Below are 56858 nucleotides of genomic sequence, written 5' to 3'. Positions count from 1 at the left end.
GAGAGGATGCCGGCAGGCAGGTGAGGGGCGGCGCGGCGCTGGCGAAAAGCCTCCTAGGCCAGCCAATCTGCAAGCTTGGCCTTGCGCACGTCCTTCAACAGGCTGATGAAACCGTCGGCTTGATGGTTGGCGGTCAGCCGGCCCTTTTCGGCCGTTGCAATGCTGGCGTCGCCGACCACGCCGTTCGGGTTGAGATCGGTGGCGATCCAGGCGAAGGCGTGCGTTCCGGTGTGGCGCAGCAGCGAAAATTGCTTTTCGGCGCGGGCGACGTTGGACACGAAATTGTCGGCCTTTGCCATGTCGACGAGATCCGGCCGGAAATGCAGCATCAGCGAGGTCTCGACATCGCCGCCATGGATGCCGTGGCTATCCTCAAGCTCGGTGTACAAGCCGGCCGGCCGGCCAAAGCGCTGCCAACTCGTCTTCACCGCCAGCATCTTTGCCCGCACGCGCAATTCTCGCGTCATGATGCCCATGATCTCCTCGTTGCCGCCATGCGAGTTGACGACGATCAGCTTCCTTAACCCGGCCCGTGCGACCGACAGGCCAAGCTCGGTCCAGGCCTCGATCAAGGTCGCCGCCGGCAATGTAAGGGTTCCCGGCGCATGCAGGTGCTCGTTCGACTTGCCCACCGCCTGGACCGGCAGGATGCGGATGTCGAGATCGCCAGGCAGGCGCGCGATCACCGTTTCGAGCATGCCGTTCATGATCGAGGTGTCAGTCGAAACCGGCAGATGCGGCCCGTGCTGTTCGATCGCCGCCACCGGCAGAACTGCGATTGTCGCCTCCGGGTCGATGGTGGCGTATTCTGTGGTCCGATAGTCGCCCCACCACACGCGTTTCGTTGCAACGGTCATTTTGAAACCTCGAGCAAACTGGCGGCGTTGGCGCTGCCCCTCACCCGTACCCTCCCCCCGTATAGAGACGGGGAGAGGGGGGCGCCAGCGTTGGAGCGCTTCCCTTCTCCCCGTCACTATACGGGGAGAAGGTGCCGGCAGGCGGATGAGGGGCAGCACCAGCCTTTGTCGTGTAACTGGAGATCAACGGCCTGTCGATTCCAGCCGGCTCCTCACCCTGCCGCGACGACCTCGATCTCGACCTTGAATTCCGGCCGCGCGAAGCCGGACACGATCATTAGCGTCGATGCCGGCGCCGGGCTGGTGAACAGGCGATCGCGAACGTCCATATAGGGTTTCAGAAAGACGCGATCGGTGACATAGGCGTTGATGCGCACGATGTCGGAAAGTCCAAGCCCGGCGTCGCCGAGAATCGCTGCGATGTTTTGAAAACAGAGCTCGGCCTGCGCGCCGGCATCCTCCGGGATCTGATCGTCCACAGTGATGGCGACCTGGCCAGAACACAGCACCAGCCGCTTGCCGGGCGGCACCTCGACGCCATGGCTGTAGCGGGCAAAGGGCGGCTTGATCGACTTCGGCGTCAGGAATTTGAACATGAAAATCTCCGGTCTGACTGCCAGCGTAAAGCCGGATCAGGCGAGCCTTCAAGATGCAGTGCATACTATCAGGGCGATTATGGACAGGCGTTCAAAAAATAGGCACGATGCCCCCGGTACGGCATGACCAGTCCGGCTTTCGCGCCCCACTGTTGCGCAAGGCGGGCGCTCCGGGCGATGGCATGTGTCTTGCTTCTTCGATCGATGGTGTCGAGCCCGGCGCGCGGCGCGCCGGAGTCAACTGAGGGTGGTGTGAATGGACGGAAAACTCAAGATTTCGGCTGGCGCGATCGTGCTGCTTGCCGCAAGCACGCTGAACGCGGCAGCAAACGAGAAGATCACCTTCGGCACCAACTGGCTCGCCCAGGCCGAGCACGGCGGCTATTATCAGGCGGTGGCTGATGGCACCTATGCCGCCTGCGGGCTCGACGTGACGATCATGCAAGGTGGACCGCAGGTCAGCGGCCGGCCGCTGCTGCTTGCCGGCAAGATCGACTTCTACATGGGCGGCAACATGCTGCAGGCCTTCGATGCGGTGCAGCAGGAGATTCCGCTGCGCGTCGTCGCCGCCTCGTTCCAGAAAGAGCCGCAGGTGATCATGAGCCATCCGGGTCAGGGGCTCGACAGATGGGAGGATCTGAAGAATGCGGACCAGTACATTATTGGCGACGAAGGTGCACAGAGCTACTTCCAGTGGATGATCACGGAGTTCGGCTTCGATCCGGCCAAGCGCGTGCCCTATACGTTCAACCCCGCACCTTTCATCGCCAATCCGAAGTCGATCCAGCAAGGCTACGTGACCTCGGAGCCCTTCGCCGTCGCCAAGGAAGGCGGCTTCCAGCCCAATCTGTTCCTGCTCGCCGACTACGGCTTCGACACCTATGCGACGACGATCGAGACCATGCAGGCGACGATCGACAAGCGGCCGGAGGTGGTTCAGTGCTTCGTCGATGGCTCGGCCAAGGGCTGGTACAACTATCTCTACGGCGACAACGCTGCCGCCAACGCGGCGATCAAGAAGGACAACCCCGACATCAGCGACGAGCAGATCGCGTTCTCGATCGAGCAGATGAAGAAATTCGGCATCGTCGATTCCGGCGATACGGAAAAACTCGGCATCGGCGCGATGACCGACGCGCGCATCCAGAGCTTCTACGACAAGATGGTCAAGGCCAAGGTCGTGCCGGCCGACGTCGACATCAAAAAGTCCTACACACTGGCCTTCGTCAACAAGGGCGTCGGGATCGAGCTGAAGAAATAGCACCCGGGCATGATGCAGGAGAAAGTGGCGCAAGCGCCGGCAAGCGCATCGGGCAAAGGTCCGATGCTGCTGGCGCTGCGCGGCGTCGGCAAGGTCTTTTCCAACGGCGTGACTGCGCTCAGCGACGTCGACCTGGCGATCCGGGAAGGCGACTTCCTCAGCCTTCTCGGCCCGTCCGGCTGTGGCAAGTCGACGGCCTTGCGCCTCATCGCCGGTCTTGCAACGCCGACCTCCGGCCTGCTCGACTGGCGCGGCAGCAGCGCTGCCGATCGCTCTGACATCGGCTTCGTCTTCCAGGAACCGACGCTGCTGCCGTGGGCCGACGTCTTCGACAATGTCTGGCTGCCGCTCAGGCTGAAGGGCATGTCGCGGGCCAAGGCTGCGCCTGTCGTGATGGAGATGCTGGCGCGGGTTCATCTGACCGGCTTCGAGAAAGCCGTGCCGCGCGAATTGTCCGGCGGCATGAAGATGCGCGTCTCGATCGCCCGCGCCATGGTGACCAAGCCGCGCGTGCTTTTGATGGACGAGCCATTTGCGGCATTGGACGAGATCACCCGCTTCAAGCTCAACAACGATCTTCTGGAACTGTGGCAGGACGAGCGTTTTACCGTCGTCTTCGTCACCCACAGCGTCTTCGAAAGCGTTTTCCTCTCCAGCCGCGTCGTCGTCATGGCGGCGCGGCCGGGCAGGGTCTTCAAAGAACTCGCCATCGATGCGTCCTATCCGCGCAACGAAGCCTTCCGCACCTCGCCCGCCTATGCCGCGCTCTGCCGCCAGGCGTCCGATGTGCTGATCGGCGCCATCAACTCAACCGCCGGACCGCATCATGACGGCCATTGATCATACTGCCGTAAACCTGGATCCAGAGGAGGCGCGTCGCGTGCGCCAGGAGCGGCTCGAGCGGATCGGCCGATGGCTGCTGCCGCTGGCGATCATGGTCCTGGCGATCTGGCTGTGGGACCGCATCTGCGTCTGGAACGACATCCCGAAATATATCCTGCCGCGCCCCGCTGTGGTGCTGCAAACGCTGTTCGACGATGCCGGGCTGCTGTTCTCCTCGCTGCTGGTGACGCTCAGGATCACCTTTCTCAGCCTGCTTCTGGCCGTCATCGGCGGTGTCGGGCTGGCGGTGCTGTTTACGCAATCGAAATGGGTCGAGATGTCGTTCTTCCCGTTTGCGATCGTGCTGCAGGTGACGCCGATCGTCGCGATCTTCCCGCTGATCAACATCTATGTCGACAACCAGACGACGAAGCTTCTGCTGTGTGCCTGGATCGTCGCCTTCTTCCCGATTCTGTCCAACACGACGCTCGGCCTCAACTCCGTCGACCGCAACCTGCGCGACATGTTCAAGCTCAACGGCGCAACCCGCTGGCAGCAATTGCGCTATCTGCGCCTGCCGGCGGCGATGCCGTATTTCCTCGGCGGGCTGAAGATCGCCGGCGGCCTGTCGCTGATCGGCGCGGTGGTGGCGGAGTTCGTCGCCGGGGCCCAGGGACAGTCGTCGGGGCTGGCTTCGCGCATCATCGAGGCCGGTTACCGGCTCAACGCACCGCGGCTGTTTGCGGCGCTGATTCTGATCTCGTTCACCGGCATTTTGATCTTCCTGGTGCTGTCGCTGATCTCGCACCTGATCCTGCGACGCTGGCACGAGAGTGCGCTGAAGCAGGAGCGATGATGGTGTTGTGTGCTCAAGGCAAAAACTGCCTGGCGTCCTTTTCGTCGTTGGCGCTGCCCCTCATCACCCTGCCGGGCACTTCTCCCCGTATAGAGACGGGGAGACGGGCGCTTTCATCGGCGGTTTCGCCAACCACCAGCGTCGCAGAACGAGCGTCAAGGCTGCCGTCAGCCCCCTTCTCCCCGTTCACGGGGAGAAGATGCCGGCAGGCAGATGAGGGGCAGCGATGACCTCAGAAATTATTCCCGAAACCGGCCAATTCGTACTTTCCAACGTCCGGCTTCATTCATCTTTGACGCCGGACCTTGCCGCTGCCTATGACAGCGACGGCTTTGCACTCGCCGACATCGCCGTCGCCGACGGCAGGATTGCCAGCATCGTCGCGAATCGCCGGTCCAACACACCCGCAGGCGCCGTCGACCTCGGCGGCCGTATCGTCATGCCGTGCTTCGTCGACTGCCACACCCATATCGACAAAGGCCATATCTGGCCTCGAAAACCCAATCCGGACGGCACCTTCATGGGTGCGCTGAACGCCACCGGCGCCGACCGTGCTGCCCGCTGGAGCGCCGAGGACGTCGCTCGCCGCATGGATTTTTCGCTGCGCTGCGCCTACGCGCACGGCACCAGGGCTTTGCGCACCCATCTCGACAGCGTCGCACCGCAGGAGGAGATCTCCTGGCCGGTGTTCGAGACGGTACGGGAGAAATGGCGTGGCCGCATCGAGCTGCAGGCCGCCTGCCTGCTCGGCATCGAAGGCGTGCGCGACAAGAAATGGTTCGAAAGCTTGGCCAAACGCGTCGCTGCGGCCAACGGCGTGCTTGGCGTCGTCACCTATATGCTGCCGGATCTGGAAGAACTTCTCGATCGGGTTTTCGCGCAGGCGATCAAGCATGGCTTCGACCTCGATTTCCATGCCGATGAGACCGACGACATCTCGGCGATCTCGCTGAAGAAGATCGCCGAGGCGGCGCTGTGGAACGGGTTTGAGGGAAACATCCTCGTCGGCCACTGCTGCTCGCTGGCACGCCAGCCCGAGCTCGACGTGCTCGACACGCTGGACAAGATGGCGAAGGCGGGGCTCGCCGTGGTGTCGCTGCCGATGTGCAATCTCTATCTGCAGGACCGGCGCGGCGACAAGACCACGCCGCGCTGGCGCGGCGTGACGCTGCTGCACGAGATGAAGGCGCGCGGCATTCCCGTCGCCGTCGCCTCCGACAACACCCGCGATCCGTTCTACGCCTATGGCGATCTCGACATGCTGGAGGTCTATCGCATGGCGACGCGTATCCTGCATTTCGATCACCCGGTCGGCGACTGGCCGCAAGCGGTGACTTCGACGCCGGCCAGGGTGATGCGGCTCGACGGTTTTGGCACGCTTGCCGCCGGCGGCGCTGCCGACTTCGTCGTTTTTAGGGGACGGAGCTGGACGGAAATGCTGTCGCGGCCCGAATCGGATCGCACCGTGGTGCGTGATGGCCGCGCCATCGAGCGCCAATTGCCCGACTATGCCGAACTCGACGATCTGATGGTGCGATGATGGACCTGGCTGCGCTCAAACGCGATCTCGACGGTCTGAAGATCGACGACCATCCGGCGATTGTCCAGCAGAAGAGCCGCGATTTTTACTGGTACAGCCCGGTGCTCAAGCAACAGCTCGACCATGTCACCGGCGACCTGATCGTGACGCCAAAGACCGAACTCGAGGTGATCCGCGTGCTTGCCGCGTGCCACCGGCATGGCATTCCGGTGACGCCGCGCGGCAGCGGTACCGGCAATTACGGTCAGGCGATGCCCTTGTCCGGCGGCGTCGTGCTCAATCTCGCCGAGATGAATACGATCAAGACGATATCGCCTGGTCGCGTCGTGACCGGTCCAGGTGCCGTCCTCGCCGACATCGACAGGGCGACGCGCGCCCATTCCGGCCAGGAGCTTCGGATGTCGCCGTCGACCTATAACACCGCTTCGATCGGCGGCTTCGTTGCCGGCGGCTCGGGCGGCATCGGCTCGATCCGCTGGGGCGGGCTGCGCGACCTCGGCAACGTCATCCGGCTCAGGACCGTGACGATGGAGGCGGAGCCTCGCATCATGGATCTTGCCGGTGAGGAGGTGCTGAAGGTGATGCATGCCTACGGCACCAACGGCATCATCACCGAGGTCGAGATGCCGCTGACCGCTGCTTATGACTGGATCGATGTCATCGTCGGCTTCGACGATTTCATGGATGCGGCCGGCTTCGGCAACGATCTCGCCATCCAGGACGGCATCCTGGCGAAGCTGATCACGCCGATCGCCGCTCCGATCCCCTACGACTATTTCAAGCGGCACCAGAAATTCTTCCGGCGCGAGCAAAGCATCGTCGTCTGCATGATCGCGCCGCAGGCGATGGACGCCTTTGTTGCCCTCACGGCGCGCAGCAAGGGCGAGATCGTCTTCCGCGCCGACAAGGAGGCCGATCTCAAGGGCTTGCCGCCGGCCTATGAGCTAACCTGGAACCACACGACGCTGCGCGCCATCAGGGTCGACCCTGATATTACCTATCTGCAGACCCGCTATCCCTCGCCGGATCACCTCGCTTACGTCAAGGCGATGATCGACCGCTTCGGCGACGAGGTGCCGGTTCATCTCGAATTCATCCGCTTCGACGGCGCGATCGGCGTCGCTGGACTGCCGCTGGTCCGCTTCACCACGGCGGAGCGGCTCGACGAGATCATCCGCATCCATGAAGACAATGGCTGCTGGGTCTTCAATCCGCACCGCTACACGCTGGAAGAGGGCGGCATGAAGCAGACGGACGAGGTGCAGCTCGCCTTCAAGCGCGAGACCGATCCGCAAGGGCTGCTCAATCCCGGCAAGATGATCGCCTGGGAGAACCCTGACTACGACTATCGCTCGGGCAAGTCGTTCCTGTTCAAGGGGCTGCAGAAGGCGGAGTGAACGATGACGAGCGTGTGGCGCTGTCGCGCTGACCTGCGAGGTCTTCGGTGAAAATCCTCGTGCTCTATGCCCACCCGGTCGAAACCAGCTTCAACGCCGGTCTGCACCGGACGATCGTCGAGCGGCTGACGGCCGCCGGTCACACCGTCGACGACTGCGATCTCTATGCCGAGGATTTCGACCCGCGGCTGACACGGGCCGAGCGGCTCGGTTATCACGACGAGCGCGGCGCCGGTGATCCGGCAGCGCCCTATGTCGAGCGCCTGCTGCGGGCAGAGGCGCTGGTGCTGTCGTTTCCGGTGTGGAACTACGGCTATCCGGCGATCCTGAAAGGCTTTTTCGACCGCGTCTTCCTGCCCGGCGTCTCGTTCAAGCTGGTCAATGGCAAGGTGCAGCCTTCGCTGCACAACATCCGCAAGATGGCGGCGGTCACCACCTATGGCGGCAGCCGGCTCCATGCCATGCTGATGGGCGACCCGCCGCGCAAGCTGGTCAAGCGTGTATTGTGCGCTACGGTCAAGCCAGGCGCCTCGGTGTCCTATCTCGCGCATTATTCGATGAACCTGTCGACCGATGAAACGCGGAAGAGATTTACGGCGAAGGTCGCCGCCAGCATGGATGCCTTCTGATGCGGGTCCTGGTGGTTTATTGCCATCCGGTCCCGGAAAGCTTTTGCGCCGCGATCCGCGATAGTGTCATCGAGGTGCTGAAGGCGAGAGGCTGGGAGGTGCGGCTGCTCGACCTCTATGCGGAAAATTTCGACCCGGTCATGGGCTGCGACGAGCGACGCTCCTATAACGAGCACGCCCCGCAGGATCCGGCGCTCAAGCCGCATATAGAAAATCTCAACTGGGCCCAGGCAATCCTCTTCATCTATCCGACATGGTGGTACGGGCTGCCGGCAATGCTGAAGGGCTGGCTCGACCGGGTGTGGGCGACCGACGTCGCCTTCCGACTGCCGGCCGGCAAGGGACGGATCCAGTCACTGGTGAGGCATGTGACGAAGATCGGGGTGATCACGACCTGCGGCGCACCGACCTGGTGGAGCGTCGTCGTCGGCCAGCCGGGACGCAAGACAATCCTGCGCGGCATGCGGGCGCTGTGCGCCACCCGCTGCAGGACGTTCTTTCTGGCGCACTACCTGATGGATGCGTCGACACCCGGGAGCCGGGCTGCTTTCCTTGCGAAAGTGCGGGCGAAACTGGAGCGGTTTTGAGAGATGAGCGTCCTTCTCCCCGTTCACGGGGAGAAGATGCCGGCAGGCAGATGAGGGGCAGCGTGAACCTGGCAAGACTTGTGCCGCCCCTTCATCCGGCCCTTCGGGCCCCCTTCTCCCCGTAAACGGGGCGAAGGAAAAAGGGCTACATCCGCACCCTTTCCGCCTTCGGATCATACATCGGCTTCAGCGACGCTTCCGCGGCGAAGCGCTCGCCGGCGATCTCGATCTCGTAGGAAGACGACAGCACATCCGCCTCGCTCTCGCCCTGGCAAGGCACGTAGCCGAGGCCGACGGCGCCGCCGAGATGATGGCCGTAATTGCCCGAGGTGACCGGGCCGACAATCTTGCCGTCGCGCAGGATCGCTTCGTTGTGGAAGAGCAAGGGTTGCGTGTCTTTCAGGCGGAACTGCAACAGCCGGCGGTTCAATCCGGTTTCTTTTTTTCGCAGCACGGCATCGCGGCCAAGAAAATCGCCCTTGGCAGTCTTCACTGCGAATCCAAGGCCTGCCTCCAGCACATTGTCCTCGTCGGTGATGTCGTGGCCGAAATGCCGGAAGGCCTTTTCGATGCGGCAGGAATCCAGCGTGTGTAGGCCGCAAAGTTTTAGGCCGACATCGGCGCCGGCCTCAGCGATCGCCTCGAACACATGTGCGGCCTGGTCGGTCGAGACATAAAGCTCCCAGCCGAGCTCGCCGACATAGGTGACGCGATGGGCGCGGGCCAGCCCCATGCCGATTTCAATCTCCTGAAACGTTCCGAACGGATTGGTTTCGTTGGAGAAATCGTTCGGGCTCAGCTTTTGAATGAGCTGCCTCGAATCCGGGCCCATCAGGCAGAGCACGGCCTCGGCCGCGGTGACATCGGTGATGACGACGAATTCATCGGCGAGATGTTTTTTCAACCAGGCGAGATCACGCTGCAGCGTGGCGCCCGGCACGACGAGGAAGTAAGCCGTTTCCGATAGCCGCGAGACGGTAAGGTCGCTCTCGATGCCGCCGCGCTTGTTGAGCATCTGGGAGTAGACGATCTTGCCCGGCGCCACGTCGATGTCGTTGGCGCAAAGCCTCTGCAGGAAGGCGCAGGCATCGCGGCCCTCGACACGGATCTTGCCGAACGAGGTCATGTCGAACAGGCCGACGCCGTTTCGGACCGCCAGATGTTCGTCGCGCTGGTTGTCGAACCAGTTCTGCCGTTTCCAGGAATAACGGTACTCGCGCTCCTGGTCCTCACGCGCGAACCAGTTGGCCCGCTCCCAGCCGGCAACCTCGCCGAACACCGCGCCGCGTGCCTTCAGATGTTCATGGAGCGGGGAGCGCCTGACGTTCCGAGAGGTCGCCATCTGCCGGTACGGAAAATGGTCGGCGTAGAGCAGGCCGAGCGTCTCGGAGACGCGCTCTCTGAGATAGCGGCGGTTTTTTTGGAACGGCTGGGCGCGGCGGATGTCGACCTCCCACAGATCGAAGGGTGCTTCGCCATCGTTGATCCATTGCGCCAGCGCCATGCCGGCGCCGCCTGAGGAGACGATGCCGATGGAGTTGTAGCCGGTCGCCATCCAGTAGCCGGACAGCTCCGGCGCCTCGCCGAGATAATAGCGATCATCAGGCGTAAAACTCTCGGGGCCGTTGAAGAAAGTGTGGATGCCGGCGCTGGCCAGCATCGGCATGCGGTTGACGCCCATTTCGAGGATCGGCTCGAAATGTTCGAAATCCTCGGGCAACTGGTCGAAGCAGAAATCTTCGCTTATGCCGTCCATGCCCCACGGCTTGGCCACCGGCTCGAAGGCGCCGAGCATCATCTTGCCGGCATCTTCCTTGTAGTAGGCGCACTCGTCCGGCACGCGCAGCACGGGCAGCCGGGTCAGGCCGGGGATCGGTTCGGTGACGAGATAAAAATGCTCGCAGGCATGCAGCGGGATGCTGACGCCGTTCTGGGCGCCAAGCTCGCGTGCCCACATCCCGGCGCAATTGACGACGACATCGGCCTCGATCATGCCTTGCTCGTCGCCCCGCATCCAGGAAACGCCGGTGACGCAGCCATTCCTCGTGTGAACCTTGGTGACCTTCACATTCTCGACGATCGTCGCACCGCGCTGGCGCGCACCCTTGGCCAGCGCCATGGCGATATTGGCCGGGTCGCATTGGCCGTCGAGCGGCAGATGCACGGCGCCGACCACATCGGAAACATTAAGATGCGGGTACATCTGCTTGACTTCGTTTGGCGAAATCTCGCGCACGTCGATATCGAACGCGCGGGCGAGCGACGCCTGCCTATAAATCTCGTGCTTGCGTTCCTCGGTCAGCGCCACGGTGATCGAACCGACCTGGCGCATGCCGGTGCCGACATCGGTCTCGGCCTCCAGCCTGACGTAGAGGTCGGCCGAATATTTCGCCAGCCGCGTCATGTTCTGCGAACCGCGCAACTGGCCGATCAGGCCGGCGGCGTGCCATGTCGTGCCCGATGTCAGCTGCTTGCGCTCGAGCAGCACGATGTCGGTCCAGCCGACCTTGGCCAGATGATAGGCGACCGAGCAGCCGGAGACGCCGCCGCCGATGATGACGGCCCTCGCCTTGGGAGGAATGGTTTTGGGCGGATTGGTTTTGGTCAGAATGGTTTTCTGGGGCAGGGCGCTCATGCGGCCTCGCGGCGGTAGCTGGACGCGAAGCGGCGCAAGCGAAGGGTTGCTTCCAGAAGCACCGCCTCGGGCTGGCAGAGGCTGACGCGAATATGGCCGGCGGCGGCCTCGCCGAAGCTCGAGCCGGGCATGACGCCGACCTTTTCCTTGTCGAGCAGAGCCCAGGCGAATTTCTCGTCGTCCGGCTCGAGAGCCGAGATATCGAGCATGACATACATGCCGCCTTCGGAGCCGCGCACGGTGATGTTGTTCATGCCGCGCATGGCATCGAGGACGACGCTGCGCCGTGCGGCATAGCGTTCGGCGATCTCCTTGACGCCATAGCCGTTTTCCAGCGCCTCGGCGCAAGCGAGGCTGATGAACGCCGGCAGGCCGTAGGTGGTCACCAGATTGAGGTTGGTCAGCAGCGAGATCATCTGTTCGGGCCCGCTCAGCCAGCCCATCCGCCAGCCGGTCATGCCGTGGCTCTTCGACATGGAATTGATGACCAGCGTGCGTTCCGCCATGCCTGGCAGTGAACGCGGCGAGACGTGCTCGCCGCCGCCCAGCGTCCAATAGACCTCGTCCGACAGCAGCCAGAGGTCATGCTCCCGGCAGATCTGCGCCAGCTCTTCCAGCCGCTGGCGCGAATAGACGGCACCCGTCGGGTTGTTCGGCGTGTTGATGAGGATGGCGCGGGTGTTCGGCCGAAGTGCTGCGCGAATGTCGGCGGCGCGCGGCTGGAAACCATCCTCGGCGGGTGTCTCGACCACGGTGAAATCGGCGCCCGCCCCACTGAAGGTGTTGGGGTAGGTCGCGTAATAGGGCGCCACCACAATGGCATGGTCGCCCTGGTCGAGAACGGCCTGCACCGCCGCGTAAAGTGCCGCCTGCCCGCCCGGTGTGGCGATGACCTGGTCGGGGTTGGTCGTAACGCCGGTGCAGGCGGTCGAGGCCGCCGCCATGGCCTGGCGCAGGCGCGGAATGCCGGCAAGCGGGGTATAGTGGTGATTGCTGGCGCGAACCGCGGTCACGCAGGCTTCGATCGTCTGCGTCGGCGTGTCGAAATCATGGTCGCCGACCGACAGCATGATGATGTCCTCGCCGGCCTGCTTGCGCGTCCAGGCGGCGAAATGGACCTCCCAGCCGTCCTTGCCGGAAGGCACGATGCCGGAAATGCGCGATGACGGTCTGGGCATTATGCTACTCCCGAAATTTCGTAGCCGGCCTGTTCGAGCCGGTCGCGCAGGGCCGCGATATGAGGCGGCCCGACTTCGCAGCAGCCGCCGACGATGTCGGCGCCGGCCTCGACCCAGCCGACCGCCTGGTCGGCATAGGCATCCGGATCGAGGTCGTGGCGGGCGTGCAGCACTTCCACCGTTCCGCCATGCTTGAGCGCCTCGACCGAGGTGAAGCCGTTGGCATAGGCGCCAACCGGCCCGCCGAGAGCGATCAGTTCGGGCAGCGCTGCAGCAATGGCTTCGGGCCGGCAGCAATTGATCAGCCTGGCTGCGACCGGCAGGCCGTCGAGAGCTCTTGCTGCCGCCGCTATGGTTTCGCCGCTGCGCAGCCGCGGCGCGCCGTGATCGGCGAGCGTCCACGACACCCACACCGGCTTGCCGCTTTCCGACGCGGCGGTGACAGCCGCGCGCGCCTCCTCGGCCGACGCCATGGTCTCGCACAGGAACAGATCGACACCGTCGGCCTGCTCGGCAACGATGCGGCGGTAGATGTCGAGCGTATCCTCGAAGGATATCGTCAGGGCCGGTGCGTAGCTGCCGAACAGCGGCGACAGGCAGCCGGCGATTGCCGCGTCGCCGGCCTGGTCGCGCGCTTGCCTTGCCAGTTCTATGCCGCGCTGCTGCAGCGGCTTGAACAGCTCTTCCGCGCCCTCGCGCGCCAGCCGCTCGGGGGTTGCTGAATAGGTGTTGATGGTGATGACGCGGGCGCCGGCCCGAATGAACTCCGCATGCAGGTCGCGCACCAGGTCCGGTTCGTCGATCAGCACCCTGGCCGACCATAGCGGGGTGGGATCGGAGCTGCTGCGGCGGACCAGTTCCTGGCCCATGCCGCCGTCGGTGAGAATGACTGAATTCATGCGCGCAACCTCTCGTTGGTTGGATCCCACAGCGGTTCGTCCTTCTGCACGACCGCCTTGAAGCGCTCGCCGAAGATCTCGACCTCGACCGCAGTTCCCGGCTCAGTCAGGTCGGCGCGCAGCACGCCGAGCGCGATCGACTTGTCGATCCGATGGCCCCAGCCGCCGGACGTCGTCTCGCCGACGATCCGGCCGTCATGCCACAGCGTCGACATGGTTGGCGCGTCGCAGTCGCCGGGGTTTTCGACGACCAGCGTGACAAAGCGCTTCTTCACGCCCTGCTGCTTCTCGTTTTGCAGCGCCGCCTTGCCACGGAAATCCGGCTTGTCCCATTTCACGAAACGCTCCAGCCCACCCTGCAGGATCGAATAGTCGGTCGACAGGTCGCCTTTCCAGGCGCGATAGGATTTTTCAAGCCGCAATGAATCCAGCGCGTACATGCCGAACGGCTTCAGCCCATGCTTCTGCCCTGCCGCCCAGACGGCGTCGAACACGGTGGCGGTGTCGTCGATCCTGGTGTGGATTTCCCAGCCGAGTTCGCCGGCGAAGGACACACGCAACAGCCTTGCCCAACGGCCGGCAATTGTCGTCTCCTGGTGGGTCAGCCAGGGCAGGGCAAGGTCGGCGGCGCAGACATCGGCGAGGATTTTTCGCGAATTGGGCCCGGCGAGGATCTGCGTTGCGTATTCCTCGGTCCGGTCGACCAGCCTGAACGAGGCGTCCTTCGGCATGCGCCATTTCAGCCATTCAAAATCGTGCCATTGCGCCACCGCGGCGGTGATCAGCGTCATCAAATTCTCGTCGTGGCGAACGGCAGACATTTCGGTGACGATGCGGCCCTTGTCGTCGGCAAAATAGACCAGGCCGATGCGGCCGGGTTTCGGCACCAGGCCGGTGATCTGTTGGCTCAACCAGTCGGCCGCGCCCGGACCGTCGAGATTGAAGCGGGAGAACCCGGGCAGGTCCAAAATGCCGGCGGCATCGCGCACGGCAAGGCATTCTTCGCGCACGCGATCCTGCCACGGCCCGTCGCGGCGGAAGGTCAGCGTCGCGGTTTCCGAGACGTCGTCGCTGGCTTGCGCGTACCAGGTGGCGCGCTCCCAGCCATTGTAGGCGTCGAAGCAAGCGCCGAGCGCCTTGATGCGATCGTGGATCGGCGACAGTTTGCGGTCGCGGCCTGCCGGCCAGGCATGGCGCGGGAACTGGATGGCGTATTCGTTGCCATAGATTTCCATGCCCTTGGCGACGCAGTAATCCGGGGCCGAGGCAAAGCTGGTGAAGCGGCGCGGATCGCACGACCACATGTCCCATTCGGTCTGGCCTTCAGTCACCCATTCGGCCAGCACCTTGCCGGCGCCGCCGCCCTGGGCGATGCCGAAGGTGAAGACGCACGCCTCGAAGGCGTTCGGCACGCCGGGCATCGGGCCGATCAGCGGGTTGCCGTCCGGCGCGTAGGGGATCGGGCCGTTGATGACCTTGGACAGGCCGGCGGTGCCGAGAATCGGCACGCGGGCGACGGCATCGGCCAGATAGTCCTCGAGCCGGTCGAGATCGTCGGGGAACAGCTGGAACGAAAAATCGTCTGGCATCGGATCGTTGTGGCCGACCCAATGGGCACGGCAATTGCGCTCATAGGGACCGAGATTCATGCCGTTCTTTTCCTGGCGCAGATAATAGGAGGTGTCGACGTCGCGCAGCAGCGGCAGTTTCTTGCCTTGCTCCTTCGACCACGCGGCCAGTTCGGGGATTTCCTCGAACAGGATATATTGATGGCTCATCACCATCATCGGCACGTCGCGGCCGAACATCCTGCCGACTTCGGCCGCACGGTAGCCAGCGGCGTTGACGACGATCTCGCAGCGGATCTCGCCCTGCGCGGTCTCGACCACCCACTCGTCCTTGTCGCGGCGCACGCCGGTGACCGGACAGAAGCGAATGATCTTCGTGCCCAGGTCGCGGGCGCCCTTGGCCAGCGCCTGGGTCAGCTGCGCCGGGTCGATGTCGCCGTCGCTCGGATCGTAGAGCGCGCCCTTCAATTCATGCGTTTCGATGAACGGGTAGCGGCGCTTGATCTCGTCGAGCCCGACCACATCGATGTCCATGCCCTGGTAGCGGCCCATGCCCTTGGCGCGCTGAAACTCCTGCATGCGCTGGGCTGTATGGGCCAGCCTGAGCGAGCCGGTGACATGGTAGTTCATGGGATAGCCGACCGCGTCGGCCAGCCCGCGATAGAGCTCGGTCGAATAGCGCTGCATGTTCATCAACGACCATGACGAGGAGAAGGTCGGCACGTTGCCTGCCGCATGCCAGGTCGAGCCGGAGGTGAGCTCGTTCTTTTCCAGGAGCACGCAGTCGGTCCAGCCCGCCTTGGCGAGATGGTAGAGCGCCGACGCACCCACGACACCGCCTCCGATGATCACCACACGTGCCGTGGTCGGCAAACCGGCCATATTCTTCTCCAGACCTCTAGTAGACAGGTGGCGAAACCACCCAGATGACCACCGCCGGCTCCGCACCGGGATTGCGCCAGCGGAACGGCTTGCCGTCGAAGCGAAAGGAGTCGCCTTCGCCAAGCCGGTGCCAGACGCCTGATATCTCGATGTCGAAGCTGCCGGAAGCGACATATCCGGCTTCCTCCGTCGGCCGGCGGGCTTCGATCTTCAGTTCAGCACCCGGCGCGAAGACCGAACGCAGCATCTCGAAGCTACCGCCGAGATCGGGCGAAAGAAGCTCCTCCACCAGGCCGGAATCGCTTGTGCCAAGCGTGCGGCGGCTGCCGGCGCGCACGACCACGCCGCGCTCGTTCTCGACGGGCACGTCGTGGCTGAAGAACAGGCTGACCGGCACGCCGAACAATTCCGCGAAGCCTCTGAGATCGCTAAGCGACGGTATCGACAGGCCGCGCTCGACCTGACTGACCCAGCCGACCGAGCGGCCGAGCTTCAGGCCGGTCTCGGCAAGCGTCAGCCCGCGCGCCCTGCGCAGCGCCCTGATATCGCCGGCCAGCAGCCGTTCGCGGTTTTCCTGCTCCGATCTGACGGCGGTTGAAGTCAAAGCTTTTTTCTCGGTAAAAATCTGTCTGGTGAAAAGTCCCCCTTGGTGAAAAATTGAGGGCAAATTTCATCAGGGGTCAGGTTCGTGAAAAAATCAAGAGAATTTTCATGAGGCCACAAGATTTGCTTGCGCCGTTTTGACGGTTCAGGCAAAGGCTCGGCCACGAACGGCGAGTGAGGGCGTCCGGTCGAGGCTTGCGTTAGAGCGCCATGCGTCAAATTGGACCGCAATGGTGCTCTCTCATTTCTAGACGGCGCATGTATCCTTTCCGGAATCGATTCCGGTTTCCGGGGCACGCGCAAAGGGACGCCCATGCTGGAAAACAGGACTAAGATTACGGATGGCGCGGCGATCGTCGACGAGGCGATCACGTCGCGCCGTTCGGTGCGGGCGTTCCTGCCCGACATGGTCGACGACGAGATGATCCGCGCCATACTCGCCGTTGCCGCGCGTGCGCCTTCGGGCACCAACATGCAGCCCTGGCGGGTCTACGTCACCAAGGGCGAGGTCAAGCAACGGATCAGCGACGCCATCCTCAACTCCGGCATCCGCGCCGAAAAGGCCGAGTGGGACGAGTATCGCTACTATCCCGACCAGTTCTTCGAGCCCTATCTGACCCGGCGGCGAGCCAACGGCTTCGGCCTCTACAGCGTGCTCGGCATCGGCCGGCGTGAGGTCGACAGGATGCGCGCGCAGCACGACCGCAACTTCGTCTTCTTCGACGCACCGGTCGGCATGATCTTCACCGTTGACCGGCGGCTGAACAAGGGCTCGTGGATCGATTACGGCATGTTCCTGCAGAACATCATGGTGGCGGCGCGGGGCAGGGGTCTGCACACCTGCCCGCAGGCGGCCTTTGCACCCTATCACAAGCAGATCAGGTCGGTGCTCAACATTCCCGACGCGGAGATCGTCGTCTGTGGCATGGCGCTTGGCCGTGAGGACACATCCAAGCCCGAAAACGCGTTCCGCACCGACCGCGCGCCGCTGGAAGAGTGGGTGACGTTCGCCAGTTGAGGTGACGCCAAGCGTGGTGACGACGCGCCGCGTCGGTCTACTGCACTTCGTAGCCGACTTCCTCGCTGGCGTGACAGAGCGCCTTCCAGAACGAGCGCGCAAACGAGCGGAACACATAGATGTCGAACTGGTCGGCGCCGGTGCGCTGGATTTGGGCGAAGACATCATGATGCATGGTCGAGCGGCCGGCACCGACCGGGAAGGCCGGCAGCGCGAAGTCGATGGCGAAGAACTTTGCCAGCACCCATTCCGCCTTCGGTCCGGCGATGCGGATCGCGGTGCGGCCGTGCGACAGGTCGGTCACCGTGCCGATATCAGGGGTGACGACATTGGCAAAGGCCGATGCCAAGCCCTCGGCTTCGTCGACCACGGTGAATTTTCCCGGTGCAAATCCGAACACCGACCTCACGCCGTTGGTGCTGCCGGCGCCAGCGCCGTCGGGCAGCGCAAGGCCGGTAACGGTGCGAATGCCTGCTATCAACGCCTTCTCCTGGCCCGGCCAGGCTGCGAGCTGCAGGATCGATCCCGGCCTGGTTTCGGAGAGGATGACCTCGATGCCGTGTTCGAAATCGCCATGCGAGCCGGTGCGCAGCTCCAGCTCAAGCGGGGATTGGCGCTCAACCATGCATGCGGCTCCCGTCCGGATCAAAGAAGTGATTGGAGACGATCTCGACCGGGCCGAACCGGTTGCGCAGAGGATCGGAGATATGGGCGCGCGTGCCGCGCCGTGCCTTGCCGTCCTTGACCAGAGCGAGCGCGATGTACTTGCCGAGCGCCGGCGAATAACAGCAAGCGGTGATGTGGCCGATGGAATCGTGCGGATTGGCTTCGTCAAGCGCTTCGACGATGTGCGCGCCGCCGTTGAGCGGCTGGTTGTCCAGCGAAATCAGGCCGACGAGTTCCAGGCGGCCGGGCGCGATCAGGCCCTCGCGATCCATCATCGCCGAGCCGATGAAGGGCTTCTTCCTGGACAGCATCCAGTCGAGATGCAGGTCGCGTGCGGTGGTGCGGCCGTCGATCTCGGCGCCGGTGACGTGGCCTTTCTCGATGCGCAACGTGCCAAGCGCCTCAAGCCCGTAGGTCACCAGTCCGAACGGCTTGCCGGCTTCGATCAAGGCTTCCCAGACATCGGCGCCGTAGCCGGCGCCGGAGTAGACTTCGAAGGCCATTTCGCCGGAGAAGGAAAGCCGGCAGATCATCACCGGCACGCCTGATATCTTGCCGTGCACGATACCCATGAAAGGCAGGGTTGCGTTGTCGACGGCGGTGCCGGTGACGCAAGCAGCAAGGATCTCTCTCGCCCTAGGCCCGCCGATCGCCGCACCCGCCCATTCGTCGGTCACCGAGGTGACATGGACCTTCAGCTCCGGCCAGATGACGTCGAGGAAATACTCCAGATGCTGCATCACCTTGCCGGCATTGGCGGTGGTGGTGGTCATCAGGAAGTCCAGTTCGCCGAGCCGCCACGTCGTGCCGTCGTCGAAGGCGAGGCCGTCCTCGCGCAGCATCAGCCCGTAGCGGGCCTTGCCGACGGCCAATGTCGAGAACATGTTGGTGTAAACCCGGTCGAGGAATTCCGCCGCGTCCGGGCCCTGCACGGCGATCTTGCCCAGCGTCGAGACATCGACGATGCCGGCGCTCTCCCGCGTCGCCCTGGCTTCGCGCACATAGGCCTGCTCGATTGTCTCGCCGGGATGGCCATAAATCATCGGGCGATACCAGAGGCCGGCTGAATACATGGTCGCGCCGTTGGCGACGTGCCAGTCATGCATCGGCGTCAGTCGTTCGGGCCTCAAGTCGCCGAAACGCTCCGCGGCCAGTGAGCCGATCGACACGGCCGAAAAAGGTGGGCGAAAGCGTGTCGTGCCGACTTCGGGAATCGGCTTGCCCAGCGCCTCGGCCATGATGGCGAGGCCGGGTATGTTGGAGCTCTTGCCCTGGTCGGTCGCCATGCCGAGCGTGGTGTAGCGCTTCAAATGCTCGACCGAGACAAAGCCTTCCCGATGCGCCAGCCGTACATCCTCCGCCGTCACGTCGTGCTGGAAATCGACGAAGCTTTTTCCATCGGCCCTGATCTCGAACACCGGGGCCGGGTCGGGACCGCCGGGTGCGGCTTCGACGACCGGCAGGACCGTTGGCGCACCTGTTCCACCTGCCGCCGAAAGCCCGGCGGCGCGGCCTTCGGCGATTGCCTCGGCGGTGGAAAAGCTGCCGGTGAAAGCGCCGGCGCCAATCCATTGCTGTGTTGGCCATCGCTGTGTTGGCCATTGCTGGGTTGGCTTCGGTGGCAGGAAGGCTTGTCTGGCGGCATTCCATTCCGCCCTGGCGCCGGCCTGGCTGGCCAGATGGATGGTCGGCGACCAGCCTCCCGATATCAGCAGGCAGTCGGCTTGAATGCTGCGCGCCTCGCCGGCAAGCGCGCCGTTGACCATGTCGAAGCCCTGCACCTTGACGCCGGACAGCGCCTTGCCGCCTTCGGTGGCGACCACGGCGTGACCGAAAAGGATCTTGGCTTCCGCTTCATCGGCGAGCTCGCGCATCTCGCTCGAAAGCTCCGGCCGCACGTCGACGATCGCGACAATCGCCGCGCCGGCCTTCTTCAGCGCCAGGGCGGAGCGATAGGCGCTGTCATTGTTGGTGAACAGTGCGATCCTGTTGCCCGCCAGCACGCCGTACTCGTTGGCGTAGCGCTCGGCGGCATGCGCCAGCATCACTCCCGGCCGATCGTTGCCCGGAAACACCAGCGGCCGCTCGAAGGAGCCGGTGGCCAGCACCACCGACTTGGCGCGAATGATCCAGTAGCGATGGCGTGGTTCGCCCTTGCCGGGTCTCTCCTTGTGGTCGGCAACCCGTTCAAGCGCGGCGAGCGTGTTGCCGTCGTAATAGCCCCAGACCGTGGTGCGTGGCAGCAGGCGGACATTGTCATAGCCTTCGAGCTGGCCGGCGGCTCGCGCTGCCCAGTCGGCCCCGGGCATCCCGTCGATCGTCTCGCCCGACCAGTTGGCCGAGCCGCCGAAATGCGGTTCGAGTTCGCTGAGGATGACACGCGCGCCCTGATCGGCGGCTGCCCTGGCGGCCATCAGTCCGGCCGGACCGGAACCGACCACCAGCACATCGCAGAAGGCGTTCATGCGCTCGTAACGCGCCGTGTCGGCAGCGGTCCCGGCGCGGCCGAGACCGGCGGCGCGGCGGATGAAATGCTCGCAGAACATCCAGAAACGCGTGCTCTTCAGCGGGCCGATCGCGGGCCCCATGAAGGTCTTGTAATAGAAGCCGGCGGACAGAAGCTTGCCGCCGAGCTGGTTGGCGGCGCTGACATCCCAGGCCAGCGATGGAAAGCGGTTCTGGCTGACGGCGGTCAGCCCATCATGGATCTCGACCATGGTCGCGGCGATGTTGGGCTCGCGAACCTCGCCCCGCAACACCGTCACCAGGGCGTTCGGTTCCTCGATGCCTGCCGTCAGCACCCCGCGAGGACGGTGATATTTGAACGAGCGTCCGAACAGGGTGACGCCATTGGCCAGCAGCGCTGAGGCAAGCGTGTCGCCGGCATGGCCGGTGTAAGGCGCGCCGTCGAAGGTGAACCGGATGGTTCGCAGCCGGTCGATCCGGCCACCGGCATCGGTGCGGCGCGGGCTCATGACTTGCCCTCCGCCTTGTGCCGGGCAGCCACTTTGTGGTCGCCGCGCGTGAACGCGACGCTGGAGATCTCGTGTGTCAGCGTGTTGCGCACGACCCTGAGATGGGCGCGGCAGCCGCCGGAATGCTGCCAGATCTCGTTGTGGTCACCCGCCGGGTTCAATCGGTCATAGACATAGGCGTTCCAGGCATCGAGGTCCTGCGAGGCAGGCTGAGGGCGCTCGCGGTTGCCGTCACCCTGATAGGTGAACTCGATGACGTCGCGCGGGCCGCAATAGGGGCAGGTAATCAGCATGCGATTGTATCTTCTCGTTTGACCATGATCTTGGCCGAAAACCGGTTTCCACTCTTTGTTACGCCGACCTGCGGTTCGGGATCATGGTCTAATGCAGCCGCGGCGTCGCGCCCTGGCCCTTGTCGTCGATCACCAGGCCGCGATGGAAGCGATCCAGCGTGAAGGGCGCGTTGATGTCGTGCGGTTCATCCTTGGCTATGGTCCACGCAAAGCACCAGCCGGAGGCCGGCGTCGCCTTGAAGCCGCCGTAGCACCAGCCGCAGTTGAGATACATGCCCGGCAGCGGGCCGGTGGTGATGATGGGAGAACCGTCCATCGACATGTCGCAGACGCCACCCCAGGAGCGCAGCATGCGAACCCGGGCGAGAACCGGAAACAGCGCCAGCATCTCGCTCATCACCTCATCGACAACAGGCAAACTGCCGCGCTGGGCGTAGCTGTTGTAGCCGTCGAGATCGCCGCCATAGACAAGGCCGCCCTTGTCCGACTGCGACATGTAGAAATGGCCCATGCCGAAAGTCAGGACTGTGTTGATGAACGGCTTCAGCGATTCCGTCACAAAAGCCTGCAGCACGTGGCTCTCGATCGGCATCGTATCGATGCCGGCGAGCCGCATGACTTGCCCGGTGCTGCCGGCCACCGCGACCGCCACCTTCCTGGCGCGGATATCTCCGCGCGACGTCGAGACGCCTGATATGCGGTCGCCGTCGCGCAGGAAGCCGGTGACCTCGCAATTCTCGATGATATCGACACCGCGGCGGTCGGCGCCGCGCGCATAGCCCCAGGCGACGGCATCGTGGCGGGCGGTGCCGGCGCGCCGCTGCATCAGGCCGCCGACGATTGGGAAGCGCGCCGTGGCGGAGACGTCCAGCGCCGGCACCAGGCGCGCGATCTCGGCCGTGGTCATCAGTTCGGCGTCGACGCCGAGATGGCGCATGGCGTTGCCCCGGCGGGCAAAATCGTCGAACTGGGCCGGCGTGTGCGCGAGGTTGAGGCAGCCGCGCTGCGAGAACATGACGTTGTAGTTGAGGTCGTGCGACAGGTTCTCCCACAGCTTCATCGAATGTTCGTAGAAGCGCGTGTTGGCAGGCAGCAGGTAGTTGGAGCGGACCGCTGTCGTGTTGCGGCCGACATTGCCGGAGCCGAGCCAGCGCTTTTCCAGCACTGCCACGTTGGTGATGCCGTGCTCCTTGGCGAGATAATAGGCGGTCGACAGGCCATGGCCGCCACCGCCGATGACGATCACGTCGTAGGACGCCTTCGGGTCCGGCTTGCGCCAGGCCGGTTTCCAGTCCTTGTTGCCGGTCAGCGCATTTTTGAGAAGCGAGAAGGCCGAATATTCCGCCATTCTTTTTGTTGTCCGTTCTGGCTTTTCGTCAGCCGTTTTGGGCGATGCGGCACATTATAGAGCAGGCCGCTGCCGCAAAGCCAATATTGCGCCATCGCTTTTCGACTGGCCGACTCCGAAGGGCGGCAGGGCGGGACGGCTTGCTCCCCGGTATCAGCGTCTTTATCAAGGGCGAGCTTTAGAACGCCTTACCGCCTGTGAGTCGCCAAACGATCATGCTTTTCCGACTGCTCCGCTTCGTTCTGGTCCTGGCGATCGTCGCCTCGGCGCCGCTGTCGCTTGATGCGGCGGCGCAGGGGCTTGAGCAGGCTGCCTCTGGAGTGGTCGCCGACCAGCAGAAAATCCTGCAGGACCTGACGACGAGGACCGACAATCTCGAAAAGAAAATCCAGGAGGACGGTGACGACGACGCCAGCCTTGTCGACATCCGCCTGCAGCTCGAGGAAATGTCGCGAGGTGCGCTGGACAGCGCGCTTGTCTTCCGCCCGCGCCTTTCGGAGATCAACGCAAGGCTCGATCAGCTCGCGGCGCCGCCGGCCGCGGGCCAGCCACCCGAACCCGACATCGTGACCAGCGAACGCCAGGCGCTGGCGTCCGAAAAGGCCGAGATCAATGCTGTCATCGCCGCGGCGCAAAACCTGTCGATCCGAATCAGCGGCCTCATCGCCAAGATCGCCAATATGCGCAGCGAGCTGTTTCGCAATCTGCTCACCAAGCGCTACGTGCTGTCCGACGCGTTGAGCCCTGAAGTCATTTCCGATGCCAATGGTGAATTTACCGGCTTCAACAAGGCAGTGTCGTCGTGGCTGGCCTTTGTCTTCAAGTTCAAGTTCCAGGCCGTGCTGGCCGCGACCTTGACGGCGCTTTCCCTGGCGGCGGTGCTTTTTGTCGGTGGGCGGCGTTTGTTCGGGCGTATCTTCGAAGCGGACCCGTCGGTCGAAGATCCGTCCTATCTCAGCCGGTTGTCGGTGGCGTTCTGGTCGACATTGCTGCCGACGCTGGCGGTCGGCGTCTTCCTGGTCTCGACCGTGTTCTTTTTCAACTATTACAATGTGTTGCGCGGCGACATTGGCGTGTTCCTGAAGGCGCTGGTCGGGGTCATCGCGGTGGTGTTCTGCGTCAACCGACTGGCCAATGCGACGCTGGAGCCGCGGCTGCCGAACTGGCGGCTCATCCCCGTTGAATCAGGCCCGGCACGCTGGCTGGTGCGGCTGACGACCGCCATGGCGGTAGTGATCGGCGTCAACTATTTCCTGTCGGTGGTCAACGACACGATGGGCTCGCCGCTGTCGCTGACCATCGCCAGAAGTTTTGTCGCCACCGTCATCGTCGGCATCATCCTGATCCTGATGGCGCTGCTGAAGCCGTTCAAGGCCACCGACGGAAGCTGGCGCCCCTGGCCGGCGTGGCTGCGCTACACCGCTGTCGCGCTAGGCCTTTTCACCATTGCCACGGCGCTGCTCGGCTATATCGGCCTTGCCATCTTCGTCTCGCTGCAGGTCGTGGTCACCGGTACCATTCTGGTGACCGCCTATATCGGCTTCCTGTCAGCGCGGGCGATCAGCGAGGAAGGTGGCTTTGCCAACACGTCGATCGGGCGCTGGCTATCGACCAATTCCAGTTATGAGGAGTCCGCGCTCGACCAGCTCGGCCTGGTCGTCAGCGTCGCCATCAACCTGATGATCGTGCTGGTGTTCCTGCCGATGATCCTGTTGATGTGGGGCTTCCAGCCCGGCGACATCGAGGCCTGGGCGTACAAGCTGGCGACGGGCCTCACCGTCGGCTCCGTGACGATCTCGGTGACCGGCATCCTCACCGGCATCGTCGTCTTCATCATCGGCTATTTCCTGACGCGCTGGTTCCAGGGCTGGCTCGACGGCTCGGTGATGGCGCGCGGCAAGGTCGATACCGGCGTGCGCAACTCGATCCGGCTGGCGGTCGGCTATGCCGGCGTCGCGCTCGCAGCCCTCGTCGGCGTCTCGGCGGCGGGCATCGATCTCTCCAACCTGGCGCTTGTCGCCGGCGCCCTGTCGCTCGGTATCGGCTTTGGCCTGCAGAATGTCGTCTCCAACTTCGTCTCCGGCCTGATCCTCTTGGCCGAGCGGCCGTTCAAGGTCGGCGACTGGATCGTCGCCGGTGAGATCAGCGGCACGGTCAAGAAGATCAGCGTGCGCGCTACCGAGATCGAGACGTTCCAGCGGCAGTCGGTGATCCTGCCCAATTCAAACCTGATCAACAATGCGGTCGGCAACTGGACGCACCGCAACAAGCTCGGTCGCATCGACATCAAGGTCGGCGTCGCCTACGGCAGCGACGTCAAGCAGGCCCATGCTGTGCTGTTGGAGATTGCGCGCGGCCATCCGCTGGTGCTGAAAAATCCGGAACCCTTCGTGCTGTTCACCAATTTCGGGGCGGCCGCTCTCGAATTCGAAATCCGTGTGTTCCTGGCCGACGTGATGAACGGCAACATCGTGCAGAACGACATTCGGTTTGCCGTCCTCGACGAGTTCGCCGATCAGCATATCGAAATTCCGTCGGCGCCGCGCGCCGTCGTCGAGACCAAGAAGCATGAGGCGTGGCCGATCGATGACGACAAGATCGAAGTCGATTTTGCCGAACAGGAGCAAGCAAAGGCGGAAGCCGTGGCCGAGACGAAACGTCTGGCCAGATCCGGGCGCAAGACCCGCAAGCCGGATCCCGATTAGGGTTTATTGATATTCAGCCGGCCTGCGAACGGCTGATACCTGCGCTTCCGACGCAGCCAAAGCAATTGCGGCATGAATGCGGCATTCAGTTGCCGTTCAGCTGGCATCTCATATAAGCTCACATGCAAAGGGCGGGAATGCCTTGCGAAATGCAACAGAGGCGGTGGCAACACCGATACTGCAAATGTGGAAGTCGCTCGTCGCCGCCATCGCTTTTCTTGCCGTGGGCGGTTCAGCCTTTGCCGCCAGCGCCACCAACAAGGACGCCGAGACCCGCACACTCGTCGTGACCGAAGGCGGTGGCAAGACGGAGCTGGCGCTGGCCGCCGGCGAAACCGCTGAATTCTGCCCGACCGGCTGTTTCGTTACCATGCCGAATGGCGACCTCGAAGCGCTGACCGGTTCGGAAACAATCGAAATCTCTGGCGGCGTCGCCCGCATCAAGTAACCGCGTCAAAAAACGTTGACTAGTTTTTAGAAGGCCGGGCAAATGCCCGGCCTTTGATCGTTTCGGGTTATCGAAACTTAACGATGAAAGGGAAAATACCGTCACGCAAGCCAGGCCGGGCCGGACGCTTTAACGATCGCTGCGCTGTTGCCCGCTATATCGGGCCGAAGACGCCGAAGCATGGGGTTTTGGATCGGCGCCTGATCCTTTCCGAAAGGTCGACTTTCGGGGATCATGCGCTTTTAGGCAGGGCAACGAAGAATGGATGTGCGGTCGGACAGGAACGCAATCCCGCTTGCTGTCGATCTCGACGGCACGCTGATCGCGACGGACCTGTTGTGGGAAGGTCTGTTCATCCTTCTCAAGAAGAACCCGCTCTATGTTTTCCTGGTGCCGTTCTGGCTCGCCGGCGGGCCGGCGCGGTTGAAGCAGGCCATCGCTCAACGCATCGACATCGATCCTGCGTCGCTGCCCTACCGCGAGGCGCTGCTTCAGCGCCTTCGCACCGAACATGGCGAAGGCCGCAAGATCGTGCTGGCGACCGGGACGCCGCGTAAATTCGCCGAGGCGATCGCCGCACATCTCAGGATATTCGATCGCGTCCTGGCGACTGACGGCCCCCACAACATGACGTCAGGCAGAAAGCGCGCCTCGCTTGTCGCCGCCTATGGCGATGGCGGCTTCGACTATGCCGGCAACAGTCGGCACGACCTTAAGGTATTCGACGCCGCGCGCACGGCAATCGTCGTCGCGCCCGACCGTCATGCCGCGCGCTGGCAGGCCGCGCACAGTGCTGAAATCATGCCGGCGCCGAAGCCGACATTCAGAACCATCGTCAAGATGCTGCGCGTTCATCAGTGGCTGAAAAACTCGCTGATCGCAGTGCCGATGGTGCTGTCGCACGAATACTTCAACGCCGACATGATCTGGGAATGCCTGCTGGCATTCGTCTCGTTCAGCGCGGTCGCTTCCGCCATCTACATCCTCAATGATTTCTTCGATCTCGCGCTCGACCGCAAACACCTGACCAAGCGCAACCGGCCATTCGCCAGCGGCGCGCTGTCGATCCCGTTCGGCCTCGGTTCAATGATGGTGCTGCTCGCAATAGGCGTTGGCGCAGGGCTTCTGCTGCCGATCGAATTCCTCGGCGTGCTCTGCGGCTACATGGTCATCACCACCGGCTATTCGCTGTCGTTCAAGCGCATGCTTCTGATCGACGTGCTGACATTGGCCAGTCTCTACACCATCCGCGTTCTGGCTGGCGCCGCGGCGACCGGGGTCGACGTCTCGTTCTGGCTGCTGGCCTTCTCGATCTTCTTTTTCCTGTCGCTGGCGCTGGTGAAGCGGTTTGTCGAGCTGCGCACGACCGCCATTCCGGCCGGCGAGCGCATTGCCGGCCGCGGCTACCGCACCGAAGACCAGGAGATCGTCGCCCAGGCGGGCATGGCGTCGGCCTTTTCCTCGGCGCTGGTGCTGGCGCTCTATATGGACAGCGCTGCGGTGCGCGAACTTTATCCGCATCCTTGGCTGGTCTGGCCGCTGGCGCCGATCGTGCTTTACCTGACCATGCGCGTCTGGATTCTCGCCCGCCGCGACCAGATGCATGACGATCCGGTCGTCTTCATCATCCGCGACTGGCGCAGCCAGATCGTCGTGCTCATCGGCGCTGTGTTTCTGGTCGTCGGAGGCTGGTAGACGTGGGGCAGGAGCGGTTCCAGAGCTTCGGTCTTGCCACGCCACCGGCACTCGATGTGATCCCGGCGGACGACGCTGTTGTGCTGCTGAAGAGCGGCAAGGCGACAAGAAACGCTTTGCTCGCCTACGGCAACGGCCGCTCCTATGGCGATTCCTGCCAGAATGGAGCCGGCACGATCGTCGATATGCGGCCGCTGAACAGGATCCGCGCCTTCAATGCCGAGACCGGCGTGATCGAGGCCGAGGCCGGCGTGCTTCTGTCCGACATCATCGCCCATGCAGCGCCATACGGCTTCTTTCCCGCCGTCGTTCCGGGTACGCAGTTCGTCACGCTCGGCGGCGCCATCGCCAACGACGTTCACGGCAAGAATCATCACCGGCGCGGCACCTTCGGCTGCCACGTCGAATCCTTGACGCTGCTCAGATCAGACGCACAGGCCCATTATTGCTCGGCCACCGAGAATAAACGCCAGTTCGCGGCGACGATCGGCGGCATGGGGCTGACTGGCCTGATACTGTCCGCATCGATCCGGCTGATGAGGGTGCCATCGCTCGACATCATCGAGAAGGTGACGCCGTTCCGTGATCTCGGCGAGTTCTTCGAGCTTGCAGAAGCGGCCGATCAGGCCAACGAATACGTCGTCGCCTGGATCGACCAGCTTGCCGGCGGCCAAAGTTGCGGGCGCGGGCTGCTGTTCACCGGCAATCACGCCGAGCATGGCTCCCATGTGGCCTTGCGGGCCGGTGAAAATCTTTCGGTGCCGTTCCAGCCGCCGTTCAACGTGCTCAACCGGCCGTTCCTGACTGCGTTCAATGCCGCCTACCGGTGGAAGAAAGGCCGGTCGACGGCGCCGCGCCAGGTCGGCTACCAGGGTTTCTTCTTTCCGCTCGACGGCGTCGGCAACTGGAACCGGCTCTATGGGCCGAACGGGCTTTTCCAGCACCAGAGCGTGATGCCGCAAGACGTCGCGCGCCGAGTGGTGCCGACGTTGCTTGCGGCGGCAAAACGGGCCAGGCAGGGCTCGTTCCTCACAGTCCTGAAGCGCTTCGGCGGGGTCCGCTCGCCGGCACTGCTGTCGTTCCCGCGGCCGGGTTTCACGCTGACGCTGGATTTCCCCAACCGTGGCCGGGCGACGCTGGCGCTGCTGAAGGAACTCGACCAAATCACAGTCGAGGCCGGTGGCGCGATCAATCCCTACAAGGACGCCCGCATGGGCGACGACGTTTTCGCAGCCTCCTTTCCGGAATGGCAACGCCTCGAAGCGATCCGCGATCCCGCCTTCATGTCGAGTTTCTGGGCGCGAACGGCGAAAAAGCTCGAGGCGCGACACGGAACCGCCGAATCCGCGGAATAGATAACATTCGAATAGGTCGTGGTTAATGCGTCGATAACTCAAGCTTTCCTCAAGACTTTTTGTGCTTCACGAAATGTTTGGAGGTTTTCAATAGGACGGGGGAGGGTTGATGGAAAAAACATGAAATACATCGTCTTCATTCTGTTCACGGTCATGACCAATGCCGCCGCGCAACTCATGCTGAAGCAGGGCATGATGTCACTCGGTTCGATTTCCTTCGAAGGCGCCAATCCGTTGCTGAAGCTGTTGCAGATCGTCTTCAGCCCATGGATTTTCCTCGGCCTGTGCACCTTCGTCATCTCGATGGCGTCGCACCTCTATGTGCTGTCCAAAGTAGAGCTCAGCTTCGCCTATCCGTTCCTCAGTCTCGCCTATGTCGCCGTTGCGATCTTCGCCTATTTCATTTTCCGCGAAGACCTCAATGGCTGGCGTATCGCCGGCATCGCTTTCATCTGCGTCGGCACGGTGCTGATCGCCCAAAGCGGCCGGGATTTGGGTGGTCGCGGGCATGACGAGGAAACCGCCTCCCTTTCGTCCGACAAGATTCACAGTGGGATCGTTCGATGAGACACGTGATCTTCGGCGGCGACGGTTTCGTCGGCCGCCACCTTGCCCCAAAACTTCTGGCCGACGGCGAGGAGGTGGTCGTCGCCGATATCGCTAAAAGCGACCTGCCGCATTACCGCTCCGCCCGATATGTCGGGTGCGACGTCACCGATCCGGCCTCGGTCGATTCGGTCGGGCTGAAGGCCGACGACATGGTCTATAATCTGTCGGCGAAAATGCTGTCGCCGATCCAGGTGCGCGCCAGGCGCCACGAATTCTTCTTCCCGGTGAATTTCCACGGCACCGAGCACATCATGCAGGCGATGGACAGAGCCGGCGCGCCCAAGCTCGTCCATTACACGACCGACATGATCTACGGCCACACGGTCACGCAGCCGATGACCGAGGAACACCCGGTTGCGCCGCTCGGCGAGTATGGCTGGTCGAAGCAGAAGACCGAGGAACTGGCCGTCGAATGGCGCAAGCGCGGCATGTCGATCTCGCTGTTTCGGCCGCGCCTGATCATCGGCCCCGGCCGCCTCGGCATCCTCGAAAAACTGTTCAAGCTGATCGACTGGAACCTTCCGGTGCCGATGATCGGCTCGGGCAAGAACCCGTATCAGTTCATCTCGGTGTTCGACTGCGCCGAGGCGGCGCGCGCTGCGTGGAAGGCCGGCGTGCCTGATGAGGCTTATAATCTCGGCTCGCTCAACCCGCCGCCGGTCCGGAAATTGCTCGGCGACCTGATCAGGCATGCCGGCTCGAAATCGATCCTGATCCCGATCCCGGGCTGGGCAGTCAAGCGAACGCTCGACCTGCTCGACCTCTTGAACATGCCGATCATGGATCCGGAGCAGTATCTGATCGCCGATGAGGACTGCGTGCTCGACGTGTCCAAGGCCGAACGCCAGCTCGGCTGGGTGCCGCAATATCGCGACGAGGACATGCTGATCGCCGCCTACAGCGAATATCGCGCCAAGAAAGACGGCCATGCCGTCGCCGCCAAACATGTGCCCGCCGAGTGAAGGGCCAGCAGGAGACTCTTGAGATGACCGTCATGACCAAGCCAGACCGCACGACTGCGCGCGCCACGGTCAGCGCGCCGGCGCTTTCGCCCGCCACCACCGCCAAGCCCGATCTGATCAGCGTCGAGCAGGCCAAGGCGATGGACGTCGCGCGCATGACCGACCTGTTCAAGGCGCATCTCAACCCCGGCCAGCTGCATTTCATGAAGCTGCTCGGCTTCCACAAGATCAAGGTCGAGCGCGCCGAAGGCATGTTCTACATCGACCAGAACGGCCGCAAGATCCTCGATTTCTTCGGCGGCTTCGGCTCGCTGGCCTTCGGCCACAATCATCCGCGCCTTCTCGAGGCGCGCAAAAAGTTCCAGGAGGAGAAGCGGCAGGAGATCGCCATCGCCTTCATGTCGCAATATGCGGCGGCGCTGGCGCACAATCTCGCCAAATGCTCTCCCGGCGACCTCGACATGGTGTTTCTGGGCTCTTCCGGCTCCGAAGCCATGGAGGCGGCGGTGAAGCTCGCCGAGCGCGCCGCCGGCCCGAAGCGGCCGAAAATCGTCTATGCCGAGAATTCCTTCCACGGCAAGACCAAGGGCGTGCTGGCGATCACCGACGGCTCGCTCTATCGCGCCGACTTCAAGATGGCCGACAATGTCATGCGCATTCCGTTCGGCGACGTCGAAGCGGTCGAGCGCACGTTCCGCTCCGATCCCGAGGTCGGCGTCATCGTGCTCGAAACCATCCAGGGCGGCGGCGGGATCATCCAGGCGCCTGCCGAATACTGGCAGAAGCTGCGTGCGCTCTGCGACCAATACGGTGTTCTGTGGGTCGCCGACGAGGTGCAGTGCGGCTATGGCCGCTCCGGCCGCTTCTATGCCTTCGAGCACTACGGCGTCGTTCCGGACGTGACGGCGCTGGCAAAGTCGCTCGGTGGCGGCAAGGCGGCGGTCGGCGCGATGATCGCCAGGCGCGAGGTCTATTTGAAGGCCTATGGCACGCCGAAGACGGCGATGATCCACGCCATGGCCACCTTCGGCGGCATGGGCGAGGCCTGCGTCACCTCGATCGAGGCGCTCAACGTGCTTTACGACGAGGGGCTGATCGACAACGCCGCGGTCACCGGCGACTATCTGCTGCAACGCCTGCAGACGTTGCGGGAAAAATACCCGAAGATCATCAAGGAGGTCCGCGGCAAAGGCCTTATGGTCGGGCTGGAATTCCACGACTTTTCGCAGACCTTGCCGATGGTGCTGCGGCCTGTGGTCAGCGTGCTTGACGACAAGCTGAAGGGATCCTTGTCCGGTTTTGTTGGTGCTTTGCTGCTGCGTGACTACGACGTGCTCGTTGCCTTCACCGAATACAACCGCAACGTCATCCGTCTCGAACCGCCGCTGATCTGCCAGCGCGAACATGTCGACCGCTTCGTCGAGGCGCTCGACAGCCTGTTGTCGCGCGGCATCGTGTCGATCGTGAAGGATTTCGTCAAAAGCCAGGTTCGTTAGCCAGGTGCGCCGAGCGAGACCATGCTGAGCAAGTCTCCGGCTCCGACAAACCTGCTCGACCGGCTGACCAAGGCCAGTCTGGCATGGGGCGAGGGCACATATGCGCGTCTTGCCGCACCGATCGGGGCGGCTGCCTTCGCGCTCTACATCCTGCTGACCGCGGCGACGGCATGGTTCATGCCTGACGCCAATTGGGACATGCTGCCCTACCTTGCGATCGCCGAGGAGGGCACCTATCGCGATGTGCAGGCGCTGCACGATTATGCCTATGGCACCGTCAGGGACGGCCTATCGGCGAGCGACTACAAGGCGCTGACCGATGATGGCGGCGGCTTCCGCAGTCATATGGCCGGGAATGCCGCCGATTTCCATTCGCTGCTCGGCATGTACCGGATCAAGTTCCTTTACGCCGAGATCCTGTCGACGATGAGCTCGGCGATGTCGCCGGTCGCGGCGATGCGGCTGCTGCAGGTGTTCTCGGTGCTGCTGTTCGGCGCGATCGCGCTGCTCTGGCTGCGCTCAGAGGGCGCGCTGGCGCTGGCGCCGGTTCTCGGCGCGGTGCTGATGATGGCCGATTTCGGCGACGCGGCGCGGGCGTTGACGCCTGACCTGCTGTGCTCAGCGCTGTTCCTCGGCGGGCTCTTTGCCTATAGGCGCGGTCGTGAAGTGGCCACCGCGATCCTGCTCTTCCTCGCTTTCATGGCTCGGCCCGACAATATTGTTTTCCTTGCTATTTTTGCCGTGCTGCTGTTGGTCTTCCGGCAGAAGGCGTGGGGCGCGCTGGCCGGCTTTGCCGCCTCGCTCGTCGCCTATTTCGCCATCTCGCACTGGGCGCAGCATCCCGGCTGGTGGCGGCATCTGTGGTTCTCCTCGATCGAGCAGCACTACAATATGGCCGGCTTCGATCCGCCGTTCTCGGCTGTCGCCTACCTCCGGGCTTTTGCCGCCTCCCTGATCCGTGCCGTCAGCCTGAACAACTGGGTCGGCGTCTCGGTGATGGCGCTGGCGGGGTGGTATGCCTCAAGCCGTGCCGGCTTCAAGCTCGACCGCCGCGCCGGCATTCTGTTTGCGGCATTGGTGCTCGGCGTATTGGCCAAATTCACGGTCTTCCCGATCCACGACACCCGCATCTATTTTCCCAATCTGATCCCGCCGTTCCTGCTGCTCGCCGGGCCATTCATGGCGTTGTGGGCATCAGCGAGCACCAAAGGGCGCGGCGCCGCGCCATTGCACGTCATTCCTGGAGACAAGTCATGAGTTCCGTTTCCAGCTTGGCGCGCATCGCGCTGTCGCTCGGCCTCCCCGCTGGCATCCTCGATCGCGGGCCGTCGATGCGCGGTACGAAGTTCCTGGCGAAGGCCGCGCTGAAGGCGCGCCTCAGTGGGGCAAAAAGGCGGTTCCAGATGGTCAATATCGGCGCCTGCGATGGCGTGTTGTTCGACGATGTGACGCCGTGGCTGCACCGCATCCCGCACGCTCGCGCCATACTGGTCGAGCCGATCCCGCACAACCAGAAGCGGTTGCGCGCCAACTATACCGATACGGGCCGCTTCATCATCGAGCCGGTCGCGGTGACGAAGAGCAAGGGAACGATCACGGTCCACACCTTCGATGCCGCCGCACTCGAGGCTGGCACGCTGCCGATCGAGTTCATCGGCTGCTCGTCGGTGACCGACACCAATCTGATGTCGGGCAAGAATGCCTGGGGCCAGGCCGATGCCAACTTCATAAATTCGCGCCGCACCTCAGGGATATCGAATGCCGTCGGAGACATTGCAGACGCTGCTCGACCGCAACGGCATCACCCATATCGACGCCTTCCTTGTCGATTGCGAAGGCGCCGACTGGATCGTCTTCGAGCAGCTCGACCTCGAGCGCTACCGTCCCGGCATGATCAAGGTCGAGGTTGGTGCGTTGCCGGCGGCCGAGATCGGCCAGGTCGTGGTCAAGTTGAAGACCGCCGGCTACCAGGTCGGCTTCCAGGCCGAGGACATCTGGGCCTTCGCCTGAGGGGTAGCCCCGGGCCCGAAAGCAGCTGATCTTTCGGGTCGCGTCGCATCTGCAGCGTGTCGCAAACAGGCGGTAGCATGGCGGCTGGCGCCTGCATATTGTGCGCCGATCAACGGGCGCCGGTGCCCGCTTTACCACTTTGGAGTCGCGGGCAATGGCAGGATTTCCGGAAAAGGCGAAGGTCGTCATCGTCGGGCTGGGCGGTATCGTCGGCGCATCGGTCGCCCATCACCTGATCGAGCGCGGATGGGACGACATCGTCGGCATCGACAAGTCAGGGATCCCGACCGATATCGGCTCGACAGCGCATGCTTCCGACTTCTGCTACACCACCAGCCATGATTTCCTGTCCTGCTGGACGACGCTCTACTCCATCGATTTTTACGAAAAGATGGGTCACTACGCCCGTATCGGCGGCCTCGAGGTTGCCCGCGTCGGCGACGACGATCGCATGGCGGAGATCAAGCGCAAGATCGTCTCGGCAAAGGCTTTCGGAACGCGTGCCCGCCTGATCGAGCCGGCCGAGATCAAGCAGAAATTCCCGCTGATCGAAGAAGAGATGGTGCAGGGCGGCCTGTGGGATCCCGATGCCGGTCTCGTCATCCCACGCTCGCAAACGGTCGCCGGCAAGCTGGTCGACCAGGCGGAAGCCTCCGGCAAACTCAAATCCTTCGCCAACACGCCGGCCAGGTCGCTCGTCGTCGAGAACGGTCGCATCAAGGGCGTGGTGACCGATCGCGGCACCATCGAAGCCGACTACGTGATCGTTTGCGCCGGTATATGGGGCCGGTTGATCGCGGAAATGGTCGGCGAGGACCTGCCGGTCATGCCGATCGACCATCCGCTCACCTTCTTCGGGCCTTATACCGAGTTCGCCGGCACCGGCAAGGAGATCGGGTGGCCGCTGCTGCGCGACCAGGGCAACTCGGCTTACATGCGCGACACCGGCGATCCCAAGACCGCCGAAGGCGGGCAGATCGAGTGGGGCTATTACGAAGAGACCAATCCGCGCCTTTGCCATCCGCGCGACCTGCTGGAGAAGGACCAGGCCCGCCTTTCGCCCTCGCAGCGCGACCTCGACATGGAACAGATCCTCGCGCCGCTCGAGCGCGCCATGGAACTGACGCCGATCCTGGGCGAACTGGGCTACAATGAGAGCCATTCCTTCAACGGTCTTCTGCAGGTGACGGCAGACGGCGGCCCCTCCATGGGCGAGAGCCAGAAGGTGCGGGGCCTCTGGTATGCCGTCGCGATCTGGGTCAAGGACGGCCCTGGCATGGGCAAGCTCATCGCCGACTGGATGACGGACGGCCGGACGTCGATCGACCACCACGCCATCGACTATTCGCGCTTCTATCCGCACCAGACGCAGGAGCAGTTCATCTGGGATCGCTGTACCGAAACGGCGATGAAGGTCTACAATCCGGCCGTCCATCCGCGCGAGCCCTTCTCCAAGGCTCGCGACGTGCGCCGCTCGCCGTTCTGGGAGCGCGAGAAGGAACTCGGCGGCTATTTCATGGAACTCGGCGGCTGGGAGCGCGCCCATGGCTATGCCGCCAACGAGCACCTGCTCGAGAAATACGGCAACCGGGTGCCGGTGCGCGAAAACGAGTGGGACAACCGCCATTTCTGGCGCGTCTCCAATGCCGAGCATCTCGCCATGAGCGAGGATTGCGGCATCGTCAACCTGTCGCATTTCGCGATGTACGACGTGGAAGGCCCGGATCATGTCGCGCTGATGGAATGGCTATGCGCGGCCAGGATCGGCGGCGATGCTAACATCGGCAAAGGCATCTATACCCACTTCCTCGACGACGAGGGCATGGTGCGCGCCGACCTGACCGTCATCCGCATGGCCGACCGCTGCCGCGTCATCGACGGCGCCGATGCCGGCCCGCGCGACTTCCACTACATGCGGCGGACGGCAGAAGACAAAGGGTTCGATGTCGCCATCACCGACGTGACCGAAAAATACGTGACCGTCGGCATCTGGGGTCCGAACGCGCGCTCGACCTTGCAGAAGGTCGTCGAGGACCCGGATGGCCTGACGCCGGAGAACTTTGCCTTTGCGGCGATCAAGCCTGTCAGGATCGCCGGCAAGGACGTGACCGCTTTCCGGATCTCCTATGTCGGCGAGCAGGGCTGGGAACTGCACATGCGATACGAAGACGGCCTGGCCGTATGGGATGCTTTGCGTTCGACCGGCGTGATGGCTTTTGGCGTCGAGACCTATGCCAACAGCCGCCGCATGGAGAAGAGCCTGCGCCTGCAGAATGCGGATCTTTTGACCGAGTACAATCTGCTGGAGGCCGATCTTGCCCGCCCAAAGGTCAAGGAGGCCGATTTCAGCGGCAAGGCAAAGCATCTGGACTATCGCGCCCGCGCGCATCAGCCGGCCATGCTCTGCACACTTGTCATGACGGATAATGTCGATTCCAACGGCGTTGCCCGTTATCCCGTCGGCACGCTGCCGGTGATGGACCCGCAAACGGGTGAAACGCTGGTCGACGAACTCGGCCGCCGATCCTTCACGACCTCGGTCGCCTACGGCCCGACCATCGGCAAGAACATTGCGCTCGCCTATCTGCCGTGGACGTATTGCCAGGAGGGCCGCAAGCTGGATGTCGAATATTTCGGCGAGACATACCCGGTCGAAGTGGCCGCCGTCGGCTACAGGCCGCTCTACGACCCGGACAACCTCAAGCCACGCAGCTGAGCCTCCCACAAAAGAGGTGAGGGGCGGACTCGCAAAAATGTGAATGCAAGGACTTAAAGCGCGTCACGTTTTGTGGGGCCATGCGGCAGCGCCTTAAGTTCTCGTTTTTATGCAAGTCGTTGCCCAAACCCGCTGCGCATCCTTGGTTCAAGCCCGAGGGCATGCTTTTGGACGACATGCATTAGCCCGGGGCTAGGCTTTTCGCTTTGTGGCGCGACGATTTTCGCTTACCTTGCGGCATGTCTGCTTTTCCCCGCGCAGGACATCTCCTCTCAGGCGCCGCCGCGCTGGCGCTGACGTTCGTCCAGGCGCCGGACTCCCGCGCTGCCGATCCCGTTGACGTCGAACTGGTGCTGGCGGTCGACGTTTCGCTGTCGATGTCGCCGGCCGAACTCGAAATCCAGCGTCGCGGCTATGTCGCGGCACTGACGCATGACACGGTACTGCAGGCCATCGCCGACGGCGCCTACGGCAAGATTGCCGTCACCTATGTCGAATGGGCCGGCACGACCTGGCAGCACATCATCGTGCCGTGGACGGTGATCGCCAATCGTGCCGACGCCGAGCGGGTCGTCGAGCAACTCTCCGCCCATGCGCCCAACAGCGCGCGGCGCACCTCGATTTCCGGTGCCTTGCAATTCAGCAGCGATCTCTTCGCCGAGAGCGGCTTTCAGGGCGTCAAGCGCGTCATCGACATTTCAGGCGATGGCCCCAACAATCAAGGTGCCCCCGTCGACATCATCCGTGACGAACTGGTCAGGCAAGGCATTACCATCAACGGCCTGCCGCTGATGACCCGGGGCGGCTTCACCAGCGTCTACGACGTCAACTATCTCGACCGCTATTACACAGACTGCGTCATCGGCGGGCCCGGCGCGTTCATGATCCCGGTCAACGAGTGGACGCAGTTTCCCGAAGCGATCCGCCGCAAGCTGGTGCTTGAGCTTGCCGGGCCTGCCTCACCGCAATGGGCGGCGGAAGAAGCGGCGCATCCGCCGGTGGTGCTGGCGCAGGACAAGCCGGCCACCGACTGCCTGGTCGGCGAGAAAATGTGGCGCGACCGAAGCTGGATGTTCGACACCCGCTAGACTTCAATCGCCATCCGCCAGAGGTACGCGTGCAAAATATTGCCTTGTCTTGTCTACGCGGCCAGCAACTGCTTGCGATCGACGCGCTCCTGCTGCGGCGAGCGCGCATAGAGCTCGCGGTAGCATTTGGAGAAATGCGAGGCGGAGACGAAGCCGCAAGCGACCGCCACTTCGACCACCGGCAGCGATGATTGGATCAGCAAGTGCCGAGCCCGGTCGAGGCGGATCTCCAGATAGTAGCGGGCAGGGGATCGTCCCATCTCGGTGCGGAACAGGCGCTCGATCTGCCGGCGTGACAGGTCGACATGGTCGGCGATCTCGATCAACGACAGCGGCTCGGACAGGTTTGCTTCCATCAATTCGATGATGGTCAGCACCTTGGAGTTCTGGACGCCAAGGCGTGCGCGCAGCGGCAGGCGCTGGCGATCGGTCGGGCTGCGCACGCGGTCAGTCAAGACCTGCTCGCAGACCCGGTTAACGAGATTGTCGTCGAAATCGTCGCCGATCAGCTTCAGCATCATATCGAGCGCCGCGGTGCCGCCGGCGCAGGTGTAGATGTTCTGGTCGATCTCGAACAGGTCGGCAAAGACATTGGCCTTCGGGAACGCTTCGGAAAAGCCCGGCAGGTTCTCCCAATGAATGGCGCAGCGCTTGTTGGACAACAGGCCGGCGGCGGCCAGTATATGAGCGCCAGTGCACAGGCCGCCGATGGCGACGCCGCGATTGTATTCCTCGCGCAGCCAGGCGAAGGCCGATTTGTTCTGGTAGCGCTCGACATTGATGCCGCTGCAAACGACCGCCATGTTCGGCCGTTCGGAGCCGGACATCTTCTTGCGTTCGTCCTCCAGCGAGGTGTCGACGGCGCATTCGACGCCGTTCGAGGCGCGCACCGGCTTGCCGTCGATGCTGGCGAGCCGCCAGCGGTAGGCTTCGTAGCCGAGCATCCGGTTGGCCGAGCGCAACGGATCGAGCGCCGTTGCAAAGGCGATCATGGTGAAATCGGGGACCAGGAAGAATACAAACGATCGCCTGATCGGATGATTTACGACGTTCACAGGGTAACCCTCACGCTGCAATGGCGCGAACAGGATGTCGCGATCAGCATAGCGACATCAGGAAAAATCTTTCCTGTCAATCGGCTAGGCGGCAACGAAAAGACTTTATTTGCGACATGGGTCGCAAATGGGCAATCGCTATGCGATGACGACCCAACCTGCTGCCGGATTGAGCATTAGGCCGCATGTGGTCGGGGCATGACCAGGCACGCCGCCTCGGCAAACCGAAGCGGCGTTGTGATCAAACTTTGAAGCAGCGAGCGCCGCTTGCGAGCTTGGCAGATCAGGCGACGAAGCCGAGGCGCGCGGCGGCCACGGCGCCGGTCTGGCCAGGCATTGTGTTGGCAAGGCGCTGGCGCTCGAGCGCGGTCGTCAGGCTCATTTCACGGCGAGCAAAAAGGCGGGCAAAAAGCTTCATCATCATCTCCATTCGGTTGCTCAGACGGGTCGCCTTCGCGTGATGGAGTGGGGCAGCTCGTTGGCTGGCGCTGATATAGGCTTACGTGAAGGGAAACTAAATCACAAAAGCGAAGCACTTGACATGAAAAGCGACATGGCATGCGATAAGTTTGGGCAGTCTGCCCAAGATTTGTGAATATGTACAAGGCGTTAGGCAGGAATCCCGCTGCTATGCGGCGTATTCATATGCGTCATGCAACGGCGACATGGCTCTAAAAGAACATTTGATCAACAAATAAAAAGGCCTGCCGGATATCGTCTGTGCGGCAGGCCTTCAGCTTTTGATACACACGATCTATTTTGCTCCGCCAGCCCAGGATCCAACGCCGTGGCGAGTGCCGGTCTTGGTGTCGGCGGCTTCAGGCCAGCCGATATCCTTCTGCAGTTCGATCGGCAGAGAGCGGATGGCGCGTTCGGTCTGGTAGCGGGCGCGGGCCGCGCTGAATTCGGTCGCGATGCGGCCGATGGATGACAGGATGGACATTTTAATTCTCCTTAGGGTTGGGCCGGGTGCCGGTGCTCGGCGGACCAAGCGCTACATCCGGTTTGTTTCAGCTTCATTTCGTGTCGATTGCAGATCAGTGTCGCAGTCGTTTCAACCCCGCCTTCGATGCGTCTGCCTTCGATGGAGTTGACTATCCTCCCAAAGTGATGTTCAATCAAACGAAATGGAATGATAGTTTGCATCAGAAAAATTGAAGGTCGATCCCGATGAACGCCCCACTCAATCATCCGTTGCCGCTGCTCGATCTCGACGTTTTGCGCACCTTCGTGGCGATCGCCGAAACCGGCAGTTTCACCACCGCCGCCAGTGCCGTCTTCCGCACACCGTCGGCTGTCTCCATGCAGATCAAGAAGCTGGAGGACATTCTCGGCCGCTCGGTGTTTGCGCGCGACGCGCGCTCGGTGACGCTGACCACGGATGGCGAGATGCTGCTCGGCTACGCCCGCCGGCTGTTGTCGATCAACCGCGAGGTGGTGTCGAAGTTCATCATCCCCGACATTGTCGGGGTGGTGCGGCTCGGCTCGCCCGACGACTATGGCGAGCGCGTGCTGCCGCACGTGCTGAAGCGTTTTGCACAGTCGCATCCTTCGATCGCCGTCGACGTGACCATCGACCAGAGCGTCAATCTGCGTCGGCGCATGGACGACCGGGCGCTCGACATCACGCTTCTCACCAATTCATACAAGACCAGCGCGCTCGGCGCCGAAGTGCTGCTCACCGAACCGATCGTCTGGGCCGGCGCCAAGGGCGGCTGCGCGCATCTGCGCGAACCGCTGCCGGTGTCATTGTGGGAAGAGGGCTGCGCCTGGCGGGCCGGGGCGCTCGAAGCGCTTGGGCGTGAGGGCCGCAACTACCGCGTCGCCTATATGAGTGCGCACACCGCCGGCCAGCGCGCCGCAATCATGTCCGACCTCGCGGTGGCGCCGCTGCCGAAATCGTTCCTCGGCAGCGACATGGTCGAGCTTTGCCCGAAGGACGGCATGCCCGATATCGGCACCTACAATCTGGCCATGGTCGTGGCGCCGGACGCCAGCGCGCCAGTGAAAGCCGTTGCCGATCACATCCGTGCGACCTTCGAAGTGTTCAAAGAAACCGGAAAGTTTTGATTCAGGACTTCGACGGCGTAGACAGGTTGTGAGTGGGGACTTCACGACCTGTCCTTTGCAGTGCCAATTCGCCGGCCTTGGCATGATAGCTTTCGGTGTCGCTGGCTAAAAACGTCACGATGCTGTCCCGCGCGCGCCGCGCTTCTGGCATGTCGATCAGCGGCCAAGCATGGAACATGCCTTGCTCGTGCACAACCTCTATCGCGACACCGGCGGCACGGGCCTTTTGCGCGAAGATCAGATTGTCGGGGGTCAGCATGTCGCGCGAACCGGTCAAAAGCAGCGTTTTCGGCAACACCGAGAGGTCACCGTAAAGCGGACTGATGCGCCAGTCGCTGGGATCTATGCCGGCACTGTAGAGCCGGACTGCCTCCAGCCCGCCAGGAATTCCCAGCCACGGATCGTAGCGTTCCGCCTCGAACACTTCGGGGTTGGCGAGCGACAGATCGAGCCCGGGCGAAATCAGCACATGGCGCGACGGCAATGGCAGGTCGGCTTCCGCGGCCATCATGGTCAGCACCACGGCCATGTTGCCGCCGGCGGAATCGCCAATGAAGACGATGTCCTGCGCTTCCGTTTCGTCGAGCATCTGACGGTAGACCTCGCCGACCATGCCGAACATGGCGTGGAAATCGTGTTCGGGAGCAATGGGGTAGATCGGCACGGTGATGCCGAAGCCCAGCCGGTCGGCCATATCGGCGATCAGTCCCCAGTGATAAGACGTGATTTGAAAGACATAGGCGCCGCCATGCAGGTAGAGGATCCGCTTTCGCTCGCCGGTCTTCGGCGCGATCTCGTACACGGGAAAGCCGTCCACGCTGCGCGTCGCGATCTCGAAACGCTGATGCAGCGATGCGGGCGGCTGATGGTTCTCCGTCTTGCGGGCGTAGGCGATCCAGCGCTGCAGGTTTTCCGGGCTGGAAAAGGCTTTCTTGCGGCTATACCTGAGCACGAAGGAAACGACGTGGCTTTTGATACTGGGCATGCGGACACACGGACTTCGGCTGAGCCGACTAAGAGAACCCCTCGCAATCGAAGATCGTGCCTTCGCCCAGAATGTCAAGATTTGCGCGGTCTCAACACGGCCCTGTGATCTGGCTGGCAATCAAGGCCAGCGCAGCATCGCTCAGCGCCTGGGCAGCAGTACGGCGCGCAGCCGACGGTCGCTTGCTGCCGGAGCCGGATGACGGTTCCGGCGCTTGGCCAGCAGCTTGCATTTGTCGGCGAAGGTCATCAGCGCGCCGAACCCAGAAGCAGGGCCGAGAAGGTGACCTGCGGGTCGTTGCGCGGCGACACGGGCCAGCCGATATCCTTCTGAATTTCGGGCGGCAGGCTGTTCATGGCCCGGACCGACCTGTTCCTGTTGTGCGCATGCTTGATGGCCGTACCAAAGCGGCCGAGGCTTTCGAACATCGACATCTTCATCTCCCTTGGAGTGCTGCGGCGGCTGAAAGTTATTTCCTGCCTGCCGTTCGATGCCGGTTAAATGCGCCGCGTGTGTATCGGGTGGATTTCGCGAAAACAGCGCCTTGTTTCTGTTTGGGCTGATCCGGAAACATATGCATGCAAATGAGAATGAGGGTGAGTGCAGCTTTTAGCAGCGGGATGCTACCCCCGGCCGCGCCGGGCGGCGTGGCCTTCGCGCGAACGACGCCGTGGGGCGGCATCGCCGGCAATGCCGTCCTCGCTCACGGTCTTGCGCGGCGGCAGCTTCACCGCCGCCGATAGTTTTGGGAACGGGTCGATCTTGTTCGGCAGCGCCATGGCATAGACGAAATGCTCCTGGAATCTCGGCTCCAGCGCCGTCTCGATCTTCTCGATCCGGCTCACCGTTTCCTCGATCTCGCGGCGATAGCCGCGATTGAGCAGCGCCATGCGCGCACCGGCACCGGCCGCGTTGCCGACGGCCGAGACCTTGTCGAGATCGCAGTCGGGGATCAGTCCCAGCACCATGGCGTATTTCGGATCGATGAAGGAGCCGAAGGCGCCGGCGAAGTGGATGCGGTCGACATGATCGGTGTGCTGCTTTTCCATCAACAGCTTGGTGCCGGCATAGAGTGCTGCCTTGGCGAGCTGGATGGCGCGCACGTCGGTCTGGGTGATGGTGATCCTCGGCTCACCCTCCTTCAGCACGTAGGAGAAGGTGCGGCCACTGGCGGTGACGCGCGGCGAGCGGGCGCAGAGCCCACCGTCGACGACGCCGTCCTCGGAGATGATGCCGGCCAGGTACATCTCGGCGACCACCTCGATGATGCCGGAGCCGCAGATGCCGGTGACGCCGGTTGCCTGGACGCTGTCGAGGAAGCCGGGCTCGTCGGACCACAGTTCCGAGCCGATGACGCGGTATTTCGGCTCCAGCGTGTCGGGATCGATGCGGACGCGCTCGATGGCGCCGGGCGCAGCGCGCTGGCCGCCGGAGATTTCCGCGCCCTCGAAGGCGGGACCGGTGGGCGACGAGGCCGCCACGACGCGCTGGCGATTGCCGAGCACGATCTCGGCATTGGTGCCGACATCGACGATCAGCATCATCTCGTCCTGGCGGTGCGGGCCTTCCGACAGCGTCACCGCAGCCGCGTCGGCGCCGACATGGCCGGCGATGCAAGGCAGCATGTAGAGCCTAGCGCCCTGGTTGAGCTTCAGGCCGATATCCGACGCCTTGATGTGCACGGCGCCCGAGACAGCCAGCGCGAAGGGCGCGCCGCCGAGTTCGGTCGGGTCGATGCCGAGGAACAGATGGTGCATGATCGGATTGCCGACGAAGACGCAATCCAGGATGTCGTTGCGCTGGACGTTGCCTTCCGCGCAAACCTTGTCGACGAGACCCGAGATCGCCTCGCGCACCGCGACCGTCATGCCTTCGCGGCCGTCCGGGTTCATCATCACATAGGAAACGCGGCTCATCAGATCCTCGCCGAAGCGGATCTGCGGGTTCGACGTGCCTGACGAGGCGGCGACGCGGCCCGACAGCAGCGACACCAGATGCATGGCGATAGTGGTCGAGCCGATATCGCAGGCAAGCCCGTAGGCCTCGTTCTTGAGGCCGGGCCACAACGAGATGACCCGCGCGGTCTCGCTGTCGGCATCCTTGTGGATGGCGGCGGTCGCGGTCCAGTTGCCTTTGCGCAGGATGACTTGCACCTGCGGCAGCAGATGGAAATCGAAATCGAGGCTGTTGAGCCCCCAGTCCTTCATCAGCGCGATCTTCAGGCGATCGAGATCGCCTGATGGATTGTGCATGTCGGGCTCTTCGATCTCGACATAGCACATGTGGATTGCCGAATCGCGGGCAATGACCCTGGTGTCGGCATCCTTGCGAATGGTCTGGGCGTTGATGACCGTGTCCTGCGGCACATCCACGACGAGATCGCCCAGGATCTGCGCCGAGCAGGACAGGCGGCGCCGTTCGGGAAGGCCGCGCACGCGTTCGTAGCGTTCCTCCTTGGCGCCCTTGGGCGAGATGTGGTCGTTGGAAGAGACGATCTTGTGCTTGGCGAAATTGCCTTCCTGCACCTCGACCTGGCAGCGCCCGCAGGTGGCGCGTCCACCGCACACGCTCTCGACATAGACGCCGAGCTGGCGTGCGGCATCGAGCACCGGCGTGCCGACCGGAAACCGCCCGCGCTTGCCGGACGGCATGAACAGCACGAGTGGATCGGTGATGTTGGCAGGAGAGTTCACGATTGCGCGCTTATCCTCGGGCCATACGGGCTTCACGACCCCCGCGCCGGCGACCGCCATTGCCATTACCTTCGCCCGGCGCATTGACTTGCGTGGGCGCCGCGATCGCCTGGCCGCCTTCGGCCGGCTTGTAGTCCTTGTAGGTCCTGATCCAGTTGGTGCAGTTCTCGTCGGTGCCGTTCAGCACATTGGCGCCGCGCACCGCTTCCATCTCTTGCGGACGCACCGGGTTCATGATCGCCGAGGTCATGCCGGCGCCGATCACCATCGGGATGAAGGCAGCATTGATGCCGTGGCGGTGCGGCAGGCCGAACGAGATGTTTGACAGGCCGCAAGTGGTGTTTACCTTGAGCTCTTCACGCAGCCGGCGCAGCAGGGCAAAGACCTGGCGGCCGGCGTCGCCGAGCGCGCCGATCGGCATGACCAGCGGGTCGACGACCACGTCATGCGCCGGAATGCCGAAATCGGCGCAGCGCTCGACGATCTTCTTGGCGACGGCGAAGCGCACATCCGGATCCATCGAAATGCCTGTCTCGTCGTTGGAGATGGCAACCACCGGGACATTGTATTTCTTGACCAGCGGCAGGATGGCTTCGAGCTTTTCTTCCTCGCCGGTGACGGAGTTGACCAGCGGCCGGCCCTTGGCGACCCTGAGCGCCGCCTCGATCGCCGCGGTCACCGAACTGTCGATCGATAGCGGCAGGTCGACCAGCCCCTGCACGATCTCCAGCGTCTGCACCAGCAGGCCGGGTTCGGTCTCGTTCGGGTTGACCGAGGTGACGCCGGCATTGACGTCGAGCATGGTCGCACCGCAGGCGGCCTGTTCCAGCGCGTCCCTGATGACGGTATCGAAATTGCCTGCGATCATCTCGGCCGCGAGCTTCTTGCGCCCGGTTGGATTGATGCGCTCACCGATCACGCAGAAGGGCTGGTCGAAGCCGATGATGATTTCTCGTGTCGCCGAGGCGACGATCGTCCGGGTCATGCAATCTCTCCCTCGTGATATAAAGACTTCTTTATATCGTTTCTGTTTTCGATCAAGCGAATGGTGGCGTCCGCGCCATCAATGCGCGGTCTTGACCATGTCGACCTGCGTTTCGGTGATCTCGTCGTGCAAAATGTGGTCGAGCCGGTCGGCGACGAGCTGATCGTCGCGGCGGATTTCGCGTTTCCAGGGCTGGCGCCCCTTCAGCACGCCCGATTCATCGACGATCTCGGCGACATATTCCTCCTGGCGATAGGCCATCACATGGACGCCGCAGACGCCGGGAATTTCTTTCACCTCGTTGATGATATCGATGCAGAGCTGCTTGCCTTCCTTCTTCTGGTCCTGGGCGCCTTCCAGCCGCTTGACGATCGAATCGGGGATATGAATGCCCGGCACGTTTGAGCGGATCCATTTGGCGGTCTTGGCCGAGGCCAGCGGTCCGACGCCGCACAGGATGAAGCATTTTTCCGTAAAACCGAGATCGCGGACCTGCTGCATGTAGGTGCGGAACATCGGCACGTCGAAGCAGTACTGGCTCTGCACGAATTGCGCGCCGGCGGCGATTTTCTTGCCCAGCCGGTAGGGGCGGAAATCGATCGGCGGCGCGAAAGGGTTGATCGCCGCGCCGAGGAAAAGCTGCGGCGGCGTCGTCAGCTTGCGGCCGGACAGGAACTTGCCGTTGTCGCGCATGATGCGGCAGGTTTCCAGCAGTGACATGCAGTCGAGATCGAATACCGGCTTGGCGCCTGGCTGGTCTCCGGCCTGCACGCCGTCGCCGGTCAGGCACAGCATGTTGGCGACGCCCATCGCCGCCCCGCCCAGCACGTCGCCCTGGATGGCGATGCGGTTCCTGTCGCGGCAGGCGATCTGCATGATCGGGGCATAACCCATGCGGGTCAGCAGCGCACAGATGCCGACCGACGACATGTGGCAGTTGGCGCCCGAGGCGTCGACGGCGTTGATGGCGTCGACCCAGCCGTCGAAGATTTTGGCGCGGTTGTAGACGTCTTCCGGATCGGCGCTGTCCGGCGGGTTGAGCTCGGTGGTCACCGCGAATTCGCCGCGCCTCAGGACGCGCTCCAGCCGGCCGCGCGAGGTGTGGCCGGGCAGGGGGTCGAGCGGCAGATGGATGCCGGCCGGGTTCTCGTCGGGCTGGCGGCCGATCATGCCGGTGCCCCAGGTTTTGGAACATTGCGCGCGGCTTCGCGGGCGGCGGCGGCCTGTGCGGTCACCCGCAGCCATGCCGAGGTCTCGCGCAGCGACTGGTCGACCGGCTTCTGCACGTCGAGGATCTTGTCGCCATGCACCATGTTGCGTGAACCTTCCCAGGCCTTGACCCAGACGCACGGCATATCAGGCTCGACCTCGCAATTGCCGTTGGCGCGCACACCGCCGCAAGGGCCGTTGCGCAATTGCTTGGGGCAATTCATCGGGCACGACATGCCGGTAGAAGAAAGGACGCACTGGCCGCACATTCGGCAGTCGAACATAAAACCCTTGACGCGTTTTTCGACGAATTTGATCGGACCTTCGACGCGGCCGTAACCGATGCGCTTCCACAGCGGATGGAGGAGCAAAAACATGTCGGAGAACCTGGCGTAGAACCATTCGAGCAGTCGCGAGTGGCGGACGGACCACAGCCTGACCGCGAAGGAGCGCTGCACGCGCCGCTGCGGCGACACGTCGGCCGGCTTGTAGTCGGATTTCGGCGCTGCCTTCTTGACCAGAGTGGCCTGGGTAATCGCCGGGGTCGTTTCAGACATCTTCTTTTCCGCCCGCCTTGACCAGAGCGACCAGCCGCTCGCGGTCGTATTTCGCGTCGATGTCCTGAAAGGCTTTTTCCGCCTCGCCTTCAAGATCGTCGCTGACCGGCATGGGGTCGGCCTTGCGCCATTCGGCAAGGTAGTCGTCGGTGCCGCCGGCGCCGGTGCGCATCGCGCACATGTCGATCGCCTCGGTAAAGCGCAGCGGCAGTTCGCGCTTGGCGTTCTGCCGGCCCTTCTTGACGATGACCTGGGCGGGGATGTCGCGCCAGTAGACGACGATCAGATCGGCCATGAATTTCCTACTCCTCGCGCATGACCCCGAAAATCGGCATCGATTTTGGAAAGGATCATGCGCCGACTTAAAGTGCTACAGCGTCCATTGCGCGTCCAATAGGACGCGCGGCGCTGTAGTGAGTGCGAGCATTGCCGGAAGCGCTGTCGGGCTGCTTGTTATGGGACGACGCGCGCGCATTCAAAAGCGACGCAATTGGCAGCCGCAACGGAAACGCGAAAATATTCGATGCTTGGCCTGGTTTTGATCAGCCGGCGCGACGATCGAAGCTGCCGACAAGCTTCCTGTGGAAGCGGACATAGCCTCGCTCGGTCGTGCGCAGATGTTCGGCGACAATTTGGTGGAAACGCGGCAGGCGGTGAAAGGGAACGGCCGGATAAGAATGGTGCTCGGAGTGGTAAGGCATGTTCCACGCCATGAAGCGTACCAGGCTTGTGGTAAAGGTGGTGCGTGTGTTTTCGAGCATGTTGGCGACATGCGGGCAGAGCGCGTGCTCGGCCAGCAGATAGGCCCGCAAAAACGGCTGACCGACGAGCACCGGCACAATCCAGACCCACAACAGCAGCGCTGACTGCACGGCCAGGGAGGCTGCCAGCAGCATCGCATAGGCGATCAGAAACCAACGCGCTTGCGAAATCACCTTGTCGCGGCCCTTGTCCGGCACGAAGCCGTCGCGGTTGCGGCCGGCGGCGTTGACGACGATCACGCGCGCCATGCCGCTCCAATAGGGGATCCCGGAGAGATAGCGCACATACTGGCCGATGGTCTCCGGTTTCGGAGCCATCAGTTCGGGGTCGTTGTCCGGATCGTGCGTGTGGCGATGGTGCGCGAGATGGAAATAACGGAACCATGCCGGCGGCAGCAGGATCAGGAAGCCGGTCACGGCGGCGATGGCGCGATTGAGCCACGGCGTCCTGAAGGCGGTTTCGTGGATCGTCTCGTGCAACAGCGTGAAGAAAAAGACGACCAGGATTCCCTGCGGCAGCGCGAGAACCGGCCAGAACGGAATTCGGGCGGCGATCAGCGCACCCAGCACCACAACCAGCCCGCCGTGAACGGCCAGCCGGACAATCCCGGGCCCGTCCAGTTTGGCGGTGAGGTCGCGACGATCCTCGACCGAAAGGCTGGCGATGATGGTGCGGTGGTCGATTTCGCTCATAAGTGCCAAGCTTATCGCCAGAGCGCTGTCCGGTAAATCGGCGCTCGTTGCCAGACGCCGGTTTTTGCGCCGGTCCAGAGATGGAACCAGATCGTCGGATGGTACCATTGTTTCCAAGGCAGGCCGCGGCGCGGCGCCCGCAAAGACATAGTGCTAGTCGTGAAAATCTGACGGTTGATACCAAATCGAATTGCAGCGATGGGCGGTTAACTGCCGTCCGTGTCGCCGATTGGAACGCACAGGCAGCGCCATATCAGACCTTCGTGGTCTCACTTGCGAAATCGTTATCCGCACTCAATCCAGACATCTAGTGATTGGACTTGACGCGCTACTTCGGGACGAGCGACCCGGCGCGGCTTCCTGGGGTTGGATGAATCGCGCCGTTTCGGCCGGGGTCGTTATGTGGCTCATTCGAGCGCAATAGAGCGCGACTCGCGATCACTCTAGGCTGGTCTTGCCGAGCTGAGTGTACCAAGTAGCGTTGTCCCAAAAGCTCGTGATCTTGATGATCCGGCCTTCCTCGTTAGTTTCCAGAATGAACAGATGGCGCAACCAATACTCCTTGCCTTTGTTTGTGATTCCAAACGCGTCCTTAGTCTGCTTTCCGCCGATGTGAACATCCACGAAGGCAACGTCACCGCTCTTGTCCTCCCAGATTGTGCTAACCTCGTTGCGCAGGTCAGGGAAAGCATCGATCAGCGTCCGCCAGACCGGCACGCCATCTTTGAGGACATTGCCGGAACCAGCGTCACCGAAAGGCACGTAGACGAACGTGGCACTCTCGGTAAAAAGAGTGGTCATGGCGTCTACCTTCCGATCGCGGTAAGCGTCGAAGAATTTCTTTGCCGCTTCCGCTGCATTTGCCGCTTCCGCCGCAGCGACCGCGAAGGCAGACAAGGTGATTGCGATCAGCACCGCCGCCGAAATCCGAGCTGGGTGTAATTTTTCCCGTGTCCTGAGTGAATGGAACGTCATCATCTCCTCCCTGAGATTGTTGACTGCAGCAGATTGTCCAAAACGGCAGATCAGGATTCTACTAGATCGAGGAACGTCCTCGCTTCCTTGATGTCCGGCGTCGCGAAGCCCTCTGTGAACCAGCCGCAAACCGGTGCGAGAAGGTCGTGGGCCCTTTGCCGCTCGTTTCCCTGGACCCAGAGTCGGGCAAGAGATGTGGCGGCTCGCAGCTCCCAAAGCTTGGCGCGTTGATGTTGGGCCACGGTAAGCGCGTGCAGGAAGGAAGCCTCGGCCTTCTCGTCCGCCTTCAAGTCCAGGAGCAGTTCGCCCTTGCGGAGGTGCAACTCAGTCTCGTTCCACCGCTCGTTGGTCTCGGTGATCAATGCGAGCCCTTCCTCGATCCTGTCGAGTGCCGCGCGTGGGTTGCCAAGCCTGCTGAGGGCGCTGGCGAGCATGAGCAGCCAGCGTGGCACAAAAAGCTTAGCGTCGTGCCCACGCCATTCGACTATGCCGTCACGCATTTGAGCAAGACCGCTATCCGACTCACCCGCCTGGATCAGAACCCAACCCTTGAGAATGACCCCTGCTGTGCGCCAAAGTGAGAAACCGTGCTCCGTACTGATTGAGATCAGTTCATCGACAATGGCCTCATCCGCACCAAAGTTGCTGTCGCGCTTATACGCGCCGAGATCTCTCGAATAAGTGCAAAACAGGGCCGATTGGAACAGGCCGAACGCCGCGGATGGGCTGTGCCGGTGGTGTTTTATAGCCTGTAACAAATCGGTGTATTTCTCGAATGCTTGATCGGGATAACCGAGGTGCAGCAGCGCGTGGGCGATATAGCAAAGGTTTGCGATACGGGGATCATAGGCGAATCGATAGGCAAGCGCAGCGTGCTCGTTCGGATCGTACAGCGCCAACGACGCCTCCATATGCTTGCGTCCGGCATCAAAATCTCCCCGGTGCACCGACGTGATGCCGACGCACCGGTGTGCGATCATGATTGTGGCCCGATCGCAGTCGCATTCGGCCCTGCGCAGCATCGATGTCGTCGTTGCCAGCGCAGCATCGAGTTGACCACGCAGGAGGTAGACGAGATACCGGCCGTAATCGGCCACGCTGCGCAGAGTGATGTCGTCCACTCGCTCGCACAACTCCTCGGCTCGCGCGAACGCCGCTGCGGTGGCCGGCGACGACCAACCTTTGGCCGCCATAAAGGCGGTGCCCAACGCCACCTGCATATCCAGCTCCAGGCGGACGCGCTCCTGAGTGTCAGGTAGCGTGCGGACAAGTCTTAGCCCATTTTCCAGGTGCGCGATCGACTCCAAAATTGCAGAGCGCTGGATCGCCGATTGCGCGGCTTGCCACCAGTAGCTGACTGCCCGCTCGATAAGGCCTGCCTCGGTGCAGTGATGGGCAATGATCTCCGGCAAAGCCTCGGAACCCGCTGCCACACGCTCTTCGAGAGCCGCGGCGATGCGCGCGTGCATCTGCTGCCGCCGAGTTTTAAGAAGGCTGGAATACGCCGCATCCTGCACAAGCGCATGCTTGAAGCTGTAGGTCGCTTCCGGCGGCGCACCGCGGCAATAGATCAGCTCGGACCTGCAGAGCTGGGCCAAAGCGTCCTGCAGTTTGCCTTCGTCGTGCGGCGCCACGGCGGCCAGCAGATCGTGCGAGAATTCGCGGCCGATTACAGCCCCGATCTGCGCCACCTCCTTGACCGGCGCCAGGTGATCGAGGCGAGCCATTAGCGAGTCGTGCAGCGTAGCCGGGATCGCCAGCGGCGGGAGAGTTCCGGTCAACTCGAAATGATTGCCGACGTCCCGCAAAAGGCCTGACTCCAGGACTGTCTTGGTCAGTTCCTCAACGAATAGCGGAACCCCGTCAGTTCGCGCCATGATCTGGTCCAGAACCTCGCGCGGTAGCGCCTTGCCGCCGGTGACGCGGAGAGCCACGGCTGCGCCGTGCCGTCGCGTGAGACGAGAAAGCGAGAGCTGGGTCACATGGGCATGGCTGGTCCAGGGTGGGCTGAATTCCGGCCGGAAGGTGATCAGAACCAGTGCCGGCAGACGCTGGACCCGCTCAATTACCAGGCCCAGCAGCTCTAGTGTCGAAGGGTCGATCCAATGCACATCCTCGTATACGGCCAACACAGGCTTCTGCTTGGCTAGGCCGGCGAGCTGCTCGACCAAGATTTCCAGCGTGCGTTGCTTGATGCGCTGTGGCGGCAGATCGATTGGCGGGTAGCGTGTTTCGGTTGGGATCGCAAGCAGAGCGGCCAGTACTTGCGCCGCCTCCCGGTCCTGCTCGCCGCCCCGAGCGAGCAGAGTTTCAAGTTTATCGAGCTTCATCTCGGCGGTGTCATCACGGTCGAAATGCGCCGCCCGCTCCAAAAGTCCGACCACCGGATAAAGCGCACTGTTGGTGTGGTACGGCGAGCAGTAATTGCTGAGCGGGATGTACGATTCGTTGGCCAAGTGCTCGCGCAAGGCGCGCACAATGCGCGACTTGCCAATCCCCGGCTCCCCGGAGAGGAGGATCACCTGTCCTTCACCTTCCTCCGCCCGCGACCAGCGTTCCAGAAGCAGAGCCAGCTCCTGCTCGCGGCCAACGAGCTTCGTCAGCGCGCCGGTGTGGAATGCCTCGAAGCGGCTTTCGGCCCGGCCCTCGCCTCTGACGGAATAGGCTTTCAAGGCCGTCTCGAAGCCCTTCAGAACCTGTGGTCCCAGATCCTCCAACTCGAACAGATCGCCCAGCAGATGTCTTGTGCTCTCGGCGACAATTACGCTGCCCGGCCGGGCCAAGTCCTGCAGTCGCGAGGCCAAGGTCGGCGTCTCGCCGACCACCGCCCGCTCGCGCGCTTCCTTGTCGCCGACAAGCTCACCGACCACCACGAGACCCGTCGCGATCCCCACCCGGCCCGCAAGCGGCTTGCCATCCGGCGCCCGCAGTTGCGCCACTGAACTGGCAACCGCCAAGCCTGCGCGCACCGCCCGCTCGGCATCATCTTCATGCGCTCGTGGCCAGCCGAAATATGCCAGCACACCATCGCCCATGAATTTCGCAATGTGTCCCTCGAAGCGGGTAATCTCGCCTGCGCAACAATTCTGGTAGCCTCGGATGATCTCACTCATCTCCTCGGGATCGACCCGAGCCGAAATCGCGGTGGAGCCGACCAGATCAGCGAACATCACGGTCAGTTGCCGCCGCTCGGCACCGGTTGGGGACGCCGGTGCCGACGCAAGTTCGGCGACTTGAGTCAAGGCTTCGACACCTTCAGCTGAGATGGCAGAGGAACTTTCCCGCAGCTCGGCAATAGCCTCCAGAAGCTTCCGGCGGTGCCCTACCGAACTGACGCCGATGTCCTTGAGATCCTCGGCCGTCAGCCGCAGGAGCACTTCGGCCTCGACGTTGTTCTCACGAAAGGCCGTGCCGTATTGCTGCAGCCCTAAGCTGCGCAGCCACTCCTCAATGTCCATGTCCCACTTCCGCGGTGGAGACGCCGGAGGGCTCCTTCGGCAACAGTCCGGCAGTCTTACACAACTGGGGTCCTATGCAACGTCATGGAAGTTGTGGCCGACGGGCTTCTAGCGGCCGGCGTGTTAGCGAGGTAGGCGGATCAACCGTCCGGTCTTTGAATCCTGCCGAATTTCAGATCGCTGGAACGAACGGCAGATCCCCACAGCTGTCCTTAAACCACGCCCGCGCCAAGGTCGCGAAAGGGTCACGACGTTCCCTTGACCTCTCATCAGGGATGGTCCGCAAGGGGTCGTCTCGCGTCCTTCTTCGTGGGTACCAAGCGTCAGGTCTTCACCACCAGCGCGTGGGTTCGCTTTGGACCGCCGGGTTAACCCTGATGATCGGCCTCAGGACAGCGGGCTCAGCGCTTGAATTCAAGGATGTCGAGCTTCGATTCGTAATAGGGGGCCGGGAACTCGATGCGCCATTCGTTGGCGCTGTTGCGAAAGGCATAGCCGACCTGGTCGCCTCGCGGCCCGCCGCCATAGGGTTTTGCGGGATCGTTGTTGACAAAGAACGAGCCGAGATAGATCGCGCGCTTTTCGCCGTCGTCGAAGAAACGGCCCTTGGTGCGCTGCGAACCGGTGCGTTTTTCCAGCATCCAGCCCGAACCATCGTCGCTCACTTTGCACTTGAACCAGCCATAGATGACGAGCGGGCTCAGTCCGCCGGCCTTGATGGTGCGGCATTGCCAGTTGCCGGCCAGATCCTTGTCGGAAAACGCGACCAGCGGCTTTGCCAGCAAGGCGTCGAGCTGCTTGACCTCGGCGTCGTCGCCGGCCCTGGCTTCATCAAGGGCTGCCTTGCGCGTCTCGGCATATTTGTCGAGCCGCACCTTGTCGGCGGGCGTGATCAGCTTCTGCACCTCGCCATCGGCGAGCGCGGGCAGGGCGAAGCAGAAAAAGCCTGCGGCAATCAGGAGGCGAGCGATCATCGGTGCGTTTCCCGGTCGACGGCTGGAACAGCCTGTTTTCTCGTTTGGCATACAACTTACCGGTTCGCGGCGGCCTGTCATCCGTGCTTAACAGCGGTCAGCTTAAAACTCGTGGTTTTGCCGATGCGGATCTTGCTTACGGGGTCGTCAGGCTGGCTGGGCAGCGCGCTAGCGCCGCGCCTGCGGGCCCTTGGCCATGACGTCATCGGGCTGGATCCGGTCCCGTCGGCGCAAACGCAAATGATCGGCTCGGTCGCCGACCGTGATCTGGTGATGCGGACGGTCGGGGAAAACCGCATCGAGGCGATCGTCCACAGCGGCGCGCTGCACAAGCCTGACATCGAACACCAACGCAATGAGGATTTCATCGAGACGAATGTGCGCGGCACCCTGAACCTGCTCGACGCGGCGGTGGTATCAGGCGTTCAGCGCTTCGTCTTCACGTCGACGACCTCGCTGATGATCTCGAAAGCCATACGCGCCGGCCTCACCGGCGGTGCGCGCAAGGCCGCCTGGCTGACGGAAGACATGTCGCCCGAGCCGCGCAACATCTACGGCGTAACCAAGCTCTCGGCCGAACATCTTTGCCGCCTCTATCACATCCAGTCCGGACTGCCGGTGATCGTGCTGCGCACCGCCCGGTTCTTTCCCGAGGCAGACGACATGGCGCATGCGATCGAGCAGTCGGACGCCAACACCAAGGCCAATGAGCTGTTGTTCCGCCGACTGACCGTGGAAGATGCCGCCGAGGCCCATGTCGCGGCGCTGGAGAAGGCTCCACAGCTAGGCTTCGACGTCTTCATCATCTCGGCGCCAACGCCGTTCCGGCCTGATGATTGCGAGGCATTGATCGCTGACGCGCCGCCAGTCGTGGCGCGTTATTTTCCGGAGTTTCCGGCGCTTTATGCGCGAAAAGGCTGGACGATGTTTTCCTCGATCGACCGTATCTACGACGCGTCGCGGGCGCGGGACAGGCTGGGCTTCGTCTGCAAGACGCGCTTTGCCGCTGTGCTTGCCGGGCTTGCAGTGGAAGAAGACCGCGCCTGATCGAACGTCAGCCGTGTGCCGCGGCGCTGGCCAGCTCCGTCGTCAGGTCGCCATAGCCGGTGGAACGGCGCTCATAGGCGAGGCCGAGCATTTTCGCGGCTTTCTCGGCGACCTTGTCGAGTTCCGGATCGTCGGTCTGGGCGATATAGACTAGCTTCTCGTAATTGCCGAAATAGTCCTTGATCAGCTCCGGATGCCTGTCGAGGCCGAGCGGCTTCATGAAGAAGGCATCGAACTGCCGGCACAGGAAATCGGTCATGTAGAACGACATCATGTCGTCGCCGGCGATTTTCGCATAGGCTTCCATGCCCTGGTAGAAGGCAAAGCAATGCGGACCGGCCATGCGCTCGACCCCATGCTTCTCGCAGACGCGGTCGAGCAGGCCGCCGGTGCCGCAATCGGCATAGCCGACGAAAATATTGGTGTAGCCGTCCGCCTTGGCCTTCTCGATTGCCTTGTCCATGGCCGGCGCGATGCGGTCCGGGTAGAAATGGAACTCCGCCGGCAGGCAGGTCAGGTCGAGATGGTCGAGCCCCAGCTGCTCCTTAACGGCCAGAACTTCGCGCGCAATCATCCCGCAGGCGATGACAAGCAGCCTGTCACCTTGATCGGGTTGTAGTTTTCGCGCAATGCTCATGGAACCAGTCTAACCGATTTTCGTTGCTGTCCCACGAACCTATCTGTTGAGGGAGATACCATTCATGAAACCGCTACGCATTGCGCCGATCGCCATCCTCGCTTGCGCCCTGGCTCTTTCGGCCTGCGCCAACACCGTCCGCGGCGTCGGCAGGGATGTCAAATCGACAGCCAACGCGGTTGAGGACACGGTCGAGAATCCCTGATCCGCAATCTCATCAAGGCGAATCGCGATCAACATAGTTCAAGCGATGCGCGTTAAGTCATTGTAACATCTGGGAACGACAAAGTCGCGTTGCAAGGCTTGGCTCGGTTTATGGTCCATGCCGAATTCGCCGAAGTGAGGTCGAAGCGGCCGTGGTGTCCGCCTATTGCAATTGTTTCGTCAGGTGGGGGTTCGCTGGGGCAGGCACGAAAAGTTGACTTTTCGAATGGGGGGACATGCCGGTAATCTTTCCCTGTACCTCAACAACGAAGCTAGGAGCATAGAATGAAGACCGCTCTCTTAGTTGTCGCCGCTCTGGGCCTTTCGGCGTCCGGCGCCGCAGCGGAATGTGTCGGCCACAACAACACGACGGCTTCCGTAGAGCAGCAAACCAAAGCTGCAAGCGTAGATCAGCAAACCACAGTCGCAAGCGTCGCGAATACAACCGCCGACACGCCGATCCTGAAAAAGGAAGAGGCGAAAGAGTCTGAATAGGCGATACAAGCCGCTACGCGGAACGCTGTTGCTTGTTGAAGACTTGACATGCCGGCGCTACGCGGCGCCTCGTCTGCAAGAGCATAGGTACGGGCTCCGTACTTATGCTCTTGTGTTCTCCTCGTCAGTTCAGGCCGAAGCGCGGACGTTGTGCTTGCGCTTCATAAAATCCTTGGCGGTCTCGACTGCCACGGCTGCGTCGCGGCAATAGGCGTCGGCGCCGACGGCTTTGCCGAATTCCTCGTTGAGCGGGGCACCGCCGACCAGCACGACGTAGTCGTCGCGGATTCCCTTTTCCTTCATCGTGTCGATGACGACCTTCATGTAGGGCATGGTCGTCGTCAGCAGCGCCGACATGCCGATGAT

The 56858-nt window shown here is 62.8% G+C and carries 49 protein-coding genes and 1 pseudogene; 23 read left to right on the top strand and 27 right to left on the bottom strand.

Annotated elements, in window-relative coordinates:
- Positions 1-53: 53 nt before the first annotated feature.
- Positions 54-857 (bottom strand): creatininase family protein, encoded by an 804-nt coding sequence (locus AC0L3D_RS14775; protein WP_287066384.1) that lies wholly within the window; start codon positions 855-857, stop codon positions 54-56.
- A 212-nt stretch (positions 858-1069) separates the two neighbouring features.
- Positions 1070-1453 carry a RidA family protein gene (locus AC0L3D_RS14770; RefSeq protein ID WP_287230269.1) on the bottom strand — a complete coding sequence of 128 codons (384 nt, stop codon included), beginning with the start codon at positions 1451-1453 and terminating at the stop codon, positions 1070-1072.
- A 256-nt stretch (positions 1454-1709) separates the two neighbouring features.
- Here AC0L3D_RS14770 and AC0L3D_RS14765 point away from each other — a divergent pair, with 256 nt between their 5' ends.
- From AC0L3D_RS14765 to AC0L3D_RS14735, 7 genes are all read left to right on the top strand, one after another.
- On the top strand, positions 1710-2714 hold the full coding sequence (locus AC0L3D_RS14765; protein WP_287230266.1) for an ABC transporter substrate-binding protein: 1005 nt from the start codon (positions 1710-1712) through the stop codon (positions 2712-2714).
- A gap of 9 nt (positions 2715-2723) precedes the next feature.
- The gene (locus tag AC0L3D_RS14760) at positions 2724-3554 is read left to right on the top strand and encodes an ABC transporter ATP-binding protein (RefSeq protein WP_287230263.1); all 831 of its coding nucleotides are present in this window, start codon (positions 2724-2726) and stop codon (positions 3552-3554) included.
- A complete protein-coding gene (locus AC0L3D_RS14755) occupies positions 3541-4392 on the top strand; it encodes an ABC transporter permease (protein WP_287230261.1) in 852 nt (283 codons plus the stop codon). Before AC0L3D_RS14760 ends, AC0L3D_RS14755 begins: the two co-directional genes overlap by 14 nt.
- 226 nt (positions 4393-4618) lie before the next feature.
- Complete coding sequence (locus tag AC0L3D_RS14750; RefSeq protein ID WP_473644756.1) at positions 4619-5932, top strand: cytosine deaminase; 1314 nt, start codon at positions 4619-4621, stop codon at positions 5930-5932.
- Positions 5929-7329: an FAD-binding oxidoreductase gene (locus tag AC0L3D_RS14745; protein ID WP_473615306.1), complete on the top strand. Its 1401-nt coding sequence runs from the start codon at positions 5929-5931 to the stop codon at positions 7327-7329. Before AC0L3D_RS14750 ends, AC0L3D_RS14745 begins: the two co-directional genes overlap by 4 nt.
- A 47-nt stretch (positions 7330-7376) precedes the next feature.
- A complete protein-coding gene (locus AC0L3D_RS14740; RefSeq protein WP_473627235.1) occupies positions 7377-7958 on the top strand; it encodes an NAD(P)H-dependent oxidoreductase in 582 nt (193 codons plus the stop codon).
- Positions 7958-8545, top strand: coding sequence for an NAD(P)H-dependent oxidoreductase (locus AC0L3D_RS14735; RefSeq protein ID WP_473627236.1), 588 nt, complete (start codon positions 7958-7960; stop codon positions 8543-8545). The genes AC0L3D_RS14740 and AC0L3D_RS14735 overlap by 1 nt, the downstream gene beginning before the upstream one ends.
- Before the next feature lie 145 nt (positions 8546-8690).
- Here the strand turns inward: AC0L3D_RS14735 and AC0L3D_RS14730 are convergent, their stop codons facing one another.
- The 5 genes from AC0L3D_RS14730 to AC0L3D_RS14710 are packed head-to-tail and all read right to left on the bottom strand — an operon-like array spanning position 8691 to position 16311.
- Positions 8691-11180, bottom strand: a complete 2490-nt coding sequence (locus AC0L3D_RS14730; protein ID WP_473627237.1) for a GcvT family protein — start codon at positions 11178-11180, stop codon at positions 8691-8693.
- Positions 11177-12358 (bottom strand): pyridoxal phosphate-dependent aminotransferase, encoded by a 1182-nt coding sequence (locus AC0L3D_RS14725; protein ID WP_473644754.1) that lies wholly within the window; start codon positions 12356-12358, stop codon positions 11177-11179. The genes AC0L3D_RS14730 and AC0L3D_RS14725 overlap by 4 nt, the downstream gene beginning before the upstream one ends.
- Entirely contained in the window at positions 12358-13257 is a 900-nt protein-coding gene (locus AC0L3D_RS14720) for a homocysteine S-methyltransferase family protein (protein ID WP_128246497.1), read from the bottom strand. Before AC0L3D_RS14720 ends, AC0L3D_RS14725 begins: the two co-directional genes overlap by 1 nt.
- Positions 13254-15707: a GcvT family protein gene (locus AC0L3D_RS14715; protein ID WP_473627239.1), complete on the bottom strand. Its 2454-nt coding sequence runs from the start codon at positions 15705-15707 to the stop codon at positions 13254-13256. The genes AC0L3D_RS14720 and AC0L3D_RS14715 overlap by 4 nt, the downstream gene beginning before the upstream one ends.
- Before the next feature lie 16 nt (positions 15708-15723).
- On the bottom strand, positions 15724-16311 hold the full coding sequence (locus AC0L3D_RS14710; protein WP_287076036.1) for a helix-turn-helix domain-containing protein: 588 nt from the start codon (positions 16309-16311) through the stop codon (positions 15724-15726).
- Positions 16312-16623: 312 nt separating this feature from the next.
- On the opposite strand from AC0L3D_RS14710, the gene AC0L3D_RS14705 reads away from it, so the two are divergent.
- The gene (locus AC0L3D_RS14705) at positions 16624-17328 is read left to right on the top strand and encodes a nitroreductase (protein ID WP_473627242.1); all 705 of its coding nucleotides are present in this window, start codon (positions 16624-16626) and stop codon (positions 17326-17328) included.
- A 37-nt stretch (positions 17329-17365) separates the two neighbouring features.
- On the opposite strand, the gene AC0L3D_RS14700 is transcribed toward AC0L3D_RS14705, so the two are convergent.
- From AC0L3D_RS14700 to AC0L3D_RS14685, 4 genes are all read right to left on the bottom strand, one after another.
- Complete coding sequence (locus AC0L3D_RS14700; protein WP_473522147.1) at positions 17366-17953, bottom strand: sarcosine oxidase subunit gamma; 588 nt, start codon at positions 17951-17953, stop codon at positions 17366-17368.
- A complete protein-coding gene (locus AC0L3D_RS14695) occupies positions 17946-20969 on the bottom strand; it encodes a sarcosine oxidase subunit alpha (RefSeq protein WP_473627243.1) in 3024 nt (1007 codons plus the stop codon). The genes AC0L3D_RS14700 and AC0L3D_RS14695 overlap by 8 nt, the downstream gene beginning before the upstream one ends.
- Entirely contained in the window at positions 20966-21262 is a 297-nt protein-coding gene (locus tag AC0L3D_RS14690) for a sarcosine oxidase subunit delta (RefSeq protein ID WP_128166926.1), read from the bottom strand. Before AC0L3D_RS14690 ends, AC0L3D_RS14695 begins: the two co-directional genes overlap by 4 nt.
- A gap of 88 nt (positions 21263-21350) precedes the next feature.
- Positions 21351-22610 (bottom strand): sarcosine oxidase subunit beta, encoded by a 1260-nt coding sequence (locus AC0L3D_RS14685; RefSeq protein WP_473644751.1) that lies wholly within the window; start codon positions 22608-22610, stop codon positions 21351-21353.
- Between the two features lie 215 nt (positions 22611-22825).
- Between AC0L3D_RS14685 and AC0L3D_RS14680 the strand changes: the two genes are divergently transcribed.
- The 11 genes and pseudogenes from AC0L3D_RS14680 to AC0L3D_RS14630 all read left to right on the top strand — a co-directional run bounded on the left by AC0L3D_RS14680 (position 22826) and on the right by AC0L3D_RS14630 (position 37694).
- A complete protein-coding gene (locus AC0L3D_RS14680; RefSeq protein ID WP_128166922.1) occupies positions 22826-25315 on the top strand; it encodes a mechanosensitive ion channel family protein in 2490 nt (829 codons plus the stop codon).
- A 184-nt stretch (positions 25316-25499) separates the two neighbouring features.
- On the top strand, positions 25500-25763 hold the full coding sequence (locus AC0L3D_RS14675) for a hypothetical protein (RefSeq protein ID WP_023798910.1): 264 nt from the start codon (positions 25500-25502) through the stop codon (positions 25761-25763).
- Positions 25764-26024: 261 nt separating this feature from the next.
- Positions 26025-27458 (top strand): UbiA family prenyltransferase, encoded by a 1434-nt coding sequence (locus AC0L3D_RS14670; protein ID WP_128166920.1) that lies wholly within the window; start codon positions 26025-26027, stop codon positions 27456-27458.
- 2 nt (positions 27459-27460) lie between these two features.
- A complete protein-coding gene (locus AC0L3D_RS14665) occupies positions 27461-28813 on the top strand; it encodes an FAD-binding oxidoreductase (protein WP_473644749.1) in 1353 nt (450 codons plus the stop codon).
- A 120-nt stretch (positions 28814-28933) separates the two neighbouring features.
- Positions 28934-29380: an EamA family transporter gene (locus tag AC0L3D_RS14660; protein ID WP_023798913.1), complete on the top strand. Its 447-nt coding sequence runs from the start codon at positions 28934-28936 to the stop codon at positions 29378-29380.
- Positions 29377-30384, top strand: a complete 1008-nt coding sequence (locus AC0L3D_RS14655; RefSeq protein ID WP_287175515.1) for an NAD-dependent epimerase/dehydratase family protein — start codon at positions 29377-29379, stop codon at positions 30382-30384. Before AC0L3D_RS14660 ends, AC0L3D_RS14655 begins: the two co-directional genes overlap by 4 nt.
- Positions 30385-30416: 32 nt before the next feature.
- On the top strand, positions 30417-31880 hold the full coding sequence (locus tag AC0L3D_RS14650) for an aspartate aminotransferase family protein (protein ID WP_473644796.1): 1464 nt from the start codon (positions 30417-30419) through the stop codon (positions 31878-31880).
- Between the two features lie 21 nt (positions 31881-31901).
- On the top strand, positions 31902-33137 hold the full coding sequence (locus tag AC0L3D_RS14645) for a hypothetical protein (protein ID WP_287175520.1): 1236 nt from the start codon (positions 31902-31904) through the stop codon (positions 33135-33137).
- Positions 33134-33890 (top strand): annotated as a pseudogene (locus tag AC0L3D_RS14640) (FkbM family methyltransferase). The gene AC0L3D_RS14645 and the pseudogene AC0L3D_RS14640 overlap by 4 nt, the downstream one beginning before the upstream one ends.
- A gap of 154 nt (positions 33891-34044) precedes the next feature.
- Complete coding sequence (locus AC0L3D_RS14635; RefSeq protein ID WP_473644747.1) at positions 34045-36606, top strand: GcvT family protein; 2562 nt, start codon at positions 34045-34047, stop codon at positions 36604-36606.
- 239 nt (positions 36607-36845) lie between these two features.
- Positions 36846-37694, top strand: coding sequence for a DUF1194 domain-containing protein (locus AC0L3D_RS14630; protein ID WP_287175528.1), 849 nt, complete (start codon positions 36846-36848; stop codon positions 37692-37694).
- 53 nt (positions 37695-37747) lie between these two features.
- Here AC0L3D_RS14630 and AC0L3D_RS14625 read toward each other — a convergent pair whose 3' ends face one another.
- The 3 genes from AC0L3D_RS14625 to AC0L3D_RS14615 form a co-directional block, all read right to left on the bottom strand.
- The gene (locus AC0L3D_RS14625) at positions 37748-38686 is read right to left on the bottom strand and encodes a GlxA family transcriptional regulator (RefSeq protein ID WP_268931722.1); all 939 of its coding nucleotides are present in this window, start codon (positions 38684-38686) and stop codon (positions 37748-37750) included.
- A gap of 346 nt (positions 38687-39032) precedes the next feature.
- The gene (locus AC0L3D_RS14620) at positions 39033-39167 is read right to left on the bottom strand and encodes a hypothetical protein (protein ID WP_023798921.1); all 135 of its coding nucleotides are present in this window, start codon (positions 39165-39167) and stop codon (positions 39033-39035) included.
- A 336-nt stretch (positions 39168-39503) separates the two neighbouring features.
- Positions 39504-39692 carry a hypothetical protein gene (locus AC0L3D_RS14615; protein ID WP_077383673.1) on the bottom strand — a complete coding sequence of 63 codons (189 nt, stop codon included), beginning with the start codon at positions 39690-39692 and terminating at the stop codon, positions 39504-39506.
- Between the two features lie 227 nt (positions 39693-39919).
- On the opposite strand from AC0L3D_RS14615, the gene AC0L3D_RS14610 reads away from it, so the two are divergent.
- Complete coding sequence (locus AC0L3D_RS14610; RefSeq protein WP_023798923.1) at positions 39920-40819, top strand: LysR substrate-binding domain-containing protein; 900 nt, start codon at positions 39920-39922, stop codon at positions 40817-40819.
- A gap of 1 nt (position 40820) precedes the next feature.
- Here AC0L3D_RS14610 and AC0L3D_RS14605 read toward each other — a convergent pair whose 3' ends face one another.
- The 11 genes from AC0L3D_RS14605 to AC0L3D_RS14555 all read right to left on the bottom strand — a co-directional run bounded on the left by AC0L3D_RS14605 (position 40821) and on the right by AC0L3D_RS14555 (position 54109).
- Positions 40821-41804 (bottom strand): alpha/beta hydrolase, encoded by a 984-nt coding sequence (locus AC0L3D_RS14605; RefSeq protein ID WP_023798924.1) that lies wholly within the window; start codon positions 41802-41804, stop codon positions 40821-40823.
- A gap of 248 nt (positions 41805-42052) precedes the next feature.
- Complete coding sequence (locus AC0L3D_RS14600; protein ID WP_023798926.1) at positions 42053-42238, bottom strand: hypothetical protein; 186 nt, start codon at positions 42236-42238, stop codon at positions 42053-42055.
- 189 nt (positions 42239-42427) lie between these two features.
- Positions 42428-44557 (bottom strand): ASKHA domain-containing protein, encoded by a 2130-nt coding sequence (locus AC0L3D_RS14595; RefSeq protein ID WP_128246538.1) that lies wholly within the window; start codon positions 44555-44557, stop codon positions 42428-42430.
- Positions 44508-45482, bottom strand: a complete 975-nt coding sequence (locus AC0L3D_RS14590) for a methyltetrahydrofolate cobalamin methyltransferase (RefSeq protein WP_023798928.1) — start codon at positions 45480-45482, stop codon at positions 44508-44510. Before AC0L3D_RS14590 ends, AC0L3D_RS14595 begins: the two co-directional genes overlap by 50 nt.
- Before the next feature lie 78 nt (positions 45483-45560).
- Entirely contained in the window at positions 45561-46652 is a 1092-nt protein-coding gene (locus AC0L3D_RS14585) for a methylenetetrahydrofolate reductase (protein ID WP_027154501.1), read from the bottom strand.
- Positions 46649-47248, bottom strand: a complete 600-nt coding sequence (locus tag AC0L3D_RS14580; RefSeq protein ID WP_027154500.1) for a methylenetetrahydrofolate reductase C-terminal domain-containing protein — start codon at positions 47246-47248, stop codon at positions 46649-46651. Before AC0L3D_RS14580 ends, AC0L3D_RS14585 begins: the two co-directional genes overlap by 4 nt.
- Positions 47241-47543: a virulence factor gene (locus tag AC0L3D_RS14575; RefSeq protein ID WP_128173850.1), complete on the bottom strand. Its 303-nt coding sequence runs from the start codon at positions 47541-47543 to the stop codon at positions 47241-47243. The genes AC0L3D_RS14580 and AC0L3D_RS14575 overlap by 8 nt, the downstream gene beginning before the upstream one ends.
- Before the next feature lie 247 nt (positions 47544-47790).
- Entirely contained in the window at positions 47791-48702 is a 912-nt protein-coding gene (locus AC0L3D_RS14570) for a fatty acid desaturase (RefSeq protein ID WP_473532368.1), read from the bottom strand.
- A gap of 438 nt (positions 48703-49140) precedes the next feature.
- Entirely contained in the window at positions 49141-49677 is a 537-nt protein-coding gene (locus AC0L3D_RS14565; RefSeq protein WP_473644745.1) for a nuclear transport factor 2 family protein, read from the bottom strand.
- A 50-nt stretch (positions 49678-49727) separates the two neighbouring features.
- Positions 49728-53135: an AAA family ATPase gene (locus AC0L3D_RS14560; RefSeq protein ID WP_473644743.1), complete on the bottom strand. Its 3408-nt coding sequence runs from the start codon at positions 53133-53135 to the stop codon at positions 49728-49730.
- A gap of 401 nt (positions 53136-53536) precedes the next feature.
- Positions 53537-54109 carry a DUF4893 domain-containing protein gene (locus AC0L3D_RS14555; protein ID WP_473644741.1) on the bottom strand — a complete coding sequence of 191 codons (573 nt, stop codon included), beginning with the start codon at positions 54107-54109 and terminating at the stop codon, positions 53537-53539.
- Positions 54110-54232: 123 nt separating this feature from the next.
- Between AC0L3D_RS14555 and AC0L3D_RS14550 the strand changes: the two genes are divergently transcribed.
- Positions 54233-55156, top strand: a complete 924-nt coding sequence (locus AC0L3D_RS14550) for an NAD-dependent epimerase/dehydratase family protein (protein WP_023798935.1) — start codon at positions 54233-54235, stop codon at positions 55154-55156.
- Between the two features lie 7 nt (positions 55157-55163).
- Here AC0L3D_RS14550 and AC0L3D_RS14545 read toward each other — a convergent pair whose 3' ends face one another.
- Entirely contained in the window at positions 55164-55793 is a 630-nt protein-coding gene (locus tag AC0L3D_RS14545) for a DUF1638 domain-containing protein (protein WP_023798936.1), read from the bottom strand.
- 64 nt (positions 55794-55857) lie between these two features.
- On the opposite strand from AC0L3D_RS14545, the gene AC0L3D_RS14540 reads away from it, so the two are divergent.
- Both AC0L3D_RS14540 and AC0L3D_RS14535 read left to right on the top strand, forming a co-directional pair.
- Positions 55858-55998, top strand: a complete 141-nt coding sequence (locus AC0L3D_RS14540) for an entericidin A/B family lipoprotein (RefSeq protein WP_023798937.1) — start codon at positions 55858-55860, stop codon at positions 55996-55998.
- 284 nt (positions 55999-56282) lie between these two features.
- Complete coding sequence (locus AC0L3D_RS14535; protein ID WP_473627258.1) at positions 56283-56492, top strand: hypothetical protein; 210 nt, start codon at positions 56283-56285, stop codon at positions 56490-56492.
- Positions 56493-56621: 129 nt separating this feature from the next.
- Here AC0L3D_RS14535 and AC0L3D_RS14530 read toward each other — a convergent pair.
- Positions 56622-56858, bottom strand: a 237-nt coding sequence (locus AC0L3D_RS14530; protein WP_407046109.1) for a cobalamin-dependent protein, incomplete at its 5' end; no start/stop codon positions are given.

It is taken from the genome of Mesorhizobium sp. WSM4837, assembly GCF_055811435.1.
The sequence above is the reverse complement of the archived record's forward strand: the minus strand, read 5'-3'. Positions and strand labels throughout refer to the sequence as shown.

Excerpts from the sequence above, each read along its gene's own strand:
- AC0L3D_RS14570 (WP_473532368.1), bottom strand. The coding sequence starts at position 48,702 with ATGAGCGAAATCGACCACCGCACCATCATCGCCAGCCTTTCGGTCGAG.
- AC0L3D_RS14685 (WP_473644751.1), bottom strand. The coding sequence starts at position 22,610 with ATGGCGGAATATTCGGCCTTCTCGCTTCTCAAAAATGCGCTGACCGGC.
- AC0L3D_RS14535 (WP_473627258.1), top strand. The coding sequence starts at position 56,283 with ATGAAGACCGCTCTCTTAGTTGTCGCCGCTCTGGGCCTTTCGGCGTCC.
- AC0L3D_RS14555 (WP_473644741.1), bottom strand. The coding sequence starts at position 54,109 with ATGATCGCTCGCCTCCTGATTGCCGCAGGCTTTTTCTGCTTCGCCCTG.
- AC0L3D_RS14755 (WP_287230261.1), top strand. The coding sequence starts at position 3,541 with ATGACGGCCATTGATCATACTGCCGTAAACCTGGATCCAGAGGAGGCG.
- AC0L3D_RS14595 (WP_128246538.1), bottom strand. The coding sequence starts at position 44,557 with ATGGCGGTCGCCGGCGCGGGGGTCGTGAAGCCCGTATGGCCCGAGGAT.
- AC0L3D_RS14770 (WP_287230269.1), bottom strand. The coding sequence starts at position 1,453 with ATGTTCAAATTCCTGACGCCGAAGTCGATCAAGCCGCCCTTTGCCCGC.
- AC0L3D_RS14670 (WP_128166920.1), top strand. The coding sequence starts at position 26,025 with ATGGATGTGCGGTCGGACAGGAACGCAATCCCGCTTGCTGTCGATCTC.
- AC0L3D_RS14725 (WP_473644754.1), bottom strand. The coding sequence starts at position 12,358 with ATGCCCAGACCGTCATCGCGCATTTCCGGCATCGTGCCTTCCGGCAAG.
- AC0L3D_RS14620 (WP_023798921.1), bottom strand. The coding sequence starts at position 39,167 with ATGAAGCTTTTTGCCCGCCTTTTTGCTCGCCGTGAAATGAGCCTGACG.
- AC0L3D_RS14765 (WP_287230266.1), top strand. The coding sequence starts at position 1,710 with ATGGACGGAAAACTCAAGATTTCGGCTGGCGCGATCGTGCTGCTTGCC.
- AC0L3D_RS14655 (WP_287175515.1), top strand. The coding sequence starts at position 29,377 with ATGAGACACGTGATCTTCGGCGGCGACGGTTTCGTCGGCCGCCACCTT.
- AC0L3D_RS14700 (WP_473522147.1), bottom strand. The coding sequence starts at position 17,953 with ATGGTTGAGCGCCAATCCCCGCTTGAGCTGGAGCTGCGCACCGGCTCG.
- AC0L3D_RS14630 (WP_287175528.1), top strand. The coding sequence starts at position 36,846 with ATGTCTGCTTTTCCCCGCGCAGGACATCTCCTCTCAGGCGCCGCCGCG.
- AC0L3D_RS14680 (WP_128166922.1), top strand. The coding sequence starts at position 22,826 with ATGCTTTTCCGACTGCTCCGCTTCGTTCTGGTCCTGGCGATCGTCGCC.
- AC0L3D_RS14660 (WP_023798913.1), top strand. The coding sequence starts at position 28,934 with ATGAAATACATCGTCTTCATTCTGTTCACGGTCATGACCAATGCCGCC.
- AC0L3D_RS14635 (WP_473644747.1), top strand. The coding sequence starts at position 34,045 with ATGGCAGGATTTCCGGAAAAGGCGAAGGTCGTCATCGTCGGGCTGGGC.
- AC0L3D_RS14590 (WP_023798928.1), bottom strand. The coding sequence starts at position 45,482 with ATGACCCGGACGATCGTCGCCTCGGCGACACGAGAAATCATCATCGGC.
- AC0L3D_RS14560 (WP_473644743.1), bottom strand. The coding sequence starts at position 53,135 with ATGGACATTGAGGAGTGGCTGCGCAGCTTAGGGCTGCAGCAATACGGC.
- AC0L3D_RS14650 (WP_473644796.1), top strand. The coding sequence starts at position 30,417 with ATGACCAAGCCAGACCGCACGACTGCGCGCGCCACGGTCAGCGCGCCG.
- AC0L3D_RS14575 (WP_128173850.1), bottom strand. The coding sequence starts at position 47,543 with ATGGCCGATCTGATCGTCGTCTACTGGCGCGACATCCCCGCCCAGGTC.
- AC0L3D_RS14715 (WP_473627239.1), bottom strand. The coding sequence starts at position 15,707 with ATGGCCGGTTTGCCGACCACGGCACGTGTGGTGATCATCGGAGGCGGT.
- AC0L3D_RS14760 (WP_287230263.1), top strand. The coding sequence starts at position 2,724 with ATGATGCAGGAGAAAGTGGCGCAAGCGCCGGCAAGCGCATCGGGCAAA.
- AC0L3D_RS14600 (WP_023798926.1), bottom strand. The coding sequence starts at position 42,238 with ATGTCGATGTTCGAAAGCCTCGGCCGCTTTGGTACGGCCATCAAGCAT.
- AC0L3D_RS14545 (WP_023798936.1), bottom strand. The coding sequence starts at position 55,793 with ATGAGCATTGCGCGAAAACTACAACCCGATCAAGGTGACAGGCTGCTT.
- AC0L3D_RS14565 (WP_473644745.1), bottom strand. The coding sequence starts at position 49,677 with ATGACGTTCCATTCACTCAGGACACGGGAAAAATTACACCCAGCTCGG.
- AC0L3D_RS14745 (WP_473615306.1), top strand. The coding sequence starts at position 5,929 with ATGATGGACCTGGCTGCGCTCAAACGCGATCTCGACGGTCTGAAGATC.
- AC0L3D_RS14720 (WP_128246497.1), bottom strand. The coding sequence starts at position 13,257 with ATGAATTCAGTCATTCTCACCGACGGCGGCATGGGCCAGGAACTGGTC.
- AC0L3D_RS14735 (WP_473627236.1), top strand. The coding sequence starts at position 7,958 with ATGCGGGTCCTGGTGGTTTATTGCCATCCGGTCCCGGAAAGCTTTTGC.
- AC0L3D_RS14625 (WP_268931722.1), bottom strand. The coding sequence starts at position 38,686 with ATGATCGCCTTTGCAACGGCGCTCGATCCGTTGCGCTCGGCCAACCGG.
- AC0L3D_RS14675 (WP_023798910.1), top strand. The coding sequence starts at position 25,500 with ATGTGGAAGTCGCTCGTCGCCGCCATCGCTTTTCTTGCCGTGGGCGGT.
- AC0L3D_RS14540 (WP_023798937.1), top strand. The coding sequence starts at position 55,858 with ATGAAACCGCTACGCATTGCGCCGATCGCCATCCTCGCTTGCGCCCTG.
- AC0L3D_RS14690 (WP_128166926.1), bottom strand. The coding sequence starts at position 21,262 with ATGCTGATTACCTGCCCCTATTGCGGCCCGCGCGACGTCATCGAGTTC.
- AC0L3D_RS14580 (WP_027154500.1), bottom strand. The coding sequence starts at position 47,248 with ATGTCTGAAACGACCCCGGCGATTACCCAGGCCACTCTGGTCAAGAAG.
- AC0L3D_RS14775 (WP_287066384.1), bottom strand. The coding sequence starts at position 857 with ATGACCGTTGCAACGAAACGCGTGTGGTGGGGCGACTATCGGACCACA.
- AC0L3D_RS14550 (WP_023798935.1), top strand. The coding sequence starts at position 54,233 with ATGCGGATCTTGCTTACGGGGTCGTCAGGCTGGCTGGGCAGCGCGCTA.
- AC0L3D_RS14695 (WP_473627243.1), bottom strand. The coding sequence starts at position 20,969 with ATGAGCCCGCGCCGCACCGATGCCGGTGGCCGGATCGACCGGCTGCGA.
- AC0L3D_RS14615 (WP_077383673.1), bottom strand. The coding sequence starts at position 39,692 with ATGTCCATCCTGTCATCCATCGGCCGCATCGCGACCGAATTCAGCGCG.
- AC0L3D_RS14705 (WP_473627242.1), top strand. The coding sequence starts at position 16,624 with ATGCTGGAAAACAGGACTAAGATTACGGATGGCGCGGCGATCGTCGAC.
- AC0L3D_RS14605 (WP_023798924.1), bottom strand. The coding sequence starts at position 41,804 with ATGCCCAGTATCAAAAGCCACGTCGTTTCCTTCGTGCTCAGGTATAGC.
- AC0L3D_RS14750 (WP_473644756.1), top strand. The coding sequence starts at position 4,619 with ATGACCTCAGAAATTATTCCCGAAACCGGCCAATTCGTACTTTCCAAC.
- AC0L3D_RS14730 (WP_473627237.1), bottom strand. The coding sequence starts at position 11,180 with ATGAGCGCCCTGCCCCAGAAAACCATTCTGACCAAAACCAATCCGCCC.
- AC0L3D_RS14645 (WP_287175520.1), top strand. The coding sequence starts at position 31,902 with ATGCTGAGCAAGTCTCCGGCTCCGACAAACCTGCTCGACCGGCTGACC.
- AC0L3D_RS14610 (WP_023798923.1), top strand. The coding sequence starts at position 39,920 with ATGAACGCCCCACTCAATCATCCGTTGCCGCTGCTCGATCTCGACGTT.
- AC0L3D_RS14585 (WP_027154501.1), bottom strand. The coding sequence starts at position 46,652 with ATGATCGGCCGCCAGCCCGACGAGAACCCGGCCGGCATCCATCTGCCG.